The sequence below is a fragment of the Pseudomonas sp. CH235 genome (genome assembly GCF_004368175.1).
GTDB lineage: Bacteria > Pseudomonadota > Gammaproteobacteria > Pseudomonadales > Pseudomonadaceae > Aquipseudomonas > Aquipseudomonas paraglycinae.
The window spans coordinates 1-57,671 of sequence record NZ_RRZJ01000015.1 but is presented as its reverse complement, the minus strand read 5'-3'; the positions used below and the strand labels follow the sequence as shown (position 1 = coordinate 57,671).

44 protein-coding genes and 1 riboswitch (1 of these 45 running past the window's edge) are annotated in these 57,671 nt (G+C 60.6%); of the genes, 23 read left to right on the top strand and 21 right to left on the bottom strand.

Going from position 1 to position 57,671, the window contains the following annotated elements; all coding sequences use genetic code 11:
• Positions 1 to 1,287, top strand: partial view of an excinuclease ABC subunit UvrA gene (locus tag EIY71_RS16985; protein WP_134022392.1) — the final stretch only. 1,347 nt of this gene lie to the left of the window's left edge; the window shows 1,287 of its 2,634 coding nt (coding positions 1,348–2,634); its start codon lies off the left edge, out of view; the stop codon is at positions 1,285 to 1,287.
• A gap of 51 nt (positions 1,288 to 1,338) precedes the next feature.
• Here EIY71_RS16985 and EIY71_RS16980 read toward each other — a convergent pair whose 3' ends face one another.
• The 7 genes from EIY71_RS16980 to EIY71_RS16950 all read right to left on the bottom strand — a co-directional run bounded on the left by EIY71_RS16980 (position 1,339) and on the right by EIY71_RS16950 (position 7,527).
• Complete coding sequence (locus tag EIY71_RS16980) at positions 1,339 to 3,282, bottom strand: response regulator (protein ID WP_129973523.1); 1,944 nt, start codon at positions 3,280 to 3,282, stop codon at positions 1,339 to 1,341.
• Positions 3,272 to 4,147 carry a sensor histidine kinase KdpD gene (locus EIY71_RS16975; protein ID WP_085745470.1) on the bottom strand — a complete coding sequence of 292 codons (876 nt, stop codon included), beginning with the start codon at positions 4,145 to 4,147 and terminating at the stop codon, positions 3,272 to 3,274. Before EIY71_RS16975 ends, EIY71_RS16980 begins: the two co-directional genes overlap by 11 nt.
• On the bottom strand, positions 4,140 to 5,150 hold the full coding sequence (locus tag EIY71_RS16970; RefSeq protein WP_085745850.1) for an ATP-binding protein: 1,011 nt from the start codon (positions 5,148 to 5,150) through the stop codon (positions 4,140 to 4,142). Before EIY71_RS16970 ends, EIY71_RS16975 begins: the two co-directional genes overlap by 8 nt.
• Positions 5,147 to 5,551: an anti-sigma regulatory factor gene (locus tag EIY71_RS16965; protein ID WP_085603201.1), complete on the bottom strand. Its 405-nt coding sequence runs from the start codon at positions 5,549 to 5,551 to the stop codon at positions 5,147 to 5,149. Before EIY71_RS16965 ends, EIY71_RS16970 begins: the two co-directional genes overlap by 4 nt.
• The gene (locus tag EIY71_RS16960) at positions 5,548 to 5,910 is read right to left on the bottom strand and encodes an STAS domain-containing protein (protein ID WP_011334518.1); all 363 of its coding nucleotides are present in this window, start codon (positions 5,908 to 5,910) and stop codon (positions 5,548 to 5,550) included. Before EIY71_RS16960 ends, EIY71_RS16965 begins: the two co-directional genes overlap by 4 nt.
• 3 nt (positions 5,911 to 5,913) lie before the next feature.
• On the bottom strand, positions 5,914 to 6,765 hold the full coding sequence (locus EIY71_RS16955; protein ID WP_134022390.1) for an STAS domain-containing protein: 852 nt from the start codon (positions 6,763 to 6,765) through the stop codon (positions 5,914 to 5,916).
• A gap of 240 nt (positions 6,766 to 7,005) precedes the next feature.
• Positions 7,006 to 7,527: a DUF4142 domain-containing protein gene (locus EIY71_RS16950; RefSeq protein ID WP_134022388.1), complete on the bottom strand. Its 522-nt coding sequence runs from the start codon at positions 7,525 to 7,527 to the stop codon at positions 7,006 to 7,008.
• 205 nt (positions 7,528 to 7,732) lie between these two features.
• Here EIY71_RS16950 and EIY71_RS16945 point away from each other — a divergent pair, with 205 nt between their 5' ends.
• On the top strand, positions 7,733 to 7,975 hold the full coding sequence (locus EIY71_RS16945) for a YdcH family protein (protein ID WP_007959466.1): 243 nt from the start codon (positions 7,733 to 7,735) through the stop codon (positions 7,973 to 7,975).
• 109 nt (positions 7,976 to 8,084) lie between these two features.
• Positions 8,085 to 8,255: a hypothetical protein gene (locus EIY71_RS28580; RefSeq protein WP_007959467.1), complete on the top strand. Its 171-nt coding sequence runs from the start codon at positions 8,085 to 8,087 to the stop codon at positions 8,253 to 8,255.
• Positions 8,256 to 8,270: 15 nt separating this feature from the next.
• Here the strand turns inward: EIY71_RS28580 and EIY71_RS16940 are convergent, their stop codons facing one another.
• From EIY71_RS16940 to EIY71_RS16925, 4 genes are all read right to left on the bottom strand, one after another.
• Positions 8,271 to 9,287, bottom strand: coding sequence for an SMP-30/gluconolactonase/LRE family protein (locus tag EIY71_RS16940; protein ID WP_134022445.1), 1,017 nt, complete (start codon positions 9,285 to 9,287; stop codon positions 8,271 to 8,273).
• A 29-nt stretch (positions 9,288 to 9,316) separates the two neighbouring features.
• The gene (locus tag EIY71_RS16935; protein ID WP_134022386.1) at positions 9,317 to 10,489 is read right to left on the bottom strand and encodes a sterol desaturase family protein; all 1,173 of its coding nucleotides are present in this window, start codon (positions 10,487 to 10,489) and stop codon (positions 9,317 to 9,319) included.
• Between the two features lie 109 nt (positions 10,490 to 10,598).
• Positions 10,599 to 11,462 carry a LysR family transcriptional regulator gene (locus tag EIY71_RS16930; protein ID WP_085610473.1) on the bottom strand — a complete coding sequence of 288 codons (864 nt, stop codon included), beginning with the start codon at positions 11,460 to 11,462 and terminating at the stop codon, positions 10,599 to 10,601.
• A 60-nt stretch (positions 11,463 to 11,522) separates the two neighbouring features.
• Positions 11,523 to 13,241, bottom strand: a complete 1,719-nt coding sequence (locus tag EIY71_RS16925; RefSeq protein ID WP_134022384.1) for a hydrogenase maturation protein — start codon at positions 13,239 to 13,241, stop codon at positions 11,523 to 11,525.
• A gap of 298 nt (positions 13,242 to 13,539) precedes the next feature.
• Between EIY71_RS16925 and EIY71_RS16920 the strand changes: the two genes are divergently transcribed.
• From EIY71_RS16920 to EIY71_RS16860, 13 genes are all read left to right on the top strand, one after another.
• Positions 13,540 to 14,046 carry a sigma-70 family RNA polymerase sigma factor gene (locus tag EIY71_RS16920; protein ID WP_085745475.1) on the top strand — a complete coding sequence of 169 codons (507 nt, stop codon included), beginning with the start codon at positions 13,540 to 13,542 and terminating at the stop codon, positions 14,044 to 14,046.
• Positions 14,043 to 14,990: a FecR domain-containing protein gene (locus EIY71_RS16915; protein WP_085745476.1), complete on the top strand. Its 948-nt coding sequence runs from the start codon at positions 14,043 to 14,045 to the stop codon at positions 14,988 to 14,990. The genes EIY71_RS16920 and EIY71_RS16915 overlap by 4 nt, the downstream gene beginning before the upstream one ends.
• Before the next feature lie 91 nt (positions 14,991 to 15,081).
• Complete coding sequence (locus EIY71_RS16910) at positions 15,082 to 18,006, top strand: TonB-dependent receptor (protein WP_134022382.1); 2,925 nt, start codon at positions 15,082 to 15,084, stop codon at positions 18,004 to 18,006.
• A 254-nt stretch (positions 18,007 to 18,260) separates the two neighbouring features.
• On the top strand, positions 18,261 to 18,752 hold the full coding sequence (locus EIY71_RS16905) for an antitoxin Xre/MbcA/ParS toxin-binding domain-containing protein (RefSeq protein WP_102687634.1): 492 nt from the start codon (positions 18,261 to 18,263) through the stop codon (positions 18,750 to 18,752).
• Positions 18,749 to 19,252 carry an RES family NAD+ phosphorylase gene (locus EIY71_RS16900; RefSeq protein ID WP_102687613.1) on the top strand — a complete coding sequence of 168 codons (504 nt, stop codon included), beginning with the start codon at positions 18,749 to 18,751 and terminating at the stop codon, positions 19,250 to 19,252. The genes EIY71_RS16905 and EIY71_RS16900 overlap by 4 nt, the downstream gene beginning before the upstream one ends.
• Positions 19,253 to 19,370: 118 nt before the next feature.
• The gene (locus EIY71_RS16895; protein ID WP_134022380.1) at positions 19,371 to 22,025 is read left to right on the top strand and encodes a TonB-dependent receptor; all 2,655 of its coding nucleotides are present in this window, start codon (positions 19,371 to 19,373) and stop codon (positions 22,023 to 22,025) included.
• 114 nt (positions 22,026 to 22,139) lie between these two features.
• Positions 22,140 to 23,987, top strand: a complete 1,848-nt coding sequence (locus EIY71_RS16890) for an extracellular solute-binding protein (RefSeq protein WP_134022378.1) — start codon at positions 22,140 to 22,142, stop codon at positions 23,985 to 23,987.
• Positions 23,974 to 25,038, top strand: coding sequence for a microcin C ABC transporter permease YejB (locus tag EIY71_RS16885; protein ID WP_085745481.1), 1,065 nt, complete (start codon positions 23,974 to 23,976; stop codon positions 25,036 to 25,038). Before EIY71_RS16890 ends, EIY71_RS16885 begins: the two co-directional genes overlap by 14 nt.
• Entirely contained in the window at positions 25,038 to 26,060 is a 1,023-nt protein-coding gene (locus EIY71_RS16880) for an ABC transporter permease (protein WP_085745482.1), read from the top strand. The genes EIY71_RS16885 and EIY71_RS16880 overlap by 1 nt, the downstream gene beginning before the upstream one ends.
• 1 nt (position 26,061) lies before the next feature.
• Complete coding sequence (locus tag EIY71_RS16875; protein WP_134022376.1) at positions 26,062 to 27,696, top strand: ABC transporter ATP-binding protein; 1,635 nt, start codon at positions 26,062 to 26,064, stop codon at positions 27,694 to 27,696.
• Positions 27,697 to 27,730: 34 nt separating this feature from the next.
• Complete coding sequence (locus EIY71_RS16870) at positions 27,731 to 28,258, top strand: PAAR domain-containing protein (RefSeq protein ID WP_102687618.1); 528 nt, start codon at positions 27,731 to 27,733, stop codon at positions 28,256 to 28,258.
• Between the two features lie 12 nt (positions 28,259 to 28,270).
• Entirely contained in the window at positions 28,271 to 29,308 is a 1,038-nt protein-coding gene (locus EIY71_RS16865; RefSeq protein ID WP_134022374.1) for a hypothetical protein, read from the top strand.
• 2 nt (positions 29,309 to 29,310) lie between these two features.
• A complete protein-coding gene (locus tag EIY71_RS16860) occupies positions 29,311 to 29,910 on the top strand; it encodes a hypothetical protein (RefSeq protein WP_134022372.1) in 600 nt (199 codons plus the stop codon).
• Between the two features lie 74 nt (positions 29,911 to 29,984).
• Here the strand turns inward: EIY71_RS16860 and EIY71_RS16855 are convergent, their stop codons facing one another.
• Both EIY71_RS16855 and EIY71_RS16850 read right to left on the bottom strand, forming a co-directional pair.
• Positions 29,985 to 30,302, bottom strand: a complete 318-nt coding sequence (locus tag EIY71_RS16855) for an SCP2 sterol-binding domain-containing protein (RefSeq protein WP_007959502.1) — start codon at positions 30,300 to 30,302, stop codon at positions 29,985 to 29,987.
• Between the two features lie 48 nt (positions 30,303 to 30,350).
• Positions 30,351 to 31,061: a histidine phosphatase family protein gene (locus EIY71_RS16850; RefSeq protein ID WP_102687621.1), complete on the bottom strand. Its 711-nt coding sequence runs from the start codon at positions 31,059 to 31,061 to the stop codon at positions 30,351 to 30,353.
• A gap of 207 nt (positions 31,062 to 31,268) precedes the next feature.
• Between EIY71_RS16850 and sohB the strand changes: the two genes are divergently transcribed.
• Both sohB and EIY71_RS16840 read left to right on the top strand, forming a co-directional pair.
• Positions 31,269 to 32,291, top strand: coding sequence for a protease SohB (gene sohB, locus EIY71_RS16845; protein ID WP_102687622.1), 1,023 nt, complete (start codon positions 31,269 to 31,271; stop codon positions 32,289 to 32,291).
• 85 nt (positions 32,292 to 32,376) lie between these two features.
• Positions 32,377 to 37,365 carry an NEL-type E3 ubiquitin ligase domain-containing protein gene (locus tag EIY71_RS16840; protein ID WP_134022370.1) on the top strand — a complete coding sequence of 1,663 codons (4,989 nt, stop codon included), beginning with the start codon at positions 32,377 to 32,379 and terminating at the stop codon, positions 37,363 to 37,365.
• A gap of 47 nt (positions 37,366 to 37,412) precedes the next feature.
• Here EIY71_RS16840 and EIY71_RS16835 read toward each other — a convergent pair whose 3' ends face one another.
• Together EIY71_RS16835 and EIY71_RS16830 are read right to left on the bottom strand one after the other, a co-directional pair.
• Positions 37,413 to 37,907, bottom strand: coding sequence for a DUF934 domain-containing protein (locus tag EIY71_RS16835; RefSeq protein WP_134022368.1), 495 nt, complete (start codon positions 37,905 to 37,907; stop codon positions 37,413 to 37,415).
• The gene (locus EIY71_RS16830) at positions 37,891 to 39,549 is read right to left on the bottom strand and encodes a nitrite/sulfite reductase (RefSeq protein ID WP_085745488.1); all 1,659 of its coding nucleotides are present in this window, start codon (positions 39,547 to 39,549) and stop codon (positions 37,891 to 37,893) included. Before EIY71_RS16830 ends, EIY71_RS16835 begins: the two co-directional genes overlap by 17 nt.
• Positions 39,550 to 40,074: 525 nt before the next feature.
• On the opposite strand from EIY71_RS16830, the gene EIY71_RS16825 reads away from it, so the two are divergent.
• On the top strand, positions 40,075 to 41,148 hold the full coding sequence (locus EIY71_RS16825) for an ABC transporter substrate-binding protein (RefSeq protein ID WP_085745489.1): 1,074 nt from the start codon (positions 40,075 to 40,077) through the stop codon (positions 41,146 to 41,148).
• Between the two features lie 4 nt (positions 41,149 to 41,152).
• On the opposite strand, the gene EIY71_RS16820 is transcribed toward EIY71_RS16825, so the two are convergent.
• The gene (locus EIY71_RS16820; RefSeq protein WP_007959515.1) at positions 41,153 to 41,371 is read right to left on the bottom strand and encodes a DUF2970 domain-containing protein; all 219 of its coding nucleotides are present in this window, start codon (positions 41,369 to 41,371) and stop codon (positions 41,153 to 41,155) included.
• A 177-nt stretch (positions 41,372 to 41,548) separates the two neighbouring features.
• Here EIY71_RS16820 and EIY71_RS16815 point away from each other — a divergent pair, with 177 nt between their 5' ends.
• On the top strand, positions 41,549 to 46,804 hold the full coding sequence (locus EIY71_RS16815; RefSeq protein ID WP_134022366.1) for a leucine-rich repeat domain-containing protein: 5,256 nt from the start codon (positions 41,549 to 41,551) through the stop codon (positions 46,802 to 46,804).
• Between the two features lie 64 nt (positions 46,805 to 46,868).
• Here the strand turns inward: EIY71_RS16815 and metH are convergent, their stop codons facing one another.
• A complete protein-coding gene (gene metH, locus EIY71_RS16810) occupies positions 46,869 to 50,579 on the bottom strand; it encodes a methionine synthase (RefSeq protein ID WP_134022364.1) in 3,711 nt (1,236 codons plus the stop codon).
• A 158-nt stretch (positions 50,580 to 50,737) separates the two neighbouring features.
• On the opposite strand from metH, the gene EIY71_RS16805 reads away from it, so the two are divergent.
• From EIY71_RS16805 to nfuA, 3 genes are all read left to right on the top strand, one after another.
• Entirely contained in the window at positions 50,738 to 53,032 is a 2,295-nt protein-coding gene (locus EIY71_RS16805) for a fatty acid cis/trans isomerase (RefSeq protein ID WP_134022362.1), read from the top strand.
• Positions 53,033 to 53,091: 59 nt separating this feature from the next.
• Entirely contained in the window at positions 53,092 to 54,093 is a 1,002-nt protein-coding gene (locus tag EIY71_RS16800; protein WP_134022360.1) for an acyltransferase, read from the top strand.
• 91 nt (positions 54,094 to 54,184) lie between these two features.
• Complete coding sequence (gene nfuA / locus EIY71_RS16795; protein WP_007959519.1) at positions 54,185 to 54,769, top strand: Fe-S biogenesis protein NfuA; 585 nt, start codon at positions 54,185 to 54,187, stop codon at positions 54,767 to 54,769.
• A 118-nt stretch (positions 54,770 to 54,887) separates the two neighbouring features.
• Here nfuA and cobM read toward each other — a convergent pair whose 3' ends face one another.
• The 4 genes from cobM to EIY71_RS16775 form a co-directional block, all read right to left on the bottom strand.
• Positions 54,888 to 55,634, bottom strand: a complete 747-nt coding sequence (gene cobM, locus EIY71_RS16790; RefSeq protein WP_085745494.1) for a precorrin-4 C(11)-methyltransferase — start codon at positions 55,632 to 55,634, stop codon at positions 54,888 to 54,890.
• A gap of 91 nt (positions 55,635 to 55,725) precedes the next feature.
• Positions 55,726 to 56,139 (bottom strand): cobalamin biosynthesis protein, encoded by a 414-nt coding sequence (locus EIY71_RS16785; RefSeq protein WP_085745495.1) that lies wholly within the window; start codon positions 56,137 to 56,139, stop codon positions 55,726 to 55,728.
• Positions 56,136 to 56,837, bottom strand: a complete 702-nt coding sequence (locus tag EIY71_RS16780) for a CbtA family protein (protein ID WP_085745496.1) — start codon at positions 56,835 to 56,837, stop codon at positions 56,136 to 56,138. Before EIY71_RS16780 ends, EIY71_RS16785 begins: the two co-directional genes overlap by 4 nt.
• A gap of 11 nt (positions 56,838 to 56,848) precedes the next feature.
• The gene (locus tag EIY71_RS16775) at positions 56,849 to 57,046 is read right to left on the bottom strand and encodes a CbtB domain-containing protein (protein WP_007959524.1); all 198 of its coding nucleotides are present in this window, start codon (positions 57,044 to 57,046) and stop codon (positions 56,849 to 56,851) included.
• Positions 57,047 to 57,166: 120 nt separating this feature from the next.
• A riboswitch (cobalamin riboswitch) is annotated at positions 57,167 to 57,389 on the bottom strand.
• Positions 57,390 to 57,671: the final 282 nt, after the last annotated feature.

The following is a 57,671-nucleotide window of genomic DNA, read 5'->3' as shown; positions in this document are numbered from 1 at the left end:
GAGGCCCTGTTCGAAGCGTTGCAGCGTCTGAAGGCCGACGGCAACAGCGTGTTTGTGGTCGAGCACGATCTGGACACCATGCGCCGCGCCGACTGGCTGATCGACGTCGGCCCGGCGGCCGGTGAAAAGGGCGGGCAGATTCTCTACAGCGGCCCGCCGCCGGGGCTGGCCGCGATCGAGGACTCGCAGACCCGCGCCTATCTGTTCGCCGAACAGCAACGTTCGACCCGCACTGCGCGCAAACCATCGGGCTGGCTGAAGCTCGACGGCGTCACCCGCAACAACCTGAATAACCTCAGCGCCGAATTTCCGCTGGGCTGTTTCACCTCGGTCACCGGCGTCTCCGGTTCCGGCAAGTCGAGCCTGGTCAGCCAGGCGCTGCTGGAACTGGTCGGCGCGCAGCTCGGGCGCAGCGTCAGTGACGCCGAGCCGGAAGAGCTCAACCTGGAAGACGATACCCCGACTGCCAGTACCGGCCAGGTCAGCGCCGGGCTGGAGTCGATCAAGCGTCTGGTGCAGGTTGATCAGAAACCCATCGGCCGCACCCCGCGTTCGAATCTGGCGACCTACACCGGGCTGTTCGACAACGTGCGCAAGTTGTTCGCCGCGACCGACGAGGCGAAAGCGGCGGGTTACGACGCCGGGCAGTTTTCCTTCAACGTCGCCAAGGGTCGCTGCCCGACCTGCGAAGGCGAGGGGTTTGTCAGTGTCGAGTTGTTGTTCATGCCCAGCGTTTATGCGCCGTGCCCGACCTGCCATGGCGCGCGTTACAACCCGGAGACCCTGGCCATCCTTTGGCAGGGCTTGAGCATCGCGCAGGTGCTGCAGCTTACGGTGGACGAAGCAGTGATGGTGTTTGCCGAGCAACCGGCGATCCGCCGTTCGCTGGAGGTGCTGCGTGATATCGGACTCGGTTATCTGCGCCTCGGTCAACCGGCTACCGAACTGTCCGGCGGCGAAGCCCAACGGATCAAGCTGGCCACCGAGCTGCAACGCAACCAGCGTGGCGCGACGTTGTATGTGCTGGATGAACCGACCACCGGGTTGCACCCGCGCGACGTTGACCGCTTGCTGGAGCAGCTGGATGCGCTGGTGACGGCGGGGCACACGGTGATCGTGGTCGAGCATGAAATGCGCGTGGTGGCGCAGAGTGACTGGGTGATCGACATCGGCCCGGGTGCGGGGGATCAGGGCGGCAAGATCGTCGTGGCCGGGACGCCGCAGAAAGTGGCGGCGAGCAAGAAGAGCCGGACTGCGCCGTTTCTTGCCCGTGCCTTGAACCGATAACTGAGTCGCCTGGGCGGGCCTCATCGCGGGCTTGCCCGCGATGGCGGTGTGTCAGGTGCCGTCGAGCGTGCGGCGTACCTTGTCCAGCAAATGACTGATCTGGAAGGGCTTGACCAGCATGTCCATGCCGGCCCCGAGGAACACCTGGCGATTGATCGCCGTTTCCGCGTAACCGGTCATGAACAGAATCGGCAACCCTTCTCGCCAGCCCCGGGCAACGTCGGCCAGTTCGCGGCCGGTCATGCGCGGCAGACCGACGTCGGTCAGCAGCAGGTTGATCGACGGGTCGTTCTGCAAGCGCTCCAGCGCGGTTTCGATGTCGCCGACCTGGGTGCAGCGGTAACCGGCGTCTTCCAGCACCTCGGTGACGAACAGCCGCACGGCCGGCATGTCTTCGACGATCAACACATGTTCGCCCGCGCCTAGCGGATCAATGACCACCGGGGCCACATCGACAGCGGTCGGATCACTGGTGGCCGGCAGCATGATCGTCACTTCGGTGCCGCGCCGCGCCACGCTGCGGATGTGCGCATCACCGCCGGACTGGCGGGCGAAACCGTAGATCGTCGACAGCCCCAGCCCGGTGCCCTGGCCCAGTGGTTTGGTGGTGAAAAACGGCTCGAACACCTTATCGATGACGCTGTGCTCGATGCCGGTACCGTCATCGCGCACCGATAGCGCCACATAGGAACCATCGGCGAGGTTCGGGTCGCCGTGGGAATACGCCGCGTACGTGCTGACCCAGATATTGCCGCCCCGTGGCAATGCGTCCCGGGCATTGATCACCAGATTGAGCACTGCGCTTTCGAGCTGGATCGGATCGACCAGCGCGATGGCAGGTTTGGTGGTCATTTCGAGCTTGAGGGCGATGCGTTCGCCGATGGTGCGCACCAGCAAGTCTTCCAGCGAACGCACGTGGTCGTTGATATCCACCGGGCGTGTGTCGAGCGGTTGCTGGCGGGCAAAAGCCAGCAGGCGATGGGTGAGCGAGGCCGCGCTCATCGCCGAACTCAGGGCCGCTTCGGCGTAGAACTGGACTTTGTCCGGGCGCGCATCGGCGACGCGTTTCTGGATCAGTTCGAGGCTGGTGATGATCCCGGTCAGCAAGTTGTTGAAGTCATGGGCGATGCCGCCGGTGAGTTTGCCCAGCGCATCCATTTTCTGCACTTGCAGCAGCTGCGACTCGGCGCGGACCCGGTCGGCGACTTCCTTGGCCAGTTGTGTGGTGGTGTCGTCCAGCCGCGCCAGGTGCGAGCGTTCACGATGGCGGTGTTCGGTGACGTCTTCGACGAACACCAGGCTGAGCTCTGGCGTGCGGTACGGTGATATCTGCCACTGGGTTTCGCGGATCTCGCCCTGCACACGCATGTTCAGTGTGCCTTTCCAGCGTTCGCCGTCCACCAGTCGCAAGCGTAGCTCGTCAAGGATCGCGCTCTGATCCTCGGCGAAGCATTCACTGAGGGTCTGCGGGTCGCGGTTGTCCTGGATCAGTTGCGAGAAGGCGTGGTTGCACTCGTGGACTTTCAGGTCGGCGTCGAGCACCGCGATGGGCGCGGAGATGTTGACGAAGATCTCCCGAAAGCGCGCCTCGCTTTCGCGCAAGGCATTCTCCGTGTCGCGCACCCGCAGCAGGGTGCGCAAAGTCGCCAGCAGCACATCGGGATCGACCGGGTGAATCAGATACGCATCGGCCCCGGCATCGAGGCCGGTGATGATGTCGCCGGTCTGGATCGACGCGGCCGACACGTGGATCACCGGAAGCAGCGCGGTGGCCGGGTCGGCGCGCAATTTACGGACGATATCAAACCCGCTCATGTCCGGCAGATTGACGTCGAGAATCAGCGCATCAAGCGACTGACTGGCAATCAGAGCCAGACCTTCACCGCCGGTGCCGGCCTCGAGCACTTCGTAACCGTGGCGCTCCAGGCGTCGGCGCAAGGCGTAGCGGGTGGCAACGTTGTCATCGACGATCAACAGACGGATGTCATGTTTCATCGACGTTCTCCTCAGCAATCGCCAACGGAATGATCACGAAAAAGCTTGAACCCACGCCCGGCGTACTTTCGACACCGACCTCGCCACCGAGCAATTCGGCGAAGCGCTTGCACAGCGACAAGCCCAGGCCGGTGCCGCGCAGGCGTTTTTGCAGCGGTGAGTCGACCTGAGAAAAGTCTTCGAACAAGGTGCCGTGCAACTCGGGGGCGATACCGATGCCGGTGTCGCTGACCGCAAATCGCACTTTGTCCTGACCTTCCAGGCGTGCCGAGACCCGGACTTCGCCACGGGTGGTGAATTTCAGCGAGTTGGAAATGAAGTTGCGCAGAATCTGCGCCAGCTTCTTGTCATCGGTGAAGAGGCGCGGCAAACCCACCGGTTCCTCGAAAATCAGGTCCACGGCCGTGGCGTCGACAATCGGCCGGAACATCCCCCGAAGTGCGGCGAACAGATCGAACATGTCGAACCACGCCGGAGAAATGCTGATGCGCCCGGCCTCGATCTTCGCCAGGTCGAGCAGGTCGTCGACCATATCGCTGAGTTCCCGGGCGGCGGTGCTGACGAAGGCCACCTGCTTGTGCTGCTCGGGGCTCAGCGGGCCGTCGAGTTCGTCGGCCAGCAGGCTGTTGATGCTCAGGATCGAGCCCAGCGGGGTGCGGAACTCGTGGCTCATGTACGATAGAAAGCGGCTTTTCAGGTCGGACGCCTGGCGCAGTTGTTCGGCCTGGGTGTCGAGTTCGGCGTACAGCGCGAGTACGCCCTGATTGGTTTCGTCGAGTTCTTCGCGCAGTGCCGCCGATTCGCTCTGCAACTGGGCGATCAACGCGGCCTGTTCGGCGTTGCTCAGTGTCGGGGACTCAGCCATGGGCGGCCTCCAGGGCAACGACCAGCACCGTTACATCGTCGCGCCCGCGACAGAAGTCACGGTGCAGGACGGTGGCTATCACGGCAGGATGCCGATGCACCAGACCGGGGTAGTCTTGAAGGTTCCAACGGGACTGCAAGCCATCGCTGTACATGATCAATAGATGTCCGTTCACGTGAGCATAGTCAAAGGGCTGGGCTTTTCGGTATTGGCCGCCGACGATTCCGGGATGCGAGGCCAGTCCGCGCGACTTGTCGGAGGCGATCAGGCTGGCACCGATGTTACCGACACCGGTGAACGACAGACTGGCACGCCCGGCGTGAAACTGCGCGAATGCCACTGCGCCACCCCGGCTCCCGATCATCTCGCGGTGCATGTCTTCCATCAGCAGCGTTGGCGCACCGAACGGGCTCAGGGCAAAGGCTTTTTCCCCGGCACGGGCCGCACGCTCGGCGTCTTCACCATGGCCCAGACCGTCGACGATCAGAGCACTGATGTCACTGCCGTGAATCGCCAGATGCCAGACGTCGCCACAGGCCGGATCGTTGTGCAGAGAGTGCTGGCTGACACCATACGGCAGATCCGCCTGACGGTCGCTGCGCGGGTACAGACGAGCCAGCAGCACCGCGCCGCGATGATCGGCAAAAACATCGAAGACATCCGCCTGGCGTGCCACGGCGCCCAGGCCGATGCCCTGAGTACCGCCGGTGGAAAAACCATCGGCCATGCACGCGTCCAGATCAAACCCCTGAGCACGGTCGACCGCAATCATCTCGATGCCGTCGTCACCCTGACGCGGCAACAGACGCAAGTGAAGTTCGCCGTGCCCGGCATGCTTGAGCACATTGCTCGCCAGCTCCGTGGCCACCAGCGCGACGCGGCCGGCATCGCTTTCGCCAAAACCGTGGTGTTCGGCCAGACGCTGGGCCGTACGCCGGGCATGGCCGATCTGGCTGCTGTCCTCGATCACCAACACTTGGGTCAATGTCCCGCTGATGTTCATGTCCATCGGGTGATCGTTATGCGAGTGCCTTTGCCGGGCTCGGTGTCCAGTTCGAATTCGTCCACCAGCCGCTTGGCCCCGGTCAGCCCCAGGCCCAGACCGCTGCCGGAGGTCCAGCCATCGGTCATCGCCAGTTTGATGTCGGGAATACCCGGGCCTTCATCGCGAAAGGTCAGGCGCAGGCCGACCTTGTGGTTGTCATCGAGGATCTCCCAGTCCATGTCGCCACCACCACCGTAGACCATGGTGTTGCGCGCCAGCTCGCTGACGGCGGTCACCAGTTTGGTCAGGTCGATCAGGCGCATGCCGCATTCGGTGGCCAGTTTGCGCGCCTGTTGCCGGGCCAGCACCACGTCCTGCTCGATGTTGATCGGTTGGGTACCGCTGCTGCGCACGGTCATTGCTGGCGTACTCGTTCCTGCAGCAGTTTCATGCCGCGCTCGACATTCAGCGCGGTGCTGACGCCCGGCAGGTAAAGACCGAGCTCGACCAGGGTAATGGCGACCGCCGGCTGCATGCCGACCAGCATGGTTTCAGCGTCCATGATTTTCGACAGGCCGGAAATGGTGCCGATCATCCGGCCGATGAACGAATCGACCATGTCCAGCGCCGAGATGTCGATCAACACCCCGCGCGCCGAGGTTTTGCTGATGCGCTCGGACAGATCGTCCTGCAGGGTGAGGGCGAGCTGGTCGTGCATGTCGACCTGGATGGTCACCAGCAGGAAGTCACCCATCTGAAGAATCGGGATACGTTCCATTGTTCAGACCGTCTTGGTGAGGGTGATGCCCAGACGGGTCAGGGCCAGCTTCAGTGCGTCGGCCAGATTGGCTTTGGTGACCACACCCTGCAGATCCAGGCCCAGATGGACGATGGTCTGGGCAATCTGCGGACGCACGCCGCTGATGATGCAATCGGCGCCCATCAGGCGGATCGCGGTCACGGTCTTGAGCAGGTGCTGGGCGACCAGCGTGTCGACGGTCGGCACGCCGGTGATGTCGATGATGGCGATTTCCGAACCGGTGTCGACGATGCGTTGCAGCAGCGATTCCATAACCACTTGGGTGCGCTGTGAATCGAGGGTGCCGATCATCGGCAGGGCGAGCACGCCATCCCACAGTTTGACCACCGGGGTCGACAGCTCCAGCAGTTCTTCCTGCTGACGCTTGATCACTGCTTCACGGGATTTCTGGAACGTGCGAATGGTGTACAGGCCGAAAGCATCGAACAGTTCGGAGATTTCCCAAAGCTGTTCGGCGAGCAGGGCGGGCTGGTTCTGGTAATGGTTTTGCAGCAGGGCGAACAGCGGGCCCTTGAGCGAGAAGATGAAGCTGGCGGTCTGCTGCGAATCCTGACCGAGCTGGGCGCGGCTGTGGGAGAGTTTTTCGAGGAACTGGCGCATGCCTTCCCAGCCCGGCGCGGTGATGTTGGTGCCGCTGTCGTTTTCCAGGCCGCTGACCACCAGTTGCAGGAATTCGCCGGTCTGTTGCTGTATGTCGTGTTCTTTGAGGTTGCGGGTAGCACCGCTGGCTTGCAGTCCGTTGATCCATTCGCCCAGCAGTTGTGACTGTTTGTTTTTCATCGCATCGAGTGTGCTGTTCTGCAGTGCTGCCATGTGCCTGTTGCTCCATTGCGAATTGGGGGCCGGTTCTTCGGAAAATGACCGGCGCGAAGTGAATGACCCTGGCCGTTCGAAATAGTTGTTCGTTCCCGCGAGGATATTTTTGATCTACCGCAAGGAACGCACCGGTAACTCTAGTCGGCGTGGCCGGGAATGCTGATCTTTTGCCTGCAACAAGGCCCCAACGCAAAGAGGCCGCGTCCAATGGAGGCGGCCTCTTGAGGTGTGTTGCGGTTACTTGTTTGGGTGCTTGGCCTGCAATTCCTTGGCGGCAGCCAAGTGTTTTTCCAGCCCCGGCAACATTTTCTGGGCAAAGGCTTTGAGTTCGGTGGCGCCTTTGACTTTGTCGTCGGTCACGGTGTTGGCTTGTTTCTTGAACAGCTCGATGGTTTCTTCGTGAGCCTTCACCTGATTGTTGGCATAGGCGGCATCGAACGACTCATCGCGCATGTCGAGGATTTTTTCCTTGGCCTGTTTGACCAGGGTCGTGGTGTCCGACACTTCAATGTCGTTGGCCTTGGCAATCGTCGCCAGTTCATCGTTGGCTTTGCCGTGGTCGGTGATCATCATGTTGGCGAAGGCCTTGATGTCGGCCGACTGGCTCTTCTCCAGCGCCAGGCGGCTGGTTTCGATTTCGGCGATGCCGCCGGCAGCGGCGTTGTCGACGAAGTCATTGTCGGTGGCGGCGAAAGCCGAGCCCATGCCGGTGCTCAACGCAACGGCCAGAAAAAGATGACGCAGTTTGAATCCGTCCATTGGTGTTTCTCCACGCAGGTTTTTGTGAGCGTTATTCAATGGAGGGAATTGGCCGACCAAAGGTTTTATCGCATTTGCGACAGGGCGACGAACGGGCACCGCTGGTCTGACAGGTGGTCGACAGAACCGGTCAACCGAGGCCATTCTGATACCTGGCCAGCGCAATCGGTCGCGTTGGCTACCGATCAACTGACGGAGGTGTTCCATGCCGGTGACCCATGATTTGTTACAGGACTTGAAACTGACAAAGGAAGAAATCCAGCAGCGACGCACCGCGGATCCACATCTGGATGCACTGATCAACAAGTATTCCCAGGCGGACGCCGAAGTCGTCAAGGCCGAGACGGCGACCTCGGATGCGCCGAGCGACGACACCCTGAAGAAACTCAAAGAGAAACGCCTGCAGGTCAAGGACAAGATCGTCGAGCAGTTGCAGGCTCGAACCTGACCGTCAGTCGCGCCACCGGCCCTCGCTGGTGAAACGACTGGAACGACAGCCCCGACCGGCACCTCGAATGTTCAGAGTCTTCACATTGCGACTCTCAACGAGGTGCCTTATGAAAGATCCAAAATTCCCCAGTGAAGAGCAGGGTGCATTCGACCCGGTACCCACCCATCCCGAGCCGAACAGTCCGGCGCACACCGTCCGTAATCCTGAAGAGGAACGCAAGAGCGAGGAAGTGCCGGAGGATGAGGATCCGGACAAGTTCGATCGATCCAGTAACTGACCGGCTGCCATCGCCTCACTTCAAGGCTGCCTCGAGAGGCAGCCGCGCCATGTGCGTCGCCTTCAGCGAGCCGAAATACAACCACTCGCCATACTCGCGCACCGTGGTGATCGGCGAGTAATTGCCGGCGCTGGCATCCTGCAGATTGGCGATCACTTTGCCGTCCAGATCCAGGCCCAGCACGAACCCGCGCTTCTCCACCGGTTTGGGCAGTACAGTCATGGCCCGCACGATCATCTTGCGTGCGAACGGGTGTTCAGCCGTGCGATCCAGCAGCGGATTGCGCGGTGTGTACAGCGCCACCCAGAAACGGTCCCAGCCGTTGAACGCGAGGTTGTCCGGTAGCCCCGGCAGGTTGTCGATGAACAGGTCATGGGTGCCGGCCTTGGGCCCGGTCAGCCAATAGCGGCTGATGCGGTAGGCGCCGGTTTCGTTGACCAGCACATAGGCGTCATCGGGGCCGAGCGTCACGCCGTTGGCGAACTCCAGTTTGTCGAGCAGCACGACGGTCTTGCCGGTCTGGAAGTCATAACGCAGCAGGCGTCCGTCGCCGCCATGCTCGATGATCGCTTCGCCATCGTGGCCGTAACCCCAGCGACTCGTGGCATCGCTGAAGTAGGCGTAATGCCCGGACTTGTCGATGGCCACGTCATCGGTGAAACCGAACGGCAAGCCATTGGCCTCGGTGGTCAGCGCCACCAGTTGACCCTGCGCATCGAGCGACAGCAAACCCTTGACCCCGTCGGCGATCACCAGCAAACCGTTGGGATGCCGCGCCAGCCCCAGCGGCCGGCCGCCGGTATCCGCCAGCACCTTGCGCTGCTGACCGTCGAGGCTGGTGCGCAGCAGGCGTCCGTCGTGCAGCCCGGTGATCAGAAAGTCGTTTTCCAGCAGCAGCGCTTCCGGGCCTTCGATGTCACTTGGGCCAACTTGTGCCGCGCCCTTGAGTCGCTGGTTGTCAGCGTACTGGCCTTCGGTCAGCGAGGGCGCCGGTTGCGGTGTCCAGGCCACGGGCTCGACCTTGGTCGGCATCAACAACAAGAAGGCCAGAACGCCGACAATCAGCAGCAACAGCAGATAACGCCATCACACACGTGGGCTCCCGCGAGAGCGAGGTGCCGGGTCGCCATGTCACGCAGGGCCAGCATCGAAGCCGCCGATTCGCGCTCGATGCGACGCTTGAGCAGCAAGTGGTTGGCAATGCGCAGGCCAATGCCCTCGAACTGATAATCGAGGGTTCGTACAAACCGAGTGGCATCGTTGTGCGCCGAGCATTCATAGGTCAGCCGCAACGACAGACCCTGATCACTTTGGGCCCGGGCACACCAGCGCCGGCCCGGCAGGTATTCGGTGACCTCCCAGCGCAAATGCCCCTCACGCCCGCCAGCGTGAATGTCCTCGTCGAATCGCGCACCGGCATGTAGCGCACCGCTGGGGCCGTCGATCTTCAGTGAAGACGGATGCCACTCCGGCCAGCGACTGACGGTGGCGGCGTAGGCGAGGACGGCGATCGGATCGCCGGCAATGTCGACGGTGTGCTGCATGCGGGTCATGGGCGTTCTCGAATCGGTCAGAGGGGCGGTTTCCGGCTCCCAGTAGAGGGTGCCGAACAGGTAGTCCATCAGCGGAAAAACGATATTGAAATTGCGCTCCTGCATGCGCTCGCGACGGTGATGCAGCTCGTGCAGACGGCGCATCTGGCGGATCCACGGCAGGCGGGTCAGCGGGTTCTGCGGCGGCAGATGCTCGCAGGCGTGAAACACTTCATAGGTCAGGTAACCGAACACCATGCAGCCGCCGAACAGCCCGGCCACATTGCCGTTGAACTGCGCGAACAGCCACCACAGAGGCAGGGTGATCGCCAGCGTGTGCAGCACGATCAGCCAGGCGGGGAACAGGATCACCCGCCAGTCGCGGGCGCCGTCGTAGGTCATGTGGCCGGGGGTGAAGAAGCTGTGATGATCGCCGGCATGCCGGGCATAGAACATCCGGGCGAAGCTCTTTTTGTGGTGGCCGAGGTGGCGGTGCACCATGTACACGCCGAAATTGAAGAACAGCAAAGTCAGCGGCACGGTCAGCCATTCCAGCGGCCGCACCTGGTGCACGCTGCTCCAGAACGCGCCGATGGCCAGCACGCCGAACAGCAGCACGAACGCACCGTGCAGCCACGGGTTGTAGCGGGGATGGATCGCCGCACGGTAGCGGCTGCGAAAAGCCTCGGTGGTCTGCCTCACTGCGGTCACCTGCGGATATTGTCGTTATCCCGGCAGCGTAGCCGATCCCGCCGTTTGTGCAGGGCCAACCTTCAGGTCACAAGTGCCATGCTCCGGTGCATAGCGGCCGTCAGCTCAACGGGTTCCAGCGCTGCGACCAGTCGTCATCGGCTCTGATCACCTCACGCAGCAGGTCGAACGCCTGTTGCAGGATCGCCGAGTCGCGGTCACGGGAGTAGACGAGGTAGGTCGGGTAGCCGAATTCCGGGGCTTTGGTCACCGGCTCCAGCGCGCCGCTTTCCAGATAGGTGCGCACGACCCGGGTCCGGAAATAGCCGCTGCCGCCGTTCTCGAGGATGTATTGCAGGGCCAGCGGGCCGAGGTTGAAGCTCAGGGCGGCCTTGGCCTTTTCCGGCAGGGCGGCGTCGTGCTGGCGGCGGAAGTCCGGGCCCCAGTCGATGTACACGTAAGGGGCAGGGCGGCCGGGCGTGGTCACCAGAATCAGTTTCTCCTCCAGCACCTGCTCGACCTGCAGTCCTGGCCAGTATTCCGGTTGATAGACCAGCGCGGCATCGAGTACGCCTAGTTCGAGCTGGCGCAGCAGGTTTTCGCCGTCGCGGATGTCCATGCGCAAGGCGTGGCCGGGGATTTTCTCTCGCAGCTCGGCAGCCCAACTGAGCATCAATGGGTTGCACAGGCTGACCTCGCCGCCGATGTGCAGCACGTTGTGATAACCCTCGGGCAAGGGCAGGTCGCGGCGCGCGGCTTCCCAGGTCTGCACCAGTTGATTGGCGTAGACCACGAAGGCCTCGCCGTTGGCGGTCAGCCGCGCACCGGCACGGTTGCGCACGAACAGCGTGCTGCCCAGCTGGCTTTCGAGTTTCTGGACGCGGGCGGTGATTGCCGTTTGCGTGACGAACAGCTTTTCCGCCGCCGCGGCGAGGCTGCCGTGGCGGACGATTTCCAGAAAGGTGCGGGCGAGATCGATGTCCATGGGCGGGCCGGTGGTTGAGGTGCGCGCATTGTACGGGCAGCCCCGGGACCGCGTCATCGTTCAGTCAGCCACTTCGACTTCACGCACCCGAGCCCATTCCTCCACCAACCGCGCCGGCGTACAGCAGGTCTTGCGCTTGTACACGAAGTTGCGGCACTTCTCGGCAAACTGATTGCGGTTGTACAGCATGTCTTCCTGCATCTCCTGCAACTCGGCTTCGCGGCACTGACGAATCAACACATGATCGACCCGCAACTTACGCTCCCGCACCGCTGCATAAGTCGGATCGCTCAGCACACTGTTGGCCCGTTGCAGCAGCCACAGCGAGAACTCGTCCGGGCAGCGCGGGCCGATTTCCTGAACCATGCCCAGTTGCAGCGCCTGCGCAGCGCTGACCGGCAGGCAGGCCTGGGTCAATTGTTCCGCCATGGCCGGGCCGACGGCGCGGGGCAGGCTGTAAGTCCAGTATTCCGAGCCGTACAGGCCCATGCTCTTGTAATGCGGATTGAGCACGATGTCGGCGCGGGCAAACACGATGTCAGCCGCCAGGGCGAGCATCACACCGCCAGCGCCGGCATTGCCGGTAACCCCGCTGACCACCAGTTGCCGTGCGCTGAGCAATTCTTCGCACACATCATCGATGGCCTGGATATTGGCCCAGGCTTCGGCACCCGGATCTTCGGCGGCCTGGATCACGTTCAGATGCACGCCATTGGAAAAACTGCCGCGTCCACCCTTGATCAACAGCACCTGAGTGTCGCGTGATTTGGCCCAACGCAGCGCCTCGACCATGCGCCGGCATTGCTCGGTGCTCATCGCGCCGTTGTAGAACTCCAGCGTCAACTCGCCGACCCGGCCTGACTCGCGATAACGGATCGGCTGATACGGCTCGTCGCTGAACGGTGCGTTGGCAATCGACCAGTCCAGCACCGGCACGTGCGCCAGTTTTCCGGCCAGCACATGCCGCGCCGGACGCTTGAAGGTTTCTTCGCCCGGTTGCGGTTTGCGTCGCAGCGAGCCGATCCACAGGCTGTGATCACCGGTCGCCACCAAGACCGCGTCGTCGTGTACCGCGAGAATCTCGCCGGGCATGCCGGTGCGCTGATCGAGGTGCGCGTCGTACACGTAATACTGCCCGCCGGCGAGGCTGGCAAGTACGCCGGGCTGGCCGTCCGCCGCGTCGATGCAGCGCTTGATGAAGCGCGAACAGTCGTGCCAGCTGAAGGTGCGGTCGTCCTGTTTCATGTTCGGCTGCAAGCGCCCGCGCACTGTCGGATCGTTGTAATCCAGCGCCACCGGCTCGAAGCCGTCGATGAATTTCTCCACCACTTCACGGATGCAACGGATCGCCGCGTCGCTGACCCGACCGTTGTACAGCTCGGATTTACGAAGGCCCGTTGGCAAGTTGAATTCACAGGTGGCCCAGACCGGGCCGGCGTCCATTTCCTCTACCGCTTGCAGGGCGGTCACGCCCCAGGACGGCAGCTCGCGCATGATCGCCCAGTCCAGTGCGCTGGCACCGCGATCGCCGACGATGCCGGGGTGAATGATCACCACCGGACGCTGCGGATTGCTCCACAGCGCGTGGGGAACGCGATCCTTGAGGAACGGGCAGATCACCAGGTCAGCGCCGCTGTTTTCGATCTGTTCGCACACGGCGGCTTCATCGGTGAACAGCACCACGCTGGGTGAATGCCCGGCCTGACGCAGTTCCAGCCAGGCGCGTTGGGTCAGGCCGTTGAACGCCGACGATAGAAGAATGATGTTGAGTGATCGCATGATTGCTCTTCCTTGAAAGGTCAGCCGCAGGCTCCCGGTGAGCCGTCCGTGGCTATCGATGGAGGCGCAAGGTTAGAGACTGGCGTGGGGGGCGCCACTGATCGAGATCAACGTTGTGTCAGCCAATGTTGCCGTGCCGACGGCGTGCCTTATTCTCAAAGGTTTGTTGATCCTGATTTTTTATTACTTCAAATGTCTCAGGCGCTATAGCACAGTCGCACCCCTGATCACCGCCGGAAGATCCCGGCGTATCCATGGATTTTCGCAGCGGGTGGAGCCCGTTTTCAGGGAGTAAGGCATGGGGAGTCACAACCCGCATTACCAGGTCATCGGGCAAATGTTCCAAAAGGACTACCGATGGTTGTGCGCAGCGGTCAGCCGTACCCTCGGCTGCCCGCATAGTGCACAGGATATTGCTTCGGAAACTTTTCTTCGGGTCCTGGCGCTGCCCGATCCGCTGGCGATTCGCGAACCCCGCGCGCTGCTGACCACGATTGCCCGGCGGCTGGTCTATGAAGGCTGGCGCCGGCAGGATCTGGAGCGCGCTTACCTGCAAAGCCTGGCAATGGCGCCGGAACCGGTGCATCCGTCGCCCGAGGAACGGGAGTTGGTGATCGAAACGCTGCTGGCGGTGGATCGCTTGCTCAATGGTTTGTCGGCCAAGGCCAAGGCTGCGTTTCTCTATCACCAGCTCGACGGCCTGACCTACAGCGAAATCGGCGAACGCCTCGGCGTGTCCACCAGCCGCGTGCAGCAATACATGGTCGAAGCGTTCAAGCGTTGCTATCAGGCGATGCAGGCATGAGGCCGGACGAAACGCTGATCGACGAAGCCGCGCAATGGATGGCACTGCTGCAATCGGGGCACGTCAGCTTGCAGGAGCGTGCGGCCTTCGACGCCTGGCGCACGGCGGATCCACGGCATCAGCAGATCATCGAGCAAATGGGTGGCGGGCTGAATCTGCTGCGCCATTCGAACCTGCGCGGCTTGCCGCGTGAGAGTGTGCTGCACAGCTTGAATGCACCGTCCAGTCGACGCCGATTCCTCAGTGGCAGTTTGAGTGTGCTCGGTATCGCGGTGCTGGCCGGTTTGCTCGGTCGACGTTATGGCTGGTTGCCCGAGGCTGGCGAGTTGTCGACCGGTACCAGCGAGCGTCGGGAATTCACGCTGGAGGATGGCAGCGCTCTGACCCTCAATGCCCGCAGCCGCGTGGTGCCGCGCTTCAACAATCTCGAACGTTTGCTGGACTTGCGCAGCGGTGAGCTGCTGATCGATGTGGCGAAAAATCTGGCCCGACCGTTTGTGGTCGAAACCGAGCACGGGCGGATGCGTGCGCTCGGGACCAAGTTCCTGGTGCAGCGCGGTGACGATTCAACGCGGCTGGTGATGCTGCATTCACAGGTCGAAGTGGTCACCGCCAGCGGCGCGCGGCAAGTGGTGGAGGCCGGCGAAAGTCTGCTGTTCAACAGACAGGAAATCCTCGCGCTGGAACGCAGCAAAGGACAGGAAAGTGCCTGGGTGCAAGGGCGGCTTGAAGTGCGTGATCGCCCTTTGAGCGAAGTCATCGACAGCCTGCGCAGCTACCGTCGCGGCATCCTGCACCTGAGCCCCGAGGTCGCCGGTTTGCGCCTCAGCGGTCTCTATCCGCTGGACGACAGCGACCGCACGCTGCAACTGCTGGAGCGTTCGCTGCCGATCCGCGTCACCTGGCACAACCCGTACTGGGTCAGCATCGAAGCACGGTTATAAATCCATAACTTCCCGGTCTATCCGTCCCCCTATAAAAAGCGCCGGCCCGCTGCTCATTCCCTGCAGACGCCTTCAACAGGGAAGCCCCTCGATGTTCTCATTCAAACAACAACAATTGTCCCGCCTGACGCTGGCCATCGTGCTGGCGGCGGGCATTGTCCCGACCACCGTTCTGGCACAAGACGCCGCCACTCAGGTGTTTACCTTCGACATTGCCGCAGGCGCTCTCGACGAGGTGCTGCTGGACATCTCGCGGCAGACCGGCGTGCCGATTTCCTTCAGTCAGAATCTGGTGCAGGGCAAGCGCAGCAGTGCGGTGCGCGGCGCATTGGGTGGCCGTCAGGCGGTAGAGAAAGCACTGATCGGCAGCGGCCTGCAAGTCGAGCAGGGCAGCCAGGGCCTGAGCATTCGCCCCGCTGATGCGCCGGGCGTCGCGCCGGTCAAGGCGGCTGCCGTGGCGCCCGCCAGCAGCGCCGATTACCGAATGGAAAAAGTCACCGTCACCGGCTCGCGCATCGCCCGCGCGCAGAGCGATGGTGCGACGCCGGTCAACGTCATCACCCACGAAGAAATGGAAGCGCGCGGCTACAAGAACGTCTACGACGCCCTCGCCACGCAAACCCAGAACACCGGCATGACCCAGGGCGAAGACTACGGCAACACCTGGCAACCGGCGGCCAGCGCCCTCAACCTGCGCGGCCTCGGCCCCAACCACACGCTGGTGCTGATCAATGGCCGACGGGTCGCCGATTACCCGACGCCGTACGACGGCAAGGTCAACTTCACCAACCTGGCGAACATTCCGTCGGCGATCATCGAGCGTATCGAAGTGCTCAGCAGCGGCGCATCGGCAATCTACGGTTCGGATGCGATTGCCGGGGTGGTGAACATCATCCTCAAGGACAAAATGAATGGCGTCGACGTCAACCTCAAAGGCGGCACCAGCGAGCGCGGCGGCGGTGACAACCAGCGTTTGCAGATCAGCGGCGGCGGCAGTTGGGGCGACTTCGACGGTTTGTTCGGACTTGAACTGACCAACCGCGATCCGATCTGGGCCGATGATCGCGGCTTCATGCAGAGCGGACCGCTGGCGGATGTCGGCTACCGTCGCGACCTTACCAACAATCGCTATCTGGGGCCAGGTTGCGGCGCCTATCAGGGCACGTTCGACAACAAGCTGTTCAACAGCGGCGGACGTTGCCGCACCGACCAGATGTACAACGATTACTGGACGGTGCAGACGCAAAAGGAAAACTACGACGGCTACACCCGTGGCACCTGGCATTTCAGCGACAGCGGCCAGGTCTTCGCCGATCTGATGTACGGCCTCGATCACATCCAGAACAACACCCGTGGCCCGAGCTTCACTTCGCCGGATTTCATCAACCAGAACAGCGGCAATCTGGAGCGTTGGTATCGACGCTTCGGCGAAGAGGAAATCGGTGGGCGCACCAGCAACAACAGCAAGTGGCGCGACACCTCCTGGACCGGCACCCTGGGCCTTTCGGACAAGATCGCCGACACCGGGTGGAACTATGAACTGGCGGCCAACCGATCCGAGTACAAAAGCGTTCGCACCACGCGTTACACGCCGCTGTCGTCGATCCAGGATTTCTACCTCGGTCCGCAACTGGGCACCCGCGACGGTTACCCGGTGTTCGCGCCGGATGCTTCGCGCCTCGACCGGCCACTGACGCCGCAGGAGTGGGAGCAGTTTCGCGGCAACCTGACGCAGAGCAGCAAGTCGGTCTCCACGAGTTACAACGCTTCGGTCAACGGCGAGTTGTTTGACCTGCCGGCCGGGCCGGTGGGATTCGCCGGCGTGCTCGAGGCGGGCAAGCAGGAATACCGCATCGATCCGGATGACAGCCTCAACGACGGCAGTTTCTACGGCGTAACCCCGGCGCAAAGCTCCGGCGGCTCGCGCAAGCGTTATGCGGCTGGGGGCGAGTTCAGCATTCCAGTCACCGACACGGTATTGGCGACAGCCGCAGGGCGTTGGGACCAATACAAATTCAGCGGCCGCACCGAGCAACAGAAAACCTACAACCTCGGCCTGGAATGGCGGCCGGTGAACAGCTTGCTGGTGCGCGGCAGCTACGGCACCAGTTTCCGCGCACCGGATCTGAACTACATCTATCAGTCCGACAGCAACGGCTACTACCCGGCGCAGATCGACTATTACGGCTGCAGCCAGGGCGTGGAGGGCGCCTGTGACCGTGGGCGCGTCGATTACACCCAGAGCGGCACGGCGGATCTGGAATCCGAACGCGGCAAATCCTGGACCTACGGTTTCGTCTGGTCGCCTTCACGCAACTTCGATTTCTCCACTGACTTCTGGCGGGTGGAGATCGATGACCTGCTGACCACCGTCGACGAAAACCGCCTGTTGCAGCAAGAGAACGAATGCCGCAATGGCACCCAGGACATCAACTCGGCCAACTGCCAGTCGACCCTGGCACGCGTCGATCGCAATCCCGGCAATGCCGCCGTCGATCCCAATCAGTTGCAGCGGGTGCGGGTGAACGCGATCAACGCCGCCAGCGAACGGGTCAGCGGTCTGGACTTCAAGAGCAACATCCGCTGGGGCGCCGGGCAGTACGGCGCGTTCAGTTCGGCGCTGGGCTACACCCTGGTGCTCTCGCATTACTACAAGGAATCGGACGAAGCCCCGACCCAGGACTGGCGCACCTCGCGCACCAACTACGACTGGCGCAGCAAGGTCAACGCCAGCCTGACCTGGGATTACCAGCAGGCCACGGCAACGCTGATGGGGATTCGTTACGGCTCGGTCACCAACGGCGCGGGCGACGGGCGCCTGTCGCCGTGGACGGTGTTCAACGCCAGTGCACGGTACAAACTCAACGACCGGGCGAGTGTCGGGCTGACCGTGAACAACGTGCTCAATCAGGTCAAGCATGACGACTCGGCGGGCTGGCCGTATTACCCGACCGGCAACTACGACCCGTACGGGCGCCAGTGGTGGCTGGATGTGAGTTATCACTTCGGCAGTTGAGGACGGAATGGCGTCAGGCAGCGTCCTACGGAAGTTGCCGGACTTTGGGCGAAAACGGGGATATTTCCGACGACTTTTTAAGGTTGGCCGTCGGAAGCGTGATCTATAGCATCGGCGATGACATTGAAGTCGTTAACGGCCTTATCACTCAGGCCTCTGATAATGGATTGATCATGCGAACTGCACACCTCGAATACGAAACGCCTGCTTATTCCGCTCGCCATCAGTGGCGCGATGATCGTGCCAGGTGCCCCATGGAGGATGTCGCCTTGCCCAGCGCAAAAATGCCCCGGTTGGCGGGTTTGAAGAAAGTCGAGGGCAAGCCTGTCGAATTGCTCGTGCATGGCCGGAACATCGGTGATGACGCCCTGCTGATTATTCAGCTTACCGATGAGGGTTTCGAGCTGAACGACGTCGTCGACATGCTTTCAACCTCCGAGCTTTATCAGCAAGGCGACATGGTCAAACTCATCACTGGCAAGTCGGTCAGAACGGTAAGGCGGCTGCTGAAGGAAGGCAAACCGGTACGGCTTGACCCGCAGCAGAGTGTCATCGCCTACCAATATGCATTGGTGCTGGAGTTAGCCATTCGGGCCTTCGGGGGGCAACCACGGGCGGAGGACTGGCTGCAGAAACCCTCTACCTATTTTTACGGTCATGTGCCGCTGGAATTGACCCTGCATCCATTGGGTTTTCAGATGGTGGAGCAGTATCTGAGTCAGCTTATCTACGGGGTTTACCCATGAACCCATTGCCGTGGGACGAGCATTGGTATGCGTGGCGGCTGGATCGCGAGGTTTATGGAGGGACGTGGGACAGCGGGATGGGGTCAAAGCTCAGAGGCGGTCGATGGAACATACCAGGACGACGCGTCGTCTACGCATCCGTCGATCCTTCCTCGGCCATTCTTGAGGTGGCAGCCAACCGCAGTTTTGATGCCCTGGACAGCGAACCTTATGTATTGACGTGCTTTGAGGTCATCAGCGACGCGAAGGTGAAAATCGTGCAGCCCGAAGAAGTGCCGAACCCTTACTGGCTGAGCCCTGCACGGCCGTCACCCAATCAGCGATTGTTTGCCGACGCTTTACTGGCTGAACATCCGTTTGTACTGATTCCCTCGGCGGCAACCCGGCATTCGTGGAACTTGCTGGTGAGTTGTGACCTGGCAGAGGGGCAGTTCAAGATGGTCTCGCAGGAGCGGTTCAGCCTTGATACCCGACTGGTCAGGGAAATGGCGTTGGTCTGATGCAGCGTCATGCTGCATTTTGCATAACCTCAGCACCCAACGGTCTAAATCGCGCTCTATAAATCAACATCCGCCATCGCACATCCCTGCATAAACCAAAACGCAGGGATGGCTGTTCATGATCCATTTTTCACCCGTTAAATCCCCTTTGAGCCTGGCCTTGCTGCTGGCGATCAACACGTTGCCGGCCATCGCTGCCGACAGCACGGCCAACGAGCCGACCACCCAACTGCAACGGGTCGAAGTCACCGGCACCGCGATTCGCCGGGTCGATGCTGAAACCGCTGTGCCGGTCACCATTCTGCGGGTCGAGGAGTTGCAGAAGCAGGGCGTGACCACCACCGAAGAGCTGGTCAACCGCATCTCGGCCAACCAGTCTTCGGTGGGCTCCGGGCGCTCGGTGGGGTCGAGCAGCGGCGGGGCGTCTTACGCCGACCTGCGGGGAATCGGCCCGAACAAGACCCTGGTGCTGCTCAACGGTCGGCGCCTGAGCAACAACGCGACCAATGCGATAAATGGCTCCGGCGTCGATCTCAACACCATTCCGTTCGCCGCCATCGACCGGGTGGAAGTGCTGCGCGACGGCGCCTCGGCGCTGTACGGTACCGATGCCATCGGCGGGGTGATCAACTTCATCACCAAGACCAGCCTCACCGAAGGTCAGATCAGCACGAACTACGACACACCGACCCATTCCGGTGGCGGTGAAAGCCGCAACTTCAGCGGCAGCTGGGGTTTTGGTGATTTGCAGGACGATCGCTTCAATGTTTTCGGTGTCGTGAGTTATGACAAGCAACAACGGCTGGCCGCCGAAGATCGCGGTTATACCTACAACTACCAACCGGGGCGTGGTCTTGATTACACCTCCGGCACGGCATCGCCTGCCAACTGGAGCCAGGGCAGCAACGCCACCAACCCATTGGCCGGTTCCGGTTGCAATGCGCCGGGGCTGCTGTCGCGCAATGGTATCTGCCGCCAGAGCCTGTGGAACTACCTCGATCTGGTGCCGGAAACCGAGAAGACCTCGGCCTTCGCCAAAGCCACCGGCAAGCTGTCGGACGAACACAACGTCAGCCTCGAATACTTCTGGGCCCGCAACGAAAACCGGACGCAGATCGGGCCCGGCACTCTGATGGGTAATCAGGTCAATCCTGGCACCGCGTTCTATCCGGGGAACGGCATTACGCCCGGCCCGAGCGGTTTTGCCCTCGACCCGACGCAGCCAGTGGACGTGAACTGGCGTGAAACCGCCGTCGGTGCCCGTCAGCATGAAGATGACAACACCGGTCAGCGTCTGCTGTTGAGCTTCGACGGCACGCTGGTGGGGTGGGATTACAACCTCGGCGCGTCGTACAACCAGAACAAGGTGGTCAACACGATTCGCAGTGGTTATGTGAACGACCGCGCCGTCAGCCAGGGTATTGCCGACGGTGTGATCAACCCGTTCGGTCCGCAGACCGCTGCCGGTTCGGCCTTGTTGGCAGCCAACAGTGTGGACGGTGATTACTCGACGGCGGTGGGCCGGGTCAAGGCGATTGACGGGCGTATCAGCCGCGAGATCGGCGACTGGTTCGGTGCAGGGCCTTCGGCACTGGCGCTGGGCGGTGAGTACCGCAAGGAAGACTTCCATCAGGATTTCGCCGCGTTTGCCGGCGACGTGCAGAGCCTGGGTGTGGATCCCAACGGCAGTGTGCAAGGGGATCGTAGCGTCTCGGCGCAGTACGCCGAAGTCAACGTGCCGGTGCTCGACAGTCTTGAATTGTCCGCCGCCGTGCGCCACGACAAATACAGCGACTTCGGCAGCACCACCAATCCGAAATACTCGTTCCGCTTCCAGCCGTTCAAGGAGCTGGTGGTGCGTGGTGCCTACAGTGAAGGCTTCCGTGCGCCGTCGCTTTATGAGTTGTACAACCCGACGTTCACCTCGTTCACCAATGCCAACTACAACGACCCGCGCCTTTGCGCCGGTGGCAACCCGAGTAACGGCGGCATTGCCAACCGCGACTGTGCCCAGCAGTTCAACCGTACCTCCGGCGGCAACACCGATTTGAGCCCGGAAACTGCGCGCAACGTCACCCTCGGTTTCGTTTATCAGCCATTCGATCGCCTGACCACCGGGCTGGATTTCTGGTGGATCGACATCGCCAACCAGATCGCCGAATTCCCTGAATCGGCGGTGTTCGAAAACCCGGAACTGTATCCGGAGCGTTTGATCCGCAAGCCGGACGGCTCCATCGATCACATCGTCACCGGCCTGGCCAACCTCGGGAAGATCAAGACCAACGGCGTCGATGTGAGCTTCGACTATCGCCTGCCGAGCACCCCGTACGGCGATTTCGGCATCGGTCTGCAAGGCACTTATGTCACCCGTTACGACTATCAGCAACAGCTCAAGGGCGACTACATCGACAAGCTCGGCGATTTTCGCGGCGGCGACTTTGCCTCGGCCGGCGCCGTGGCCCGTTGGCGTCACAGCCTGACCGGCAGCTGGAACTACGGCCCGCTCGGCGCGAGCCTGACCAACCGCTACACCAGCGGTTACCACGACTCGGATCGCGAGACCCACGATTACGTCGGTTCGTACAACGTCTGGGACGTGGCCGGCACCTACACCTGGCGCAAGACCCTGGCGGTGACGCTCGGGGTGAAAAACCTGTTCGACCGCGAACCACCATTCAGCAACCAGACCTACACGTTCCAGAGCGGCTACGACCCGAAATACGGCGACCCGTTTGGCCGCACGTTGTACACGCGGGTCAATTACAAGTTCTGAGAATGATCGGTCAGGGCGGGTTTTAGTAACACATCGTTCTAAACCCCGCCCTATAAAAAGGCCCGGCCTGTTGCACATCACAGTCAGGCAGGCACGTGGTGAAAGGATCTGCCCATGTTTTCCAGAGTCATTCTGTTCAGCGTCGGTCTGTTGCTGAGCCCGGCGCTGTTTGCCGCGCCACAACACGCCCTCACGGTCTACGGCGAAGCCCCGAAATACGCCCCGGACTTCCAGCACCTGGCCTACGCCAATCCCGACGCGCCCAAGGGTGGGACCTTGCGCCGCTCTTCGCTGGAGAGCGGCCCGTTCGATCACCTGATTCCCTACATCGACAAAGGCACCGGCGTTGCCGACATCGACGGCTGGCTCTACGCGCCGCTGGCCTATCGCAGCAAGGACGAGCCGTACAGTGTCTACGGCCTGGTCGCCCAACGGATGGAGCTGGACGCGGACCGGCGCTGGCTGCGTTTTTACTTGAACCCCAAGGCGCGGTTCGAGGACGGCACGCCGATCACCGCTGAAGACGTGCGCTACACCTTCGAGCTGTTCACCACTCAGGGCAGCCTCAAGTATCGCCAACAGTTTCGCGATGTCGCCGAGGTGCAGGTCGAGTCGCCGACCCAGGTGCGATTCGTGTTCAAGAACAACGAGAGCCGGACCTTGCCGCTGGATCTGGCGACGTTGCCGGTATTGCCCGAGCATTGGTGGCGTACACGCAATTTCGCCGATGGCGCAGGCTTCGAGATTCCACCGGGCAGCGGGCCGTACAAGGTCAGCGCGGTGGACGCCGGGCGCAGCGTGAAATTTCAGCGGATCAAGGACTGGTGGGGCAGGGTTCTGCCGATCACTCGCGGGCTCTACAACTTCGATCAATTGAGCGTGGAGTTCTTTGCCGACACGGACGTGTCGCGACAAGTGCTCAAGGCCGGTGGCTTTGATTACAACCGCGAGTTCTCCGCCACCAGTTACACCATCGGTTACGCCGGGGCGGCGCTGGAGCAGGGCAAGTTGCTGCGCGAACACCTCGCACCCGGCGCCGCGCAAGGTGCCCAGGGATTTGCGTTCAACTTGCAGAAGCCGGTGTTTCAGGATCGCCGAGTGCGGCGGGCGATCGCCATGCTCTGGGATTTCGAATGGAGCAACCGGCAGATGATGCGCAGCATGTACCTGCGTCAGCGCAGCTTCTTTTCCCACAGCGCGTTGTCGGCCACCGAACTGCCGGATGCCGAAGAACTGAAAATCCTCGAACCGTGGCGCGGCAAGATTCCCGATGAAGTCTTCAGCCAGGTGTTCGAGGCGCCGCGCACCGACGGCAGCGGCAACATTCGTGCGCAGCAGTTGCAGGCGCTGAAATTGCTGGAGTCCGCCGGCTGGAAACCCCGTGGCGATCAATTGGTGAATGCCGCCGGCGAGCCGTTGCAATTCACTTTTCTCAACGGTCAGAAGGGCTTCGAGCGTCTGCTGCTGCCGTTCAAGCGCAATCTGGCGCAGATTGGCATCGGTTTCGATATTCGTCAGGTCGACACCGCGCAGTACACCAACCGCGTACGCAGCCGCGACTACGACATGATCGTCGTCGGTTACCCGGTGAGTCAGGCGCCGGGGCGCGAGCTGTTCAATTATTTCGGTTCCGACGGCGCCGATGATCCTGGCTCCAACAACTACATGGTGCTGCGCGATCCGGCGGTGGATGCGCTGCTCGAAGGCGTGGTCCAGGCCGACAACCGTGAAAGTCTGCTGCGCCACGCCCATGCTTTGGATCGGGTGTTGCAGTGGGGCTACTACTGGATTCCCAACTATTACCCGCCGGGGATTTCCACGGTGTGGTGGAACCGTTTCGGTCGCCCGACGATTGCGCCGCTGTACGACGCCGGTCTCGACACCTGGTGGGAAATCAGCCCGACCGCGCTGACCTCGACGCAAATGCAGCAGCAAAAGGAGTACGCCCATGTGGGGTTATAGCCTGCGGCGTTTGCTGCTGATCGTGCCGACCTTGCTGGCGATTCTGCTGGTGAACTTCGTGATCGTGCAGGCCGCGCCCGGTGGCCCGGTCGAGCAGGCTATCGCCCGATTGCAGGGGATCGGTGTCGGTGCGGCGGTGGGTGCCAGCCATGTCGAAAGCATTGGCGGCGAGTCCCGCGCGACCCGTGGGCTGGACCCGAAACTGGTGGCCGAGATCGAGCGCCAGTACGGCTTCGACAAAAGTGCCGGTGAACGCTTGTGGCTGATGCTCAAGAGCTACGCGCAACTGGATTTCGGCAAGAGCTTCTTCCGTGGCGCGTCGGTGACCGAGCTGATCTGGCAGAAGCTGCCGGTGACCCTGTCGCTGGGTTTGTGGGCGACGCTGATCACTTATCTGGTATCGATTCCGCTGGGCATCCGCAAGGCGGTGCACAACGGCTCGGCGTTCGATGTCTGGAGCAGTGCGGCGATCATCATCGGCTACGCGATGCCGGGTTTTTTGTTTGCGCTGCTGCTGATCGTGGTGTTCGCCGGCGGTACGGCGCTGGACTGGTTTCCGGTGCGCGGGCTGGTCTCGGACAACTTCGCCGAGCTGTCGCTGTGGGGCAAGGTCGCCGATTACTTCTGGCATCTGGTGTTGCCGGTCAGTGCGCTGGTGATCGGCGGTTTTGCGACGCTGACGATCCTGACCAAGAACAGCTTTCTCAACGAGATCTCACGGTTGTACGTGGTCACGGCCCGGGCCAAGGGCCTGAGTGAACGACAGGTGTTGTACGGGCATGTGTTTCGCAACGCGATGCTGCTGGTGGTGGCCGGATTGCCTCAGGCGTTGGTCACGGTGTTTTTCGGCGGCTCATTGTTGATCGAAGTGATCTTCTCCCTCGACGGTCTCGGCCGCCTGAGCTACGAAGCGGCGGTGTCGCGGGATTACCCGGTGGTGTTCGGTTCGCTGTTCATTTTCACCCTGTTCGGGCTCTTGATAAAACTGCTGGGCGACCTGTGTTACACGCTGGTCGATCCGCGCATCGACTTCACCGCGAGGACTGCCTGATGCCGACGCTTTCTCCAATCGGACAGCGCCGGTGGGCGCGGTTCAAGGCTCATCGACGCGGCTGGTGGTCGTTGTGGCTGTTTCTCGCGCTGTTCGGCCTGAGCCTGGGCGGCGAACTGGTCGCCAATGACAAACCGTTGCTGGTGACGTATCAGGGCGAGTGGTATTTCCCGGCGTTCAAGCGCTACACCGAGCAGGATTTCGGCGGCGAGCTGCCGTTCCAGCCCGACTACCGCAGCGCCCAGGTGCGTGAATTGATCGAGGGGCAGGGCGGACGGATGTGGTTTGCGCCGATCCCGTTCGGCTACGACACGGCCAACTACGACCTCACTGAACCGGCCCCGAGCCCGCCCACCGCTGAAAACTGGCTGGGCACCGACGATCAGGCGCGGGACGTGCTGGCGCGGGTGATATTCGGCACGCGGGTCTCGCTGTTGTTCGCCCTGGCGTTGACGGCGGTGAGCGCGTTGATCGGAATCGCCGCCGGTGCCTTGCAGGGCTATTACGGTGGTTGGGTCGACTTGCTCGGGCAGCGTCTGCTGGAGGTCTGGTCGGGGCTGCCGGTGCTCTATCTGCTGATCATTCTGTCGGGCTTCGTCGAGCCGAATTTCTGGTGGTTGCTGGGGATCATGGCGCTGTTTTCCTGGCTGAGTCTGGTGGACGTGGTGCGCGCCGAGTTCCTGCGCAGCCGGGGGCTTGAGTACGTGAAAGCGGCGCGGGCGCTGGGTGTCGGTGATGCGCAGGTGATCGTGCGGCACATTCTGCCCAACGCCATGAGTGCAACGTTGACGTACCTGCCGTTCATCCTCACCGGGGCGATTGCGACATTATCGGCGCTGGACTTTCTCGGCTTCGGCATGCCCGCCGGCAGCGCTTCGCTGGGCGAGTTGATCGGTCAGGGCAAGAACAATCTGCAAGCACCGTGGTTGGGCCTGACGGCATTTTTTGCCCTGGCGCTGATTCTTTCTCTACTCGTATTCATCGGCGAAGCCTGCCGTGATGCCTTCGACCCCAGGACTTGATATGCGTGAACATCTGATCGAAATACGCGACCTGCGGGTGGCGTTCAAAGGGCAGGAAGTGGTGCACGGCATCGACCTCGACATTTGCCCGGGGGAATGCCTGGCGCTGGTGGGCGAATCGGGTTCCGGCAAGTCAGTGACGGCCCACAGCATTCTGCAACTGCTGGACCCGAACATCACGCAGATCGACGGCAGCATCCGTTATGGCGGCGAAGAGCTGCTGGGTGTGCACGAGCGCTATCTGCGGCAACTGCGCGGCAACCGCATCGCAATGATTTTTCAGGAGCCGATGAGTTCGCTCAACCCGTTGCACAGCATCGAGCGGCAACTCGGCGAAAGCCTGGCGCTGCACAAAGGCCTGGCGGGCGCGGCGGCGCGCAAACGGATTCTGGAACTGTTGGAACTGGTCGGCATTCAACGACCGCGCGAGCGGCTGAAAGCGTATCCGCATCAACTCTCCGGCGGGCAGCGGCAGCGGGTGATGATCGCCATGGCGCTGGCGTGCGAACCGCAGTTGCTGATCGCCGATGAGCCGACCACGGCCCTCGACGTCACGGTGCAACGCAAGATTTTGTTGCTGCTCAAGGAACTGCAACAGCGGTTGGGCATGGCGCTGCTGATCATCAGTCACGACCTGAATCTGGTGCGCACCATCGCCCAGCGAGTGGCGGTGATGCGCGCGGGCGAAATCGTTGAGCAGTCAAGCTGCGAGCAATTGTTCCGCGCGCCGCAGCATCCCTACAGCATCGAATTGCTCAACGCCGAACCCGGCGGCGCGGCGCTGTGCCGTGATGCGGCGGAGGATTTGCTCGAAGTTCGCGATCTGCATGTGCGTTTTCCGTTGGGTGGCGGATGGCTGCGGGCCAAGTCGTATCTGCACGCGGTCAATGGCATCGATCTGAACCTGCAGCGGGGCAAGACGCTGGGCATTGTCGGTGAGTCCGGATCGGGTAAATCCACGCTGGGTCAGGCGATCCTGCGCCTGATCGACGCCGACGGCAGCATCCGCTTCAAGGGTGAGTCGCTTGAGCAACTGAGCGGCAAACAATTGCGCCCGTTGCGCAAACGCCTGCAAGTGGTGTTTCAGGACCCGTTTGGTAGCCTTAGCCCGCGCTTGTGTGTGGAGCAGATCATTGCCGAAGGTTTGCAGGTGCACAGTGATTTAAATGCGCAGGCGCGCGAGCAGGCGGTGATCGATGTACTGAAGGAAGTCGGGCTCGATCCGGCGACGCGTCATCGCTATCCCCACGAGTTTTCCGGCGGGCAACGGCAACGCATCGCCATCGCTCGGGCGCTGGTGCTCAAGCCGGATCTGATTTTGCTGGATGAGCCGACCTCGGCGCTGGATCGCACGGTGCAGAAACAAATCGTCGCGCTATTGCGCCGGTTGCAGGAGGAGCACGGGCTGACCTATCTGTTCATCAGTCATGACCTGGCGGTGGTGCGGGCGCTGGCCCACGATCTGATCGTGATGAAGGATGGCGAGGTGGTGGAGCGTGGGGAAACGGCCGGGTTGTTTCATTCGGCCCGACACCCGTATACGCGGGAGCTGCTGGCTGCATCGTTTGTGACACCTATCACGGCAGAGACGGGCAGGCAGGAGGCCAGCCTTTCGCCCACAGGGCAGATCCGGTAAATTTCGCGGTTCCGCTCATACAAGGATGTAGATGATGGCAAAACCTGCCGCGCGCCTCAGCGATCTCAATGCCTGCCCGATCACTGGACACGGTACCAACCCCAGCACCAGCGGTTCACCCAATGTGAACATCAATGGCATGCCCGTGCTGCGAGTCGGTGATACCACCGCCTGCGGTGACTCGGTCACCGAGGGCATCGGCAACATCCTGATCAATGGCAAGCCAATCGCCTTTCTTGGTAGCGCCACAGCCCATGGTGGAATGATCATTACCGGCTCCGGCGACGTTTTCGTCGGCACGCAGGTCGGTTCCGCGCCTTTCAGCCCGATTGTCACCGTGCCAAAACACAGTGAACGCTTCCAGCTGGTGGACGAAACCACCGGCGAAGCAATTCCCGACATGCTCTATTGCATCGAAACCGGCGATGGACAGCGCCTGGTCGGCCATACCGACAACCATGGCAATGCTGCGAGGGTATTCACTGCCGATCCGACGTCCATTGTTGTTCAGTGGGGCAAGGAAGCGGCCGCCCATCTGGATGCCCTGGGCATCGACTATTAAGGAGGGTGACGCGTGGCTGCACCAAAGAAGAAACAGGCCCAGACCACTGAGCAGCATGCGACGACTCAGGTCACGGGAACGCTGGCCCAGGACTATGTGACGGTGGTGGGGGCTTCCTACATGTCGACGATAGAAAACTGGCGCGGGCAGAAGGGCAATAAAATGCGCTTCATCAATCAAGGCATCCGACAACTGACGAAGTATCCCGAAGGCACACCAAGTTTTTCGAAACAGCGCGTCTTTCTGATTTTCAAGGATGACTACCCGCAAAACCTGCTGGCGGCCTTGAAGCTGGTAGTCGAGCGCGATCATGGCGCGCAATACCGGGAACTGGATTCAATATCCGGCCTAGTGGATTTCATCTTTACCCGGCAACGTCGCGGCAGAGAAATCAAACAGCTCGATTTTTTCTCCCATGGCGTAGTGGGTGCAATCGAGCTGGGATACGAGCTGGATAAGCGTGAAAGTTACCGATTGCGTGATGCCCAGGCAAAAATGTTCAAGCCGGAAGCGTTTGCATACGGTGCAAAGATTCACTCTTATGCCTGTCGCACCGGGCTGGGCATCAACGCCGAGCGTTGGGTGCTCGAGGGCGAAGACCCTCACTATGAACTCAGCCTCGCGCAGATCATGGCTAACGCCACCCGGACAACCGTCATGGCGTTTCCGCGACGGAGCAATTACGACACGACTTATGGCACCAACGCGGAGCGGCAATCGGTGCCCGGCACGCGTCAGCGGATGGCCTCCGACAGGGAGGCGATGGAAAGCTACACCCGCAAGAATATCGAGTATCAACGAAAGCTTGCAGAACACCGCAAGACAGCGAAGAACCCGACGGCTGAGCTTCCAGATGAAAAGGCTCCGCAAAAACCCCTTTCAACGGTTACTGATGAGGAGCGCAAGTTGGTAGCACATGAGAACAGCCGCAGTTTTCACGAGAAAACCGTGGGTTATCCGCTGGATGCGTTGGGTGCGCATCGTGATGTCCGTTCCGGGGATACCCCCACGGGTGTGCCCGCTCACCTTCTTGAGTACAGACCCGCTTGAGCATGCTGCGTCTATCGAGAAAGAACAGCCTCCTGCTCATCTTGCTGGCGGTGTTCATCACTACGGTTTTTTTTTATTACAGCAAGGAAGATCAAATGTCCGCCAGGGTAATGATGTATTACGGCGACTGGAGCCCTGAAGAAACGCGCTTTGACGCGACACGATGGTTCAGCTCGGGAATGTATCGACCGCGTTTGATGGGGACGCCTTCCGCACAGAGTCCTGTCACCATGCTGCGCACCAGTCCTGATCCGTTGAGGGGCATTTCGAATGACGAGTTTCTGACCAAAGTGCTGGTTGCGATGGAGGAGCGTTATCCGAAGGTGGATACAGAGGGGCTGGTTCTCGATACACCTGATCTTCGTCGCCAGATCCGATATGCCTACAGCGCGTTCTCCGAACCGGACAGACCTGTGGACTCTTATTGGTTGTTCGTGACTGTAGGGGGCGACACGTTTGTCATCACGATTGACTGGGATGTCAACGACAAAAGGATGCTGACTGGGTCGATGGCTGAGCATCTGGCTGAAGGAAGTGAAGCGGCCATTGCGTTTCGAGATATTCAGCGAGAGCTGGAAAGAGCGCCGGGTTCAACACGTTGATGGTTAGAGAAATCATCGGTCTCTGGAAGCACGAATCCCGCCAGAGGCGGGATTCGTGAATTGCTTCCGGGCGTTTATGCCGGGAACAGCTCGGACAGTTTCATCGACAGCATCATGTCGCCTTCAACGCGCAGCTTGCCGCCCATGAAAGCCTGCATGCCGTCGGTTTCGCCGCTGACGATACCTTTCAGGGTTTCGCTGTCCAGCACCAGCGTGCAGTTGGCGTCCGGGTTTTCGCCTTCCTGGATGTCGCAGGTGCCGTCTTTGACGATCAGGGCGTATTGCTTGTCTTCGTCAGTGATGTTGAAACCGAAGACCAGATCCAGACCGGCAGCGGCGGCTGGGTTGAACTTGGCTTGCATTGCTTTTACGGCATCAGCTACGGAGGTCATGGTTCGATCCTTTTTGGTTGATTGCAGCAGGGTCACAGTAATCCGGACTCAGCGAAACGTGATGAGTTCCGGGGCCTTCAGCAGTTGCAAATGTGCATGACTGTTGAAGGAAGCCAGAGCCACCTCGCGACCGCGGAACTTCAGCTGGTTGAGCGAGGTGTTGACGATTTGCCAGTTCAGTTCAAAGGCCTGTCGGGCAGGCATTTGAGTAATGAGGTGGAGCAGGGCGGTGATGGTGCCACCGGAGGTGAACACCGCGATTTTCTGGGTGTTGTCAGCCTGTTCGAGAATCCGCTGCAGTCCGGCCTGTACCCGTTCGACGAAACCCACCCAGCTTTCCAGGCCCGGTGTGTCGTAGGTGCCGGCGAGCCAGCGCTCGATGATCAGGGCGAAGATGCGCTGGAATTCGCCACGGTTTTGCGCGGCGTTGCGCAGGATTTCCAGTGCTTCGGGCTCTTCCGGCAGCATGGCCGGGAGCAGGGCGCGGATCACGGCGTCGGCGTCGAATTCGTTGAAGGCCGAATCGATTTCCAGTGCCGGAACCGGCAGGCCGGCGGCGGCGAACTGTTCCAGCGCGCTGTTGGCCGTGTGTTGCTGGCGGCGCAGGTCGCCCGACAGGCAGCGGTCGAAGCTGATTCCGAGTTCGGCGAGATGGCGGCCGAGGATTTCTGCCTGGCGTACACCGGTCGGCGACAGGACGTCATAGTCGTCTGCACCGAAGGAGGCCTGGCCATGTCGAATCAAGTAGATGCTGCCCACGTCCGCGTCATCCCGGTACGTTGAAGGTTGTGGCGAGGTTATGGGGATGACGGTGAGCTGTCAATGAAAAAACATACGCTTGTTTGAAATGCCCGTTCCAGCCTTGTTGCCAGAGGTTTCACGGCTGGCCGACCGGCTGGTGCATGGGTATGCTGGAGCCAATTCCCGCGTGTGTTTCATGACCGCGCATCGTTTGAAGGAGTCACTGTGGAGTTTTTCACTGAATACGCCAGTTTCCTGGCCAAGACCGTGACGCTGGTCATCGCCATTCTGGTGGTGCTGGCGAGTTTTGCTGCGTTGCGCAGCAAGGGCCGGCGCAAATCCGCGGGCCAGTTGCAGGTCAGCAAGCTCAACGATTTCTATAAGGGCCTGCGTGAGCGGCTGGAGCAGACCCTGCTCGACAAGGATCAGCTCAAGGCCTTGCGCAAGGGCCAGGCCAAATCCGAGAAGAAACAGAAGAAGAAACCCGACGCCAAACCGCGTGTGTTCGTGCTGGACTTCGACGGCGACATCAAGGCTTCGGCCACCGAAAGCCTGCGCCACGAGATCACCGCGCTGCTGACCCTGGCCACGCCGAAGGACGAAGTGGTCCTGCGTCTGGAAAGCGGCGGCGGCATGGTCCACAGCTACGGTCTGGCCTCGTCGCAACTGGCCCGCGTTCGTGAAGCCGGCGTGCCGTTGACCGTGTGCATCGACAAGGTCGCGGCCAGCGGCGGCTACATGATGGCGTGCATCGGCGAGAAGATCATCAGTGCGCCGTTCGCCATCCTCGGCTCCATCGGCGTGGTGGCGCAGTTGCCCAACGTCAACCGCCTGCTGAAAAAGCATGACATCGATTTCGAAGTGCTGACCGCCGGCGAATACAAACGCACCCTCACTGTATTCGGCGAAAACACCGAGAAGGGCCGGGAGAAATTCCAGGAAGACCTGGACATCACCCACCAGCTGTTCAAGAACTTCGTCGCCCGTTATCGCCCGCAACTGGCGATCGACGAGGTCGCCACCGGCGAAGTCTGGCTGGGCATCGCGGCACTGGAAAATAAACTGGTCGACGAACTCAAGACCAGCGACGAATACCTGGCCGAGCGTGCCAAACAGTCCGAGGTCTATCACCTGCACTACGCCGAGCGTAAGAGCCTGCAGGAGCGCATCGGCATGGCGGCCAGCGGTTCGGTGGATCGCGTGTTGCTGAGCTGGTGGAGCCGGCTGACTCAGCAACGTTTCTGGTAAAGGCTCCACACGCTCGTGAGCAATCAAGCTCGCGGGCGTGCTGCATTTATAGCGGAAGAAAGTGCAGTACATAGATATTTTATAGTTGCGTATTGTTGTTGCTTTGCGGGTTGATTCATCAACTAATCACGCTGTATTGAAAGAGTCTGAAGCTTTATTCTGGATGCCCCTTTCAGAAATAAAGTTGCTAAACATGGATGTTGAAAAGAGTAAATTGATCTTGCCAGTCATGACGCCCGCTCAACAGGGTGTCTTTTTTGTATTGTATGAAAAACAGATTCCTGACTGGTTGCTTAAATCTTCAGAAACTGTTCGAAACGATCTCCATGAAAGTTTCAAGGCCAGTTTCAAATCCCGTCATGCCGCACTTGAGCAATTGCGCGCACTGAAATCCCCGCAGAGTTTTTGTACGCCACTGCTGGCCAAAGCCATGGCTGAGAAGCTGGGCGAACCTTTCGAGGTCGAAGGGGCGATTTTTCAACATGTACGCTCAAAGTCCAGCCTGTTGGGATTGCGCAGGAAACTGGTGCTGCCGATCAATCGTGATTTGCTGACCGCTGCCTGTGAAAATTTCGAATTGTCGGAAACTCTGGCCAGCACCTATCACGAGAGTTCATTGCTGTATATCCCGCAGCGGATAACCGGCCGCAACAATAAGGTATTGTCGATACAACCTCACGAGTTTGCCAGGCTTTGTCGTTATCTGGATCTCGGTAAACAATATAAAAAGCATGTGGAAGGATTCTTCGGCAGCGACAGTCAACTCGCCAGTCTGCAGGAATCATCCGTTGCCTTTTCCAGAGACCAGTTTGATGTCGAGCGGCATATCGCTTACATGCGTGGCCATATCAGTCTGGATGTGTACCGCATGCTTGAGTCGGTCAAGAACTCGGATTCTTCAATCACACTGGGCAACAACACCTTGGGTTATCAAAGCCTTGAAATGCTTGAGGTGCAGCTCAGAGGGCCGATGTTCATCGGCCCGGTCAGCGAACATGCGGATGGCGATTACCGTTGTGTGATCTATATGCCTGGTGATCCCGATCATCCTCTCAAAGAGTATCCCAGTTTCCAGAAGTTCGAGGTCGAGTTGAGCGGGCGTTTACGCGGCTCGCAGTTTCGCAGTTTTTTCACGCGCTTCATCCCGATGAAGGATCGCTCGGTTTTCCTTAACGGACTCGATGTACGTTTGTTGAAAGCGCGACCGAACCAGTTTCCCGTTTCCACGACCTTCCTTCCGCTGACAGGGCTCGATCTCCAGGGTGACGCAAGACACAACCTGTTTCTCGCGATCTTCCAGCACCGCGCGGCGCAGGTTCGGGCCGATACTCGCCTGCTGGTAGTGCCGACGGATGATGAAGATGAGAAAACCCGCCTTGCCAGGCAAGAGTCCTATAAAGCCATCGGGCTGAATACGCTGTTGTTCTTTGTGTCCTTCGTGCCGGTTCTCGGCGAGGTCATTTGTGCCGTCGCCGGAATACAGTTGCTCGGTCAGATCTACGAGGGCATCGACAGTTGGGCCCACGGTGATCAGGAACATGCCACCGATTGCCTGTTCGACACGCTTGAGAATCTGATCCTCATGGCGGGTTTCGCTGCCGGCGGTGTCGCGGTGGGTAAGGCTTACACCGTCGTGCGCTCGTCAAGTTTCATGCAGGGACTACGGCGGGTACCAGTTGGGCCAATGTCTTATCGCCTGTGGAATCCGGACATGACGGCTTACCGCCAGCGCGAGTCTTTGCCGCGCAGTTTTGCTGCGGATGCGCAAGGGCTGGTATGGCGCGCAGACAACCGCTATTTGCCGCTGGGTGCCAATGCGTACGCGGTGCGTCCGGTTACCGGCACCGGTTTGTGGGAGGTCCATGATCCGCACTTGCCCGGGCGTTATTCACCATTGCTTGAGACCAATGGAGCTGGCGCCTGGCGTCATGACTCCGAATTGCCTCACGAGTGGAGTTCGTTGACCTTGTTCCGTCGCCTGGGTTTTCGTGAAGAAAAGATTTCAGACCCCCGTGCCTTGCAAGCCATTGCAGTAAGCGGGATCGGCCAGGCAGCCATGCGCAGACTGTTCGTTGAACGCGGCAAGCCTATGGCGATGCTCACGGACTCGGTCAGACGCTTTCGTGCCGACTCCGACGTCAGCCAGTTCATGACGCAAGTTGATACGCCCGCATCTGCGCCGCTGGCGGATGCCGATCTGCAACTGTATTTGCTGACAGGAGCAGGTCGCTGGCCACAGGACATGGCAGTCATTGTGAAAGACATCTTTGGTAATGAAGTGACACGCTATGGCGCAGACGAGGCTGTCCGCCAGGTCAACCTCACAGAGGACGCGCTGCGCAACGGCCAGTTTTATACCCCTGTTCTGGCAGCACTCAGCGACAGTGAGCGTTCACACTTGCTGGGCTCGGCCACTGTGGAGTCGAAAAACCAGATAGCGTTATTGGGCAAACATATTGCCGGGCTGGCGCCGCGTATGCGCATGGCGATGATGGACCGGTTGTTCCGGCGAACCGACGTCTGTGAGCTTTCCAGAGGCGAGCCGATCATCAAGGCATTCCCGGGGCTTTCAGCCAGTGTCGCCGACGAACTGGTGCAACATGCCGATGCGCGTGAGTGGGCGCAGCTTGAATCCGGCACCGTACCGTTGCGTCTGGCCGAGGAAGCCAGGCGCTATCAGCAGGTCCAGCGATTGAATCGCGCGTACGAGGGGTTATATCTGGACGCCGCCAGTGGGCGCGATGCCGACATGCTGGTACTCGACACCTTGAGCCATTTGCCGGGCTGGCCGGGCGATGTATTTGTCGAAATTCTGGACTGGGGTGTGTATGCCGATCAGCGGGCCGTCGTTGGCCCGAGCGATGCCCCACACAAAGTGCTTGTCGAAGCCTATGCCGAGCGCTATCAGGTCCAGGATGCGCGCAGCAATAGCGTCTCCAGTCATCCGTCACGCACTCGTGCGAATTTTTTCCAGGCACTGTGGGAAAGCCTTCCGGCCCACAGTCGCAAGGCCATCGGCGTTGAAACGGACGCCGACGGTACGGGCTTGCGGGAGAAAATCACCGCATTGGCGCTGCAGCGGCGCGAAGCCTTTGCCAAGGTGCTGGAAATTGCACCGGCACACTCGAGTTACCGCTCCCCGATGGGGCTGGCAGATCAGCGGATCGAACAGGTCACCGTCGAGCAATCGGCACCTTCAAGCCCTTCTCAGGGCGTTTCGCCCGCGCTCGTGCGTCGGGCGCAGGAGTTGTATCCGACTCAATCAACCGCACAGATCAAACGTTTTGTGACCTCACTGGGCGCCGACGAAGTATTGGCCATCAGGTCGCTTGAACGGTTGCGCGAGCAATACAGGACGATGGTGGAAACCCTGGAGCGCTGGACCCACCGCGATACGTATCATCAGGGTGAGGAAGGTCCGAGGCTCAAGGTTCCCGCTCATAGCAAGGCGCGGGCAATGCAAGCCATTTTGCGCGCGTGGCGCAAGGAAACCCGTCACACGGCGCACTCGGGGCATCCGACCTACAGCCTGACGCTCGATGCGGTGCCGTTAGGGCAGATGCCGACCCTTATCGGTGATTTTTCCCACATTACTGCACTGGAAATGAGCGGCGTGGGCGCCAGTGCAGGTCTGAATACGTTTCTGCGCAATTTTCCCGGATTGCGGGTGCTGAATCTTTCGGGGAACGGACTGACACGCATCCCTGTCGCGATCGGGGACATGCCGGGGCTGACAGGTCTGGATCTGAGCAACAACCGTATCCGGCTTACTCAGCAGACGATTGTAGAGCTGGCCGGCAAGCATCACCTGCGCACACTGGATCTGGGCTTCAACCCCCTCCTGGGGCGCACTCCGGACGTCAGTGCGATGCGCAAATTGCGCCACTTGAGCCTGCGAAACACCGGCATCACCGAATGGCCCGGAAATACCGATGCGCTTGCGCATCTGGAATCCCTGGATCTGCGCAACAACAGGATTGTCGAGATCCCGACGTCCGTCTTCACCTCCCGCGCTGTACTGAATCGCGGCACTACGATCGATGGCAATCCGCTGTCGACCGAGAGCCTGCAAGCCATCGCTGCGTACCAACAGTCGCAAGGCATAAGTCTGGGCGTCATCACCACCGAGTACACCAGCACCGCACGACTGGCCGGTGACCGGGAAGGGGCGGGATGGGTAAACGGCTTGCCGACGGTGGAGATCGGTCGGGCCAAGCAAGTGTTGTCGTCACTGTCGGCTGACCTGGATTCCCGGGATTTTTTTGAAGTGCTCATGCAACTGCGTGAAACGGCCGATTACTCCAGAACCCGCGAACAGCTCGGGCAGCGGGTATGGAATGTGCTGGAAGCGGCCTGTGAGGATGATTCGTTGCGTCGCGCGCTGTTTCGCATGGCCCGCACAGGCTGGGTCAGTGCGCCCAATGTTGCGGGACTGTTCAGCGATCTGGAGGTCAGGGTTCTGTGTTATCGGGCAGCGGCGGCGGCCCGCACCGGTACCCAGACACTCGAAGGCGATCTGGTTCGTCTGTTGCGCGGGCTGTTTCGGTTGCAGCAGGTAGAAAAACAGGCGTTGCTCGATATCGCGCGCCGATCCCGCGCAGGAAATTTCACTCAACGCCAGGCACTGGATATCAGCCTGATTTATCGGGTGCGACTGGCGCAGCGCCTGGCGTTGCCGGCACAACCCACAGAGCTGAATGTGCCACTGGATGCCGAGGTGACGGACGCGCAGATCGATCACGCCTATCTGGAGGTCGTCAGGGCCGAGCAGACGGCGCAACTCTCGGAGTCAGTCAGCAGGCAGGAGTTCTGGGCCGAGTATTTGCTGGCGACACGCCAGGATGCGTTTACCAGCGTTCTGGATCGCAGTGCTCACGCGTTCGCGCGCCTGGAAGCGCAGGTCGGGCTGTCCCGTGAAGCAGCCAGTCAGCAAATGACGACGATCTTCGACAACTTCAGGAATGAAAGCCTGGAACTGCGCAAACAGCTGACCAATGCGGCGCTGGCGAGGCATCCGGGTTTGACGTTGCCGGTCACGCCGGGGCCCGGCAGACTGGGAACGAGAGAGGGATAAAGCGGCGACCTCGAGCCCGCCGATGCGGGCTCGAGGTAGACGTACGATCAGCGGCGACGGAACAGCGGCAGCGGTTCGTCAGTGGCGGCCTGATAGGTCACCGAGAAGTCCTTGAGGCTTTCAAGGGCGTCGTACGGGTCTTTGTCCGCGCGCAGGGCGAAGGCATCGAAACCGCAACGGCGCATGTAGAACAGCTGGTCGCGCAGCACGTCGCCAATCGCCCGCAGTTCACCTTTGAAACCGTAGCGGTCCCGCAGCAGGCGGGCGTTGGAGTAGTTGCGGCCATCGGTGAACGCCGGGAAGTTCAGGGCAATTACCTGGAACTCGTGCACGTCGTCACCGATCTCTTCGGCTTCTTCGTCGGCGTCCAGCCACACACCCAGACCGCCGTCGCGGGCCTTGAGCATGCGGGCGTGTTCACGCCACAGCTGCAGCGGGACGATCAGGTCGTCGCAGTTGCTGATTTCGTCGATGTTGAAATCCTTGGGCAGCAGGTGCCAGGTTTCGTCGACGACCTCGTTGTTCTTAATGATTCGCTGCATAGACGCGTTCCTTGAAGAGGTCGATGCCAATACGCTGGTAGGTGTCGATGAAACGCTCGTCTTCGGTTCGCTGTTCCACGTACACGTCGATCAGTTTGGAGATCACGTCCGGCATGTCTTCCTGAGCGAAAGACGGGCCGAGGATCTTGCCCAGGCTGGCGTCACGGCTGGCGCTGCCACCGAGCGAGACCTGGTAGAACTCTTCACCTTTCTTGTCCACGCCCAGAATGCCGATGTGGCCGACGTGGTGGTGACCGCAGGCGTTCATGCAGCCGGAGATGTTCAGGTCCAGTTCACCGATGTCGAACAGGTAGTCCAGGTCGTCGAAACGGCGCTGGATCGATTCGGCGATCGGGATCGACTTGGCGTTGGCCAGGGAGCAGAAATCACCGCCAGGGCAGCAGATGATGTCGGTCAGCAGGCCGATGTTCGGCGTGGCGAAGCCACCTTCACGCAGTTCGCCCCACAGGGTGAACAGCTGGCTCTGCTCGACGTCGGCCAGAATGATGTTCTGCTCGTGGGAGGTGCGCAGTTGACCGAAGCTGTAGCGGTCCGCCAGATCGGCGACGGCGTCGAGCTGCTTGTCGGTGATGTCGCCCGGTGCAACGCCGGTCGGCTTCAAGGACAGGGTCACGGCCACATAACCCGGCTTCTTGTGCGCCAGGGTGTTGCGGGTGCGCCAGCGGGCGAAGCCCGGATGTTCTTTGTCGAGGGCGGCCAGTTCGGCGTCTTGATTGCTCAGCGCCTTGTAGTCCGGGTCGACGAAGTGTTTGGCGACGCGATGAACTTCGGCTTCGGTCAGGGTGGTCTGGCCGCCGCGCAGGTGTTCCATCTCGGCATCGACTTTCTGGGCGAAGACTTCTGGAGTCAGCGCTTTGACGAGGATCTTGATCCGCGCCTTGTATTTGTTGTCACGACGGCCGTAGCGGTTGTAGACCCGCAGGATCGCGTCGAGGTAGCTCAACAGGTCCTGCCATGGCAGGAATTCGTTGATGAACGCACCAACCACCGGAGTACGACCCAGACCACCGCCGACCAGCACGCGGAAACCGAGTTCGCCAGCAGCGTTATGGACCGGCTCAAGGCCGATGTCGTGAACTTCGATGGCCGCACGGTCGGAGGTCGAACCGTTGACGGCGATCTTGAACTTACGCGGCAAGTAAGCGAATTCCGGGTGGAAGGTCGTCCACTGACGAACGATTTCGCACCAAGGACGCGGGTCAATTAGCTCATCGAACGCAACACCGGCGAACTGGTCAGTAGTGACGTTGCGCAGGCAGTTGCCGCTGGTCTGGATGGCGTGCATCTGCACGGTGGCCAGTTCCGCGAGGATGTCCGGGATGTCTTCGACCGCCGGCCAGTTGAACTGCACGTTCTGCCGCGTGCTGATGTGGGCGTAGCCCTTGTCATAGTCGCGGGCGATTTTTGCCATCATGCGAGTCTGACGCGAAGTCAGCTGGCCGTAAGGCACCGCCACGCGCAACATCGGCGCGAAACGCTGGATGTACAGGCCATTTTGCAGGCGCAGGGGGCGGAATTCTTCTTCGCTCAGCTCACCTGCCAGATAGCGTCGGGTCTGATCACGGAACTGCTTGACGCGGTCCTCGATGATCCGCTGATCGTACTCGTCGTATACGTACATATAAGTCCTGTTCTCAGGCTTTGGCCACTCGGAAAACGCTGCGTTTTCGCTTGCTGGAGTCCGATGGTTCCTCTGCAATTCTGCGCGCACGGCCGCGCACTCCCTGACGGAGCCGGGGCAATATACCCGTTTGCAGTTATGCGCAAAAGTGATGTTTGAGTATATGGAAAGAACCAAAACGCCTAACGAGAATTCCTTTCACCTAACCCACATTTGTCGTGCGGACAATCATCGTCTTAACTGTGGTCGAGTCTTTCTGCAATCACCGATAAAACCGACAAGAGGCGATGCAATGAGCAACCCAACCAAGGCAAGGAAAAGCGATAGCAGTGTCGATGCATGGGCCATTCTGTTCCTGATCATTCTGGTCGTTGGAACGGCGGTGTTCTGGGTCAGCCATCAGTAAAACGACTCGTCCGGGCCCCGCTTGCGACGATTGTCGGACAAAAGGCGGGATCAAGCGCCAAAGGCCAGGTGATCAATGGCTATAATGCGCGGCCATTTTTCCTTGGGCCCGGATGATTCATGTTCAAGCTTTTCCAACTCAGCCTGCTGCTGTTCGGCGCGGTTTTCGGTACCTGCGCGCGTGCAGAGTCGGTGCTGTTCCTGAATCCCGGCTCGACGCAGGAAGCGTTCTGGGTCAGCTACTCGCAATTCATGCAGGCTGCCGCCCGGGACTTGGGCATCGACCTGCGCATTCTCTACGCCCAGCGCCAGCCGGAATTGACCCTGGCGCAGGCGCGACTGGCCCTGCAGGGGCCTGAGCGCCCGGATTATCTGGTTTTCGTCAACGAACAGTACGTGGCACCGCAGATTCTGCGGATGGCCAATGGCAGCGGGGTGAAGCTTTTTATTGTCAACTCGGGTCTGACGCCCAACCAGCAGGCGCTGGTGACAGAGGGGGCGGATCGGATAGGCAGCCTGGTGCCCAACGACGAGGAGGGCGGCTACCTGATGATGAAGGAGCTGATTCGCCTGCATCCGCCCGTGGCGCCCGGTGAAAGCATCGATCTGCTGGCGTTTTCCGGCCTCAAGATCACGCCATCGGCGCAATTGCGCGAAAAGGGCATGCAGCGGGCCCTGGCGGAGAATCCGCAGGTGCGTTTGCGGCAATTGGTCTATGGCGGCTGGACCCAGCAACGGGCTTACGAGCAGGCGAAGCAGTTGCTGGTCCGCTATCCCGACGTTTCATTGGTATGGGCAGCCAATGATGAAATGGCCTTCGGCGCGATGCGTGCCGCGTCCGAGGCCGGCAAGGTGCCGGGCAAGGACGTGCTGTTCAGTGCGGTCAACACTTCGCCCGAAGCGTTGCAGGCGCTAGTCGACGGGCGCCTGAGCGCATTGCTCGGCGGCCATTTCACTTTGGGTGGCTGGGCATTGGTCGAGCTGCATGATCATGCGCAAGGCGTCGATCTGAATCAGTATGGCGGCCGTGACCGGCAGATTCCGTTGCTGCAACTGATCGACAGGGATCATGCCCGGCGAATCCTTGCCATGGGCGCCTCGCCGGACTACGGCGTGCACTTTCGCAAGCTCTCGGCGAAGGGCCGTCCGGTGTCGTATCGCTATCCGTTCAATCTGCAGACCCTGATGCATTAAGCCGTCAGACGCCCGCCAGATGCACCACCAGTTGCACAATGCCGAACAGCGTCAGGGCGAACACCGCCGTGAACGCGATGCCCAGAAAGATGAAATGGCTGGGCTTGCCGTGGGTGAAGTCCCTTGCCCGGTTCTTGCCGCTCTGCACCCCGAACGCCGCCGCCATGACGCTGTGCAGCATCTGCCAGAAGGTCGGTGGTTTGTTGTCGACTGGATCGTCCATAAATCCCTCGTCTGAAAAGTGTACCTCTTGAGCTTAGCCAATCCTGCGAATCGTGCGGAGCCGGTCACGACAGAAGAAATCCATGGCAACAAATCGTCGCCCGTCGCGATAACTATCTAACGCAGTCCGGTTCGCCTGGCATGGTGTTCTGATGCTTTCATTCCAAGGAACGAGAGCATGTCTGAAACCTTTCAGCCGGATTCGAGCAGCGTCAAGCCTTCACGCCAGCACGTCACCCAAAGCATTCACGCAGCAATGCTCGAACAATCCATTCCCGACTGGCTGACGGAGGCTGCTTCCCATCGTCGTGCGTCGTTGAGAAACGCCAATGCCATTTTGCCGGACTGGTATCGGAAGGCCTCGTCTGGACAACGCAATGTTCTGAACGAGAGTTTTACGGCGAGCTTTCGCGCCCAGACACGATTGGACCACGCGTTGGCCGACATGCAGGGCATCCATGCGTTTGGCAAAACCCTGCTGTGCGCGATGCTCAAGGATCGTTTCAATGTCGAACTGGATGTCGAAGACACGTTTTTGCAGCTGATTCAACCGATCAATGCAGGAATATGGTCCACGGAGATCGGCACCTTCGAGGTGTCGAAAATGTCATTGCTGGAAGCCGCGCTGCACAATTTCGAAGCGGCCGAATGTGAGAGCGGTGCGTTTCACAAGCGGTCGGGATTTCTCGCCCGATTGCCGGCGGGGACTTTCAAGGCTGTGCGCACTTCGATGTCCGTCCGGCAATTCATGGTCGCCTGCCGCGCGCTGGACATTGGCGGCCAGTACCAGCGATACCTCAAGCATTATCTGTATTCCGAAAATCAGCCAGCCCATCAAACCCTGCGTGAACTATTCACCACGGCGCGCAGAGCAGCCTTGCGTGCGGCCGCCGAGCAGGCACTGCTGCAAGGAGATATCGAGCCTGCGGATCATGCATCGATCCAGGAAATCCTCGATGGGGAGCGCCAGCCCCTGCTGGGCGGCCGGCGTATCTGGTTCTGTGAAATGAGCCTGATGAGGCGTCGCCTGACCGGTTGTCTGTGGTTCGCAATCAGTGAGAGGTTCGAGGACCCTGAAGAACTGATTCTGTACATTCCCGATGATCCGCATCACCCCCTGAAGCGATACAAGACCTGGCAACTGGAAGCCTCCCTCAAACGGCGATTCACGGCCCGGAAAAGCGCGTCGTCCGATGACGGCTCGCCGACGCAATATCAACGATTTTTCAGCAGATTCGTAGCCTATGCCGACCGTGCGTACTACTTCAGTCAGTTCACTGACAATGCACCGGATGCCTCGTTCAGCAGCAGGGTCACGTCTTATCTTGCCCGGATCAATGACTGGATCAACGGGCTGAGCCCTTTACCAAACCCACTTGTCGATCTGGTGCCACCCGCGCCCGCGATCAGACAGGTTGTCAACCAGGACCCGTTTCTCGCCCCGGTCAACATGCCGTTCAAGGGGCAGCGCTTCTGGGATGACAACATCGACCTGTGGGATTACCTGTTCGAACGTCATCGCGAGCAACTGCTTGAAGATGCACGCAGTTACGCCGTGCCCGTGGAGGATGTCGATGCGAATGCTCGCAAAGCACTGTTCGCGAAATTGCTGAACAGCGGCATGCTCGTCTTGAACACGGTTTCGATGCTTGTGCCCGTGCTGGGCGAAGTGATGATGGGGGTCATGGCTTGCCAGCTTCTGGAAGAGTCCATCGAGGGCGTGATCGAGTGGAGCGAAGGGGATCGGCATGCTGCCACGGCGCATCTGGTGGACATTGCGAGCAATCTGGCGTTGATCGCGTTGATGGGGGGCGTGACGAAGGGGGTGACCCGACTGAAGCCGGTCGATGCTGCCCCGGTTATCGAGGATCTGCATCCCGTCACGCGTCCTGATGGCCATGCGCGATTGAGAAAGTCCGATCTCGGAGGATATGAAAGCACGGTCCGCATCGATCCAGGTGTCCGGCCCGATGCGCTGGGGCGTTACGAGATACAGGGCAGACACTTCATTCGGATCGAGGGCAAGACCTATGAGCAGGTGTATGACCGGGCGCTGGGGCGCTGGTGTATCAGGCACCCCGACAATCCGCATGCGTACCAGCCTGTCCTGACTCACAACGCGGCGGGAGCGTGGCGCCATACGCTCGAGAACCCGCTGAAATGGAGTCGGCAGACCTTGTTGCGGCGCATCGGACACATCACTGAAGCGTATACAGACGAACAACTTCTCACGATCGGTGAGATCAGCGGGGTCAGCGACAACGCGTTACGCAAGATGCACATGGATAACCTTTCGCCGCCTCCGGAACTCATGGATGCCTTGCGACTGTTCGATACTGATCGTGGTGTTGTGCAAGTCATCGAGCAATTGGCAGGCGATCTGGACATCGATCATCGCTATTTACACGCCTTGCCCTTGATCATCGAACTGCCGGGCTGGCCTGTCAGGCGCACTTTGAAGGTCTATGACACCCCAGACTTTACCGGGCCTTCCACCCGCTATGGTTCGGAACATCCATTGGCGGAGATGGCGAATAAAACGCCGATCCGGCTGAGCCGCAGCCATGTGCTCAATGGTGAGTTACCCGCCAGAATCCTGTCTGCCCTCGATGAGTCCGAGATATCCGCGTTATTCGGTGACAAGGAGGCGGGTGACCGGGTATGGCGACCTCAGGCTTTTCGGGATCTGCTGGCCGATTACGCCCGGGCGAATCGTCCGACGCTGTTCGAAAGCCTGTTCCAGCAAAGTGCCATCGCGGATCCCATGGTTGACAGGTTGCAGCGCGCTTACGCCGGACTCAGCGACGCCGCGGCGCAAGAGATTCTTCGCCACGCCAACGCTGACGACATGGCGATTTTGTACAGCACCGGACGCATGCCGGAAGCAATGCTTGAGGAGGCGCGATGGTATGCACGGCGCGGTCGACTGGTTCGCGCGCTTGCCGGGCTGCACATGGAGCACATGATGTCGGCTGACACACGTCGTCTTGCCCTGCACACTTTGAGCAAGTTGCCTGGTTGGTCCGCTGATATGCATCTCGATATCCGTGAGGGCCGCGTCGATGGCAGACAGATCGATTCCATCGGTCGCGAAACCGCGACTGTGCGAGGCAGCGTGGTCAAGAAGGGGCCGGTCTATCAGGCATTCAATGAACAAGGTGTCGCGCTCAATGAGCTGCCGGTCTCGGGAAACGGTTTTTACGCTTCGGTCTTGCGCCTGCTGCCCGAGCCCTTTCGAAAGGCCCTCGGCTTGTCTGAAGCCGCCCGCGGGAGTGATCTTCAGCGAGCCATCACTGCTTACGCTATGGAGCATGCCGGCGATACGGCCACGATGCTAGCGCTGCACGGCCGCAGGACACTCAAGTTCAAGCCACCGCAGCGGATCAGAGAGCATCTGGTGGGCTACTACGCGAGCGGCGAAGGAGCGGTCGGGCTCTCCGGTCTGAATCCTTCGCTGGTCGTGAGATTGCTAAGCCTTTATCCGGATCTGAGCATTTCCAGGGCCAACGGCGTGCTCCTGAAGATGATTCGGACAGGCAAAAGCGATGCGCACATTCTTCAATTGCTGGAGGATCTGAGGCATCAATGGCTTGAGCTTGAACAAACCCTGGACCATTGGGCCAATACCGGACCGAACCGGGCGCAAAAAGACCGGATCGCGACCCGCCTCAAAAGGTGCTGGCGAAAAAGGCCATTCGCCGAAGAAAACCCGACGTTGCGCCACCTGGATCTGGCCACTGATGAAGCATTGCCTGGTTTCTCGGCGGATTTCTCCCATGTCACGGTGATGCGACTTCAAGCGCCCCACGCCACCCTCGGACAGATGCGCGGATTCCTGCGCAATTTTCCCGAACTTGAATTCCTCGACCTCAGTGGCAACCACCTGGTCACCAACCCGATCCCTCGGGAGTGCTCTGCACGGCTGCTTGAGCTGGACCTTTCCGACAATCCCGTGAGTCGCCTGGATGTCACCGGGATGTGGCGTCTCGAATTGCTCAATTTGAAGGGGACGCGTCTTCAGGAATGGCCGCTCGGCGCTGACAATCTGCGCAACCTGAGATGGCTGGACCTGAGTAATACGTTGATTTCCGACATTCCACGGCAGGCCCTGGCCCGCGATGAGTGGGTGCTGAACATGAATCTGACAGGGACGCCACTGACCGATGACGCACGCTTGCAGTTGCGTGTCGCGCAGCAGCGATGCGAACTGGCGCTGGATCTGCCGCAGGGGTCGCTGGCGCAATTCATGCTCGAAGATGTGCCCGAGCAGGACAGTCGGCCGCTAGAGAACGGCACTCTGGTGGCTGGCCGGTTGCTGCGTATACCCGCGCCAATACCATTCACGGATCATGTTCCGGCGTTTACCCGGCGTTTGCGCAGGGTGCATCCATCCCTGACCGAAGAAAAGGCCGAGGAAGTGGTCGAGGGTTTATTGCAGGACGCAAGCGTCGAACAGGTTAATGCGCGGATCGAAGACTGGAATCAGAGATTGGAGTCAATGACACGCCAGCTCAATGGCTGGATCTTTACGCGTCGATCAGGAAACACACTTTTTGGAGGGCACTGGTCGACGTCACAGGGTCGCCGGGAGGCCTCGCTCAGAATCATGGAGTGCTGGAGGAAGGGGCTGCTGGGGGCGTCGGCGCGTAGCGATCGAACGCTGGATCTGGCCAATATCTCCAGATTGGGAACACTGCCTCGACTGTCTCCAGAGTTTGCACACGTGGAAGGGCTTAGCCTGAGGGGGCTCGGTTTGAGCGGAGCAGACGTTCATGAGTTTCTTCAGGCTTTTTCCCAGGTACGCTGGCTGGATCTTGGTCTCAACGAGTTGAGTACAGTGCCGTCGGTCATTGCTGGCATGGAGCGACTGGAAGAACTGGGGCTCATCGGTAACCGGTTCAACGATTTTCCGGCTGTTGTCGACGCATTGGGCCCCATGCCGCGGCTCAAATGGCTGAAGCTGAACTACAACCGTCTGACGGTTTTCAATGGAGTTACAGCCGAGCAATTACCGGCGTTGCGCTGGCTGGAGTTGAGCTTCAATCATATGAGGCAGTTCAACGGGCCCGTTAGCGCAACACTGGAAGTCCTTCATTTGAATGGCAATGACTTGCGCGAGTGGCCGGAAGGTGTGTTGCAGGCTGAGCGCCTGCAGTCGCTGAACCTGGAGGACAACCCGATAAGAGAGATTCCGCAAAGGGCGTTCGACGGAAACCACGACGCTTTGTTGGCGGGTACGCGAATGTCGCCGAACTGGCGGTCCTTGATGACGGACAGTCTGATTCGACTCAGGGCTCATCTCGACAGAGTGGGTGGTGAGCAGGTTTTGGGTATCAAGCGAAAAACGCTCGATTTCTGGCTAACCGATACCGAATTCGATCAGTTTGTTGACTGGTCCGGCAGCGAGTCCGAACCAGGGGAGGAAGTCGGGTAACCCGAGCGCCGCGGAGTCGAGCCCCTGTCTCAGTGCATCCGAGACAGGGGCTTTATTGCGTCAATCAGTTGTCGTAGCCGAGGTTCGGCGCCAGCCAGCGTTCGGTCAGGCTCAGTTCCTGGCCTTTGCGCGAGGTGTAGCTCTGCACCTGATCCTTGTCGATTTTGCCCACGGCAAAATACTGCGCCTGCGGATGGGCGAAGTACCAGCCGCTGACAGCTGCCGCCGGGAACATCGCGTAGTGCTCGGTGAGGAACACGCCGCTGCGACCGGCGCGCATTTCCTGGGCCTCGGGGTCGAGCAGGGCGAACAGCGTGGCCTTCTCGGTGTGATCCGGGCACGCCGGGTAGCCAGGGGCAGGGCGGATGCCGGAATACTGCTCTTTGATCAGCGCCTCGTTGTCGAGGACTTCATCCTTGGCGTAGCCCCAGTGCTCTTTACGCACCTGCTGGTGCAACCACTCGGCGCACGCCTCGGCGAGACGGTCTGCAAGAGCCTTGACCATGATCGAGTTGTAATCGTCGCCAGCGTCCTGATAAGCCTTGGCCACTTCTTCGGCACCGATGCCAGCGGTGGTGATGAAACCACCGACGTAGTCGGTCACTTCGCTGTCCTTCGGCGCGACGAAGTCGGCCAGCGAGAAGTTCGGTTTGCCGTCGGTCTTGATGATCTGCTGACGCAGGTGATGCAGGCGCGCCATTGGCTTGCCGTCATCGCCGTACAGCTCGATATCGTCGTCATGCACCTGATTGGCCGGCCAGAAGCCGAACACCGCACGGGCGCTGATCAGCTTCTCATCGATCAGCTTGGTCAGCATCTCGCGGGCGTCCTTGTACAGCGAGGTTGCCGCTTCACCGACCACTTCGTCTTCAAGGATGCGCGGGAACTTGCCGGCCAGATCCCAGGAGATGAAGAACGGCGTCCAGTCGATGTATTCGGCCAGTACGTTGAGGTCGATGTTGTCCAGCACGCGGGTGCCGGTGAAAGTCGGCTTGACCGGGGTGTAGGTGGCCCAGTCGAACTGCGGTTTTTTCGCGATCGCGGCGGCGTAGCTCAGGCGTTCGGTACGGGCGCTGCGGTTGGCGGTGCGTTCGCGGACGTCGATGTACTCTTCGCGAGTCTTCTGGACGAAACCGGCTTTCAGTTCCTTGGACAGCAGCTGTGTCGCCACGCCCACGGCGCGGGAGGCGTCGGTCACGTAGACCACCGCGTCGTTGCTGTACTTCGGCTCGATCTTCACCGCCGTGTGCGCTTTGGAGGTGGTCGCGCCGCCGATCATCAACGGCAGGTGGAAGTCCTGGCGCTGCATCTCGCGGGCCACGTGGACCATTTCATCCAGCGACGGAGTGATCAGGCCGGACAGGCCGATGATGTCGCATTTCTGCTCCTTGGCCACCTGCAGGATCTTCTCGGCCGGCACCATCACGCCGAGGTCGACGATGTCATAGCCGTTGCAACCCAGCACCACGCCGACGATGTTCTTGCCGATGTCGTGCACGTCGCCTTTTACCGTAGCCATCAGGATCTTGCCCTTGGCTTCCGGCTTGTCGCCTTTTTCCAGTTCGATGAACGGGATCAGGTGGGCCACGGCCTGTTTCATCACACGGGCGGATTTCACCACCTGTGGCAGGAACATTTTGCCGGCGCCGAACAGGTCGCCGACGATGTTCATGCCGGACATCAGCGGGCCTTCGATCACTTCGATCGGGCGGGCGAACGACTGACGGGATTCTTCGGTGTCTTCGACGATGTGGGTGGTGATGCCCTTGACCAGCGCATGCTCCAGACGTTTGTTGACGTCCCAGCTGCGCCATTCTTCGGTCTCGGCTTCCTTGACGCTGCCGTCGCCCTTGTACTTGTCGGCGATGGCGAGGAGGGCGTCGGTGCCTTCCGGCGTGCGGTTGAGGATCACGTCTTCAACGGCGTCGCGCAGTTCCTGCGGGATCTGGTCGTAGATCTCCAGCTGACCGGCGTTGACGATGCCCATCGTCAGACCGGCGCGGATCGCGTAAAGCAGGAATACCGAGTGAATCGCCTCGCGCACCGGGTTGTTGCCACGGAACGAGAACGACACGTTGGACACACCGCCGGAGCTCAGGGCATACGGCAGTTCGTCACGGATGTAGGCACAGGCGTTGATGAAGTCCACAGCGTAGTTGTTGTGTTCTTCAATGCCGGTGGCCACGGCGAAGATGTTTGGGTCGAAGATGATGTCTTCCGGCGGGAAGCCGACTTCGTTGACCAGAATGTCGTAGGAGCGTTTGCAGATTTCTTTCTTGCGCGCTTCGGTATCGGCCTGGCCGACTTCGTCGAACGCCATCACCACCACGGCGGCGCCGTAGCGCTTGCACAGTTTGGCGTGGTGGATGAACTGCTCGACGCCTTCTTTCATGCTGATCGAGTTGACGATGCCCTTGCCCTGAATGCACTTGAGGCCGGCTTCGATCACTTCCCACTTCGAGGAGTCGATCATGATCGGTACGCGGGAGATGTCCGGTTCGCCGGCAATCAGATTGAGGAAGGTCACCATGGCCTTCTTCGAATCGAGCATCCCTTCGTCCATGTTGATGTCGATCACCTGGGCGCCGGCCTCGACCTGTTGCAGGGCGACTTCCAGGGCTTCGGTGTAGTTGTCTTCACGGATCAGGCGGGCGAATTTCGCGGAGCCGGTGATGTTGGTCCGCTCGCCGACGTTGACGAACAATGAGCTGCGATCAATGGTGAACGGTTCCAGACCCGACAGGCGGCAGGCCTTGGGAATGTCCGGAATCTGCCGTGGCGCATAACCGGCGACGGCTTTGGCGATGGCTTCGATGTGGCCTGGCGTGGTGCCGCAGCAACCGCCGACGATGTTGAGGAAACCGCTCTGGGCGAATTCTTCGATGACTTTGGCGGTGTCCACCGGCAGCTCGTCGTACTCGCCGAATTCGTTCGGCAGGCCGGCGTTCGGGTGCGCCGAAACGTGGGTGCTGGCCTTGTCCGACAGCTCTTCCAGGTACGGACGCAGTTCGCGGGCGCCGAGGGCGCAGTTCAGGCCCACCGAAATCGGCTTGGCGTGGGCCACGGAGTTCCAGAACGCTTCGGTGGTCTGGCCCGACAGGGTCCGGCCGGAGGCGTCGGTGATGGTGCCGGAGATCATGATCGGCAACTCGAAGCCCAGTTCTTCGAACACGCCTTGCACGGCGAAGATCGCGGCTTTGGCGTTGAGGGTGTCGAAGATGGTTTCGATCAGGATCAGGTCCGCGCCGCCCTCGATCAGGCCTTTGGTGGCCTCGGTGTAGTTTTCCACCAGCTCATCGAAGGTGACGTTGCGATAGCCCGGGTTGTTGACGTCCGGCGACAGCGAGCAGGTGCGGCTGGTCGGGCCGAGCACGCCGGCGACGAAACGCGGCTTGTCCGGGTTCTCGGCGGTCTTGGCATCAGCGACCTTGCGCGCCAGTCGTGCGCCTTCTACGTTGAGTTCGTAGGCCAGTTCTTCCATGCCGTAGTCAGCCATGGAAATGCGGGTGGCGTTGAAGGTGTTGGTCTCGAGGATGTCGGCGCCGGCATCCAGGTAGGCTTTCTCGATACCGCCGATCACGTCAGGACGGGTAATGACCAGCAGGTCGTTATTGCCCTTGACGTCGCTCGGCCAGTCGGCGAAGCGTTTGCCGCGATAATCCTGCTCTTCGAGCTTGTAGCTCTGGATCATCGTGCCCATGCCGCCGTCGAGAATCAGGATGCGCTCTTTGAGAGCTTGCTTGAGAGCTTGAAGGCGGACGCTGCGATCGGACATTGGGACTACTCGAAAAAGACCATGACGAAGGAGCGGGATCATAACAAACCTGTGCCGATTTAGAGCATGTGGCGCTTTTGCATGAATATCGCTCATGTTGGTGCGGGCGTCATAACGGTAGAATCGCGGCGTTTTTCTTCAGGATCAGGATCAGGGACATGTCGTACCGCGTCATCAGCATTGCATTGCTGTTTTTAAGCTTTGGCGCGGCGGCGCAGAGTCCCGCTATTTCTTCTTCTATCTCCTACACCCGAGACATCCAGCCGATCTTCACCGAGAAGTGCGTGGCCTGCCATGCGTGCTACGACTCTGCCTGTCAGTTGAACCTGGGCAGCGGCGAAGGCGCGGCCCGTGGCGCGAGCAAGATGCCGGTCTACGATGGCGAACGCACCCAGGCGGCACCGACCACCCGGTTGTTCTATGACGCCTTCGGCAAACGCGCCTGGCAGCAGAAAGACTTCTATTCGGTGCTCGACGCCCAAGGCAGTCAGGCCGCACTGATGGCGCGCATGCTGGAACTGGGACACAAAACGCCGCTGACCCCCAACGCCAAACTGCCGGAAGACATCGTGCTGGGCCTCAACCGCGAGAACCTGTGCGCGATGCCCGCCGAATTCGACGGCTATGCCGGCGCCCACCCGAAAGAGGGCATGCCGCTGGCGGTGACCGGCCTGACCGATCAGCAATACCAGACGCTGCAACGCTGGCTGGCGTCCGGCGCCCCTATCGACGAGCAAGGTCTGGCGCCGAGCACCAAGGAAGCGATGCAGATCGTCCAGTGGGAAAACCTGCTCAACCAGCCCGGCGCACGGGAAAGTCTGGTCGGGCGCTGGCTGTACGAGCACTGGTTCCTGGCGCACATCTATTTCAAGGACGGCGAGCCGGGGCATTACTTCCAGTGGGTGCGTTCGCGCACACCGACCGGCCAGCCGATCGATCTGATCGCCACGCGTCGCCCGAACGACGATCCGGGCACCCAGGTGTATTACCGCCTGTGGCCGGTGCAGGGCGTGATCGTGCACAAGACCCACATCACCTATCCGCTGAGCGCGGCGAAGATGGCGCGGGTCAAAAGCCTGTTCTACAACGGCAACTGGCAGGTCAATGCCTTGCCGGGCTACGGGCCGCAGAGCCGGGCCAACCCGTTCGCGACCTTCGAGGCGATCCCGGCGCAGGCGCGTTATCAGTTCATGCTCGATAACGCCGAATACTTCGTGCGCACCTTCATTCGCGGCCCGGTGTGCCGTGGACAGATCGCGACCGACGTGATCCGCGACAACTTCTGGGCGCTGTTTCAGGCGCCGGAACATGATCTGTACATCACCGACCCGAACTATCGGGGCCAGGCCACGCCGTTGCTGGCGATGCCGGGGCAGAACGACGACGTCGGCAGTGTCCTGAGCCTGTGGCACAACTACCGCAACAAGCGAAACAAATACGAAGCCCTGCGCCGTGACAGCTACGCCGACCTGCCGGCGCCGAGCTGGTCGACCCTCTGGGCCGGCAACGACAACGCCTTGCTCAGCATCTTCCGCCACTTCGACAGCGCCTCAGTGACCAAAGGCCTGATCGGCGAGGTGCCACAGACAATGTGGCTGTTCGACTACCCTCTGCTGGAGCGCACCTATTACCAGTTGGCAGTGAATTTCGATGTGTTCGGCAACGTCTCCCATCAGGCGCAAACGCGCTTGTATTTCGACCTGATCCGCAACGGCGCCGAGCAGAATTTCCTGCGTCTGATGCCTGCCGATTCCCGCGAGGGTTACCTCGACGATTGGTACCAGAGCAGCGGCCAGTTCAAGATGTGGCTCGATTACGAAGCCATCGACGACGACAAGCCGACTGCGTTGAAACTCGACGAGAAAGACCCGAAACGCGATTTCGCCATGCAATTGCTGGCGCGCTACGGCGATCTCAACGCGCGTCCGGATCCGATCAACCGCTGCGAAGACGCCTATTGCTCGCGCCCGAACATCGACCCGGCCCTGCAGAACGCCGAGCAGGCGCTGAGTCGCCTGACCTCGCGTCCGGCAGCGGGCCTGAAAGTGATCGATCAATTGCCGGAAGCGACGATGCTGCGGGTCGAAACCCGCAGCGGCAAACGCGAGGTCTACAGCCTGCTGCGCAACCGCGCCCACAGCAACGTGGCGTTCCTGCTCGGTGAATCCCTGCGTTATCAGCCGGGGCTGGACACGCTGACGATTTATCCGGGCGTGCTCAGCAGCTACCCGAATTTCATGTTCAACATCCCGGCGGATCAGGTGCCGGCGTTTGTCGACGCCATGGAAAGTGCAAGGGACGCGGCGCAGTTCGAGAAAATCGTCGAACGTTGGGGTATCCGCCGCAGCCATCCGCAGTTCTGGTTCTATTTCCATGACCTGAGCCAGTACATCCACGAAACCGACCCGGTGGAAGAGGGCGTGCTGGATATGAACCGGTACGAGAATCTTTGATCGTTTGAGCGATGGCGGTTGTCCCAATCCTGTGAAGTACGGGATCGGGAGCGCCATCGATGTTGATTTCAGTGCAGGCCCTGCGAGCGCTCGCCGCGTGGGCGGTGGTCTGCCATCACTTCATGCAGATTTTCTTCGACTTCGAGGCGCGCGGGCCAATAGGGCAGCTGTTCATCGACAAGGGCGCCGTGGGCGTCGATATCTTTTTCGTGATCAGCGGGCTGGTGATTTTCCTGTCCACCGAAGGCAAGGCACTGCCGCCGGCGCGGTTTCTGTTGTATCGAATGTTCCGTATTGTCCCGGCGTATTGGCTCTACACGGTGCTGATGGCGTTGCTGGTGGTGTTTGCCCGGCCGTTGCTGCCGGATCAGACGGTGGACTGGAGTCATTTGCTGCTGTCGTTGCTGTTTATCCCGACCGAAAACCCCGGCGGCTACGGGATCTATCCGACCCTGAATGTCGGCTGGACCCTGAATTACGAAATGCTGTTCTACGTGCTGTTCGCCTGGGCGCTGCTGTTCCGGCTGCAAGTACGTTTGCTGGTGGTTGCGGCGCTGCTGTTTGCGGTGTGTCAGGCCTGGACCGGGTTTGGCTGGGTCAGCGAGTTTTATCGCTCGGACATCGTTTATGAGTTCCTGCTGGGGATCGGCATCGGCATGCTTTACCGGCGCGGCTGGATCGGGCCGGCGCTGTGGCTGCCGTTGCTGGGGATTGGGGCGGCGTTGCTGGCGATCTATCACCTGCCGCCGGAACCCCGATTGCTGAACTGGGGCGTGCCCAGTGCGGTGCTGGTCATGGCCAGTATGGCGCTGGAGCGGCATGTCGAGCGCAACAGGCTGCTCAAGCTGCTGGGCGACTGTTCGTACTCGGTGTATCTGATGCATGTGCTGGTGTTGTCGGCCGGCGGTTATCTGGCCCGACGCTATGGGATCAACCCGTATTTGATGTTTGTCGTCTGTGCGCTGGCCATCGCTATCGGTTCGTGGCTGAGCTACGAATGGGTGGAAAAACGCAGTTATCAATGGCTTAAAGCGCGGATTGACGGTGAACCTGGCACCTAGCCGATTTGCGAACTATTCCTACGTAAATACTAGGACTTTGTGCCGCGCGCCGATTGGCGTAAACTCCGCCTCAAGCCTGCGAGGAGTCTCCATGACCGCTATTACCATTACCGACGCCGCCCATGATTACCTGGCCGATCTGCTCTCCAAGCAGAACACCCCGGGCATCGGCATCCGCGTTTTCATCACCCAGCCTGGCACCCAGTACGCCGAAACCTGCATTGCCTACTGCAAGCCGGGCGAAGAGAAACCTGAAGACACGGCGCTGGGGCTGAAAAGCTTCACCGCTTACATCGACTCGTTCAGCGAAGCGTTCCTCGATGATGCCGTCGTCGACTACGCCACCGACCGCATGGGCGGCCAGCTGACCATCAAGGCGCCAAACGCCAAAGTCCCGATGGTCAACGCCGACAGCCCGATCAACGAGCGCATCAACTACTACCTGCAAACCGAAATCAACCCGGGGCTGGCCAGCCACGGCGGTCAGGTCAGCCTGATCGATGTGGTTGAAGACGGCATTGCCGTGCTGCAGTTCGGCGGCGGTTGCCAGGGCTGCGGCCAGGCGGACGTGACCCTGAAGGAAGGCATCGAGCGCACCCTGCTCGAGCGCATCCCGGAGCTCAAGGGCGTTCGCGACGTGACCGACCACACGCAGAAAGAAAACGCCTACTACTAAGGTGTTCGCTGCGGCATGAAAAACGGCGCCCCGTGAGCGCCGTTTTTTATGCGTGAGATTCAATTGATCGTTCCCACGCTCTGCGTGGGAATGCAGCCGTGGACGCTCCGCGTCCCATTCACGGTCTGTACAGGTGCGCATGCCCCGCGCGATACAGCGACGACTCGCTAAAGTGATCGCTACCCAACACCCGCCCAACCAGAATCAACGCCGTACGCCGAAACCCCTTGGCCGCCACCTTGCCGGCAATATCCTCCAGCGTCCCGACCACCCAGTCCTGATCCGGCCACGTCGCCCGGTGAATCACCGCGATCGGGCAATCCGCGCCGTAATGCGGCAGCAGCTCAGCCAGGATCTTCTCCAGATGATTGACCCCCAGATGAATCGCCATGGTCGCCCCGTGCTGCGCCAGATTGCCGAGCTCTTCACCGACAGGCATCGCGGTCTTGTCCGCATAACGGGTCAGAATCACGCTTTGCGAGATGTCCGGCAGGGTCAGTTCTGCGCCCAACAGCGCGGCGCACGCGGCGGTGGCGGTCACGCCGGGAATGATCTCGAACGGAATATCCAGCTCGCGCAAATAACGAATCTGCTCGCCAATGGCGCCATACAGGCTCGGATCCCCCGAATGCACCCGCGCCACGTCCTGGCCCTTGGCATGGGCGGTCTTGATCAGGTCGATGATCTGTTCCAGGTGCAGCTCGGCGCTGTTGACCAGGGTTTCAGCGCAATGACCTTCCAGCACCGCCGTCGGCACCAGCGAACCTGCGTAGATGATCACCGGGCAACTGCGGATCAGCCGCTGGCCTTTGACAGTGATCAATTCCGGGTCGCCGGGGCCGGCGCCGATGAAGTAAACGGTCATCGTTGGATCCTGTAGAAAAGGGGCAGGGCGGTGCTTCACAAGCCTTTCAGATGAAGAATGCTCATGATCGAAAGCGGGGATTATCGGGATTTTAAGCCGCGCCGGCCAATGCCAGAGTTGCCTGAGCGTACTTTTGCCGGGAAATCAGCAGTTTTGCCGGGCCGCTGATCAACTGTTCGGCGAGCGCCAGAGCAGCACTTTCCGCTACGCCGTAGCAACCGGTGCGTTCGAAGGCGATCTGCGAATGGTGACTCAAACGTTGCTGATAACTGGCCAGTTCCTCGCTGCTGAAATACAGCAACGGCAGCGCCAGTTGGGCGGCGAGTTCCTGCAAACCGGGTTCATCGCGCTTGAGGTCGATGCTGGCGAGCGCCTTGACCTTCTCAAGATCAATTCGATGCGCCTGCAACGCCTGATCAAGCAATGCACGCAGCGTGCTGGCCGGGCAGCCGCGCTGGCAGCCCAGGCCGACCACGAAGGTCGGCGCTGCGCTGTCATTGGTCATGCGTGGTACTGACCTTCGCTTTTGCGGCGGAACAACCAGGCGCTGATCAGGCCCAGGGCCAGCCAGAACGCGACGTTGGTCAGCTGCGAAGCGATTTTGAACTGGGCTTCGAGGGCTTCCGGGGCGAGCATCGAATGCACTTCCGGTTGCGGCGCGCCGATCACGTGCGGCACGGCAAGGATCGCCACGCCGAGGATCTTCATCAGCCAGTTACGGCTGAACGCGATCAAGGCCAGGCCGACAGCGGTGGAGGCCGCAGTGCCGATCCACCACATCTGCCGCGAGGCCAGATCCGCAGCGGCAGTGCCCGGCAGCTCAGGTGGCAGGCCCATGGTCGGGGCGAGCACGAAGGTCGCGTAACCGGCCAGGCCCCAGAGCAGGCCTTGCGAAGTCCTGGTCGGCGCACGCAGGGTGTACAGGCCCGCCAGCATCAGGGCGAAACCCACGGCAACCACCAGATTGCCGCCGGTGGTGGAGACCACGCGCTGCCAGCCGTCTTCAGGCTCCCAGGCTTCGGCATCGTGGGTGTGGGCGGCGGTGCCGGCGGCGTGTTCGTGAACTTCGGCAACCGGTTCGGCTTTCTCGAAGGTCTCGGCCTGCAAAATCAGCGGCGAAACCCAGAAGCTTTGCAGCAACGTCAGGAGCAGGGCGGCCAGAAGGCCGGTGAAACCTGCGGTCTGCGCAATACGCTTGATCATGTCGTCAGGTCTCAGTGGCACGGAAACGCGGCGCTGTGGCGGGTATCGTGCGCGGCGTTGTGCACCGCTTCGATGTGCGAGAAACCGGCGAAATACACAAGGCACGCGCCGAGAATCGACGCGCAGACGGCGGCGGTCAGGCGTTGGCTCAGGGTGGTGGTGCTGGAGATCTTGTCCGAATTGCTGCCGGTGCTGCTGATGATCGACATGGCGCTTCCCTCTGGAGTGTCAGCGGGTGAATAGAGCGCATGAAAACCCCTGCGGCCGGGCACGCAGAGGTTCGAACAGCGCCCGCCCACCGCGGGTTTGTTATGTTCAGTAACGCAAGACGCGCACTGTGTGTTGCGGGCCGGTCTCCGGGCTCACGAGGGGTTGGCGTCTGGCCGACCTGCAAGCGTCACCTTCCCATGCCTGTGGGCACAGTGGATCTGACGCTTCGCTCGCTTACCGTTGCGGGGGCAGCACCGGACTGACATGGCTTTAGAGTAAAGCACATGATTCACCGGTTTCCCGTTTCACCCTGTGAAGGGCACCCGTAACAAGTTGTGTAGGAGACCATGCGCGGGGGATTTGAGTCAATTGGGATTGGGATTGGGATTGGGGGCAGATCCGTTGCTGCGGTTATGGCTGCTTAGGGTTCCGCCCTTACGGCGGGTCACTTTTTCCAAACGCCGAAAAAGTAACCAAAAAGGCTTTACCCTGACGTTCGGCCCTCGCTGTGGCTCGGGTTCCTTCGCTCCGGGATTGATCCGGGGGCATCGCCTACGGTTTGCTTCGCTGCACCTCCTCTCGATGTGTTTGGCTTCGCCAAACGGTCGCTGCGCTCCCACCCCC

Coding starts and splice junctions, on each gene's coding strand:
- EIY71_RS16980 (WP_129973523.1), bottom strand. CDS start 3,282: ATGAAACATGACATCCGTCTGTTGATCGTCGATGACAACGTTGCCACC.
- EIY71_RS16975 (WP_085745470.1), bottom strand. CDS start 4,147: ATGGCTGAGTCCCCGACACTGAGCAACGCCGAACAGGCCGCGTTGATC.
- EIY71_RS16970 (WP_085745850.1), bottom strand. CDS start 5,150: ATGAACATCAGCGGGACATTGACCCAAGTGTTGGTGATCGAGGACAGC.
- EIY71_RS16965 (WP_085603201.1), bottom strand. CDS start 5,551: ATGACCGTGCGCAGCAGCGGTACCCAACCGATCAACATCGAGCAGGAC.
- EIY71_RS16960 (WP_011334518.1), bottom strand. CDS start 5,910: ATGGAACGTATCCCGATTCTTCAGATGGGTGACTTCCTGCTGGTGACC.
- EIY71_RS16955 (WP_134022390.1), bottom strand. CDS start 6,765: ATGGCAGCACTGCAGAACAGCACACTCGATGCGATGAAAAACAAACAG.
- EIY71_RS16950 (WP_134022388.1), bottom strand. CDS start 7,527: ATGGACGGATTCAAACTGCGTCATCTTTTTCTGGCCGTTGCGTTGAGC.
- EIY71_RS16945 (WP_007959466.1), top strand. CDS start 7,733: ATGCCGGTGACCCATGATTTGTTACAGGACTTGAAACTGACAAAGGAA.
- EIY71_RS28580 (WP_007959467.1), top strand. CDS start 8,085: ATGAAAGATCCAAAATTCCCCAGTGAAGAGCAGGGTGCATTCGACCCG.
- EIY71_RS16940 (WP_134022445.1), bottom strand. CDS start 9,287: ATGCCGACCAAGGTCGAGCCCGTGGCCTGGACACCGCAACCGGCGCCC.
- EIY71_RS16930 (WP_085610473.1), bottom strand. CDS start 11,462: ATGGACATCGATCTCGCCCGCACCTTTCTGGAAATCGTCCGCCACGGC.
- EIY71_RS16925 (WP_134022384.1), bottom strand. CDS start 13,241: ATGCGATCACTCAACATCATTCTTCTATCGTCGGCGTTCAACGGCCTG.
- EIY71_RS16920 (WP_085745475.1), top strand. CDS start 13,540: ATGGGGAGTCACAACCCGCATTACCAGGTCATCGGGCAAATGTTCCAA.
- EIY71_RS16915 (WP_085745476.1), top strand. CDS start 14,043: ATGAGGCCGGACGAAACGCTGATCGACGAAGCCGCGCAATGGATGGCA.
- EIY71_RS16910 (WP_134022382.1), top strand. CDS start 15,082: ATGTTCTCATTCAAACAACAACAATTGTCCCGCCTGACGCTGGCCATC.
- EIY71_RS16905 (WP_102687634.1), top strand. CDS start 18,261: ATGGAGGATGTCGCCTTGCCCAGCGCAAAAATGCCCCGGTTGGCGGGT.
- EIY71_RS16900 (WP_102687613.1), top strand. CDS start 18,749: ATGAACCCATTGCCGTGGGACGAGCATTGGTATGCGTGGCGGCTGGAT.
- EIY71_RS16895 (WP_134022380.1), top strand. CDS start 19,371: ATGATCCATTTTTCACCCGTTAAATCCCCTTTGAGCCTGGCCTTGCTG.
- EIY71_RS16890 (WP_134022378.1), top strand. CDS start 22,140: ATGTTTTCCAGAGTCATTCTGTTCAGCGTCGGTCTGTTGCTGAGCCCG.
- EIY71_RS16885 (WP_085745481.1), top strand. CDS start 23,974: ATGTGGGGTTATAGCCTGCGGCGTTTGCTGCTGATCGTGCCGACCTTG.
- EIY71_RS16880 (WP_085745482.1), top strand. CDS start 25,038: ATGCCGACGCTTTCTCCAATCGGACAGCGCCGGTGGGCGCGGTTCAAG.
- EIY71_RS16875 (WP_134022376.1), top strand. CDS start 26,062: ATGCGTGAACATCTGATCGAAATACGCGACCTGCGGGTGGCGTTCAAA.
- EIY71_RS16870 (WP_102687618.1), top strand. CDS start 27,731: ATGGCAAAACCTGCCGCGCGCCTCAGCGATCTCAATGCCTGCCCGATC.
- EIY71_RS16860 (WP_134022372.1), top strand. CDS start 29,311: ATGCTGCGTCTATCGAGAAAGAACAGCCTCCTGCTCATCTTGCTGGCG.
- EIY71_RS16855 (WP_007959502.1), bottom strand. CDS start 30,302: ATGACCTCCGTAGCTGATGCCGTAAAAGCAATGCAAGCCAAGTTCAAC.
- EIY71_RS16835 (WP_134022368.1), bottom strand. CDS start 37,907: ATGCAGCGAATCATTAAGAACAACGAGGTCGTCGACGAAACCTGGCAC.
- EIY71_RS16830 (WP_085745488.1), bottom strand. CDS start 39,549: ATGTACGTATACGACGAGTACGATCAGCGGATCATCGAGGACCGCGTC.
- EIY71_RS16825 (WP_085745489.1), top strand. CDS start 40,075: ATGTTCAAGCTTTTCCAACTCAGCCTGCTGCTGTTCGGCGCGGTTTTC.
- EIY71_RS16820 (WP_007959515.1), bottom strand. CDS start 41,371: ATGGACGATCCAGTCGACAACAAACCACCGACCTTCTGGCAGATGCTG.
- EIY71_RS16815 (WP_134022366.1), top strand. CDS start 41,549: ATGTCTGAAACCTTTCAGCCGGATTCGAGCAGCGTCAAGCCTTCACGC.
- metH (WP_134022364.1), bottom strand. CDS start 50,579: ATGTCCGATCGCAGCGTCCGCCTTCAAGCTCTCAAGCAAGCTCTCAAA.
- EIY71_RS16805 (WP_134022362.1), top strand. CDS start 50,738: ATGTCGTACCGCGTCATCAGCATTGCATTGCTGTTTTTAAGCTTTGGC.
- EIY71_RS16800 (WP_134022360.1), top strand. CDS start 53,092: ATGTTGATTTCAGTGCAGGCCCTGCGAGCGCTCGCCGCGTGGGCGGTG.
- nfuA (WP_007959519.1), top strand. CDS start 54,185: ATGACCGCTATTACCATTACCGACGCCGCCCATGATTACCTGGCCGAT.
- cobM (WP_085745494.1), bottom strand. CDS start 55,634: ATGACCGTTTACTTCATCGGCGCCGGCCCCGGCGACCCGGAATTGATC.
- EIY71_RS16785 (WP_085745495.1), bottom strand. CDS start 56,139: ATGACCAATGACAGCGCAGCGCCGACCTTCGTGGTCGGCCTGGGCTGC.
- EIY71_RS16780 (WP_085745496.1), bottom strand. CDS start 56,837: ATGATCAAGCGTATTGCGCAGACCGCAGGTTTCACCGGCCTTCTGGCC.
- EIY71_RS16775 (WP_007959524.1), bottom strand. CDS start 57,046: ATGTCGATCATCAGCAGCACCGGCAGCAATTCGGACAAGATCTCCAGC.